The sequence below is a fragment of the Enterobacter cloacae complex sp. 370H10 genome (assembly GCF_050031535.1).
Lineage (GTDB): Bacteria > Pseudomonadota > Gammaproteobacteria > Enterobacterales > Enterobacteriaceae > Enterobacter > Enterobacter intestinihominis.
Window position 1 is genome coordinate 4436042 of the sequence record NZ_JBLGWG010000001.1, and the last position, 57671, is coordinate 4493712.

The following is a 57671-nucleotide window of genomic DNA, read 5'->3' on the forward strand; positions in this document are numbered from 1 at the left end:
ACTGGCAATCAGCATGATGCCCTCATCACGAAGCGAAGCCAGCTTACGCCCCATCTCCATGTGCCAGGCAGCCGGTTTGGTGCTGTCGATACTCAGTTGCACCATCGGGATATCCGCATCAGGATACATCTTAATCAGCACGCCCCACGAGCCATGGTCAAAGCCCCAGGCTTCTTTGTCCAGCGCAACCGGAACAGGGGCGAGCAGATCAACCAGCCGCTGCGCCAGCTCAGGCGAACCGGGGGCCGGATAATGCGTATCGTATAGCGCCTGCGGAAAACCGCCAAAATCATGGATCGTTTTTGGCGCTTCCATGGCCGTCACGCCGGTACCCCGGGTAAACCAGTGCGCAGAGACCACCACAATTGCCTTCGGACGCGGTAACGTCTTACCCAGCTGACGCCAGGCGCGGGTATAGACGTTATCTTCCAGAACGTTCATGGGGCTGCCATGGCCTAAAAACAGTGCTGGCATACGAGAAGGAGACATGGTGATATCCTTAGAGGAAGTGACAAAGTGATGGGCCTACATTACGCGCATTCAGGTGAAGATGAACGTAGATAACCGTGAAGATCATCATCAGGAAATTTGAATGCCAGATATCGCTTAAGGAGAATGCATGTCAGTACCTTTGATTTTGACCTTACTTGCGGGCGCCGCGACCTTTATCGGTGCGTTCCTTGGGGTACTCGGTCAAAAACCCTCTAATCGCCTGCTGGCCTTCTCGCTGGGTTTCGCCGCCGGGATCATGCTGCTTATCTCGCTGATGGAGATGCTGCCCGCCGCGCTTCACGCCGAAGGGATGTCGCCTGTTCTGGGCTATGGCATGTTTATCATTGGCCTGCTGGGTTATTTTGCACTCGACCGTATCCTTCCTCACGCGCACCCGCAGGATCTAATGCAAAAAAGCGTTGCCCCCATCCCTGGCAATATCAAACGCACGGCCATTCTGCTGACGCTGGGTATCAGCCTGCATAACTTTCCGGAAGGTATCGCCACCTATGTCACGGCCAGCAGCAACCTGGAAATGGGTTTTGGTGTCGCGCTGGCCGTTGCTTTGCACAATATTCCTGAAGGACTTGCCGTTGCCGGGCCCGTTTATGCCGCCACGGGTTCAAAACGTACAGCTGTCTTTTGGGCGGGTATCTCCGGGATGGCTGAAATTCTCGGCGGCGTGCTGGCGTGGCTGATCCTCGGTAGCCTCGTATCCCCGGTTGTAATGGCTGCAATTATGGCTGCCGTGGCCGGGATTATGGTCGCGCTCTCTGTCGATGAGCTGATGCCGCTGGCAAAAGAGATCGATCCCAACAATAACCCAAGCTACGGCGTGCTGTGTGGAATGTCAGTGATGGGGATGAGTCTGGTTCTGCTACAAACGGCAGGTATTGGTTAAGAATTAATGCCTCCGTTTCATACGGAGGCATTATACTATTCAAAATAACAATCCTATATATTTATCCTATAATAACTCACCAAATATAAACCCATTAGAATTTCAAAAAAAGGCGTCTCTTAAGATAGCCTGAAAATATTAATTAAAAGCACCTACAAATATATTTAAGTCACGTTAATCGCGTATTCCCACCCCAATCCGTATACTTTGCAAGTATTCTGAAATTAATATTCACATTATGAATCACTCTGAAAAAGGATATTTCCATGTATATGGGTAAGAAATTACTGTTAGCAGCGGCTATGGCTGGCATTGTGTCAGGTTCTGCTTTTGCTGAAGATCAAGGCTCTGGCAAAATCAAATTCAAAGGTGTTGTTATTGACGCACCGTGCAGCATCGCACCAGACAGCGTTGATAAAGAAGTCGATCTGGGTGAAGTGACTACGGCCGTTATCAACGCCAACAAAAAATCCACGCCGGTTCCGGTCGATATTAATCTGGAAAACTGCCAGCTTGACGATCCGGCAGACGAAACCGACACGCCAATTACCAAAGTGGATGTCACCTTCACCAGCGCAGCGACAGACGCGACAGACACCAGCCTGATGAGTAACACCTATGCAAGTGGTGCGCAGAACGTGGGTGTACGTCTGCTGGATAATGCGGAGGCTGCTATCACGCTGGGAGAATCCAACGAGGTTGAGTTGCTGGCAGGATCAACCACCCAGACGCTGCATTTCAAAGCGGTTATGGAAGTCCCCACGGGTAAAACTGCGACGGCAGGCCAGGTTGAAGCCACGGCTAACTACGTCCTGTTGTACAAATAGTTCTGTTACGTAACAGTATTAGCCGACTGGTAATTCATACCGGTCGGCATCCTTTATATATTCGAGTAACAGGATGATGACATACAAATTACAATGGATAATCATCATTGCATCCCTGTTAATGACGAGACTTACCTCTGCCACTGAATTTAATATAAACGCCATTGATAAAGATCAGCGCGGCAGCGTCGATTTATCACGTTTTAAAGATCAAATATCGGTTACGCCGGGAAGCTATTTCGTTACCGTTTCAGTTAATGATATTCCGCTGGCAAATGGCTGGCTCCTTCGCTGGAGAGAAATAAATAATGCAGTTCAAGTGTGTATTCCTCCCGAACTGGCCGATACATTTGCGTTACAGGATGAGGTTCGTCACGCTTTGCCAGAAAAAGAGGGATGCGTTGATTTCGCCGCCAGACCAGACATCAGATTTACGTTTGAGCAAGATAGCCAATCCCTGAATGTGACGATCCCCCAGGCATGGCTGCAATACCGTGCGGTGGACTGGATGCCGCCATCCACCTGGGACAACGGCGTGCCGGGCGTACTGCTGGATTACAATCTTTTTGCCAGCCATTATCAGCCCAATAGCGGCAGCAGCAATAACAACGCCAATACCTATGGCACCGTCGGTGCGAACATGGGCGCGTGGCGCCTGCGAAGCGATTACCAGTACACGCGAAGCGATACTGAAGCAGGCTCAGAGCAGGATGGCCGTTTTTCACGCGTTTATATGTTCCGCCCTCTGCCCTCAATCGGAGCGAAACTGACGCTGGGTGAAACGGATTTCCAGTCCGCAATTTTTGACGCTTTTACCTATACCGGCGCATCGCTAATCAGCGAAGAACGTATGCTGCCATGGTCGCTGCGCGGCTATGCTCCGCAGATTACCGGGATAGCGCAAACCAACGCCACGGTGACCGTAAGCCTTGCCGATCGCGTGATTTACCAAAGTAAAGTGCCACCAGGCCCGTTTGTTATTCAGGATCTTAACCAGTCGGTTCAGGGCACGCTGGACGTCAAAGTCACGGAAGAGGACGGCCGCGTCAGCACCTTCCAGGTCTCTGCCGAGTCCGTGCCGTTTTTAACGCGCAAGGGTCAGGTTCGCTACAAGTTCGCGGCGGGTAAAGCGCGCCAGGGTGCCTCCCATGACGTCGAAGATAACGCCTTCATGAGCGGCGAATTTTCCTGGGGCATGCTGTCACACACCTCCCTGTATGGCGGCACGCTGACTGATGGCGACGGTTATCGTTCAGTCGCTGCCGGGATCGGCCAGAATATGGCCTGGCTGGGGGCGCTCTCTTTTGACGTCACGCAGGCCACCAGCCAGCTGCCACACCAGCGCAGTCAGACGGGTTACAGCTATCGCATTAACTACAGCAAGCGTTTCGATACCACCGGCAGTCAGCTTACGCTTGCCAGCTACCGCTACTCAGACCCCCAGTTTTTGAGCTACGCCCGCTACCTTGATTATGACGACGGTGACCGCCAGTCGGAGAAACAAACCCTGAGCGTGACGGCAAGCCAGTACATTTCAGCGTTATCCCTGAACCTGTACGTCAACATGCTGCGTCAGACATGGTGGAATGATTCACCTTCCACGACCGGCAGCATCACGGCGGGCTACAACTTTGATATGGGCCGCTGGAAGAACCTCGGCGTAACCCTGTCCTGGAGTAAAACGCATTACGATGAGGAAGACGAAAGTGACGATACTCAGTTCTATCTCTCGCTCAGCGTACCGCTCGATCCCGACCATCGTCTTAACTATGACCTGCGTAACAGCGACACGCTGAGTCATAACGTGTCGTGGTATGACACGTCGGATCGCAATAATACCTGGGGCGTTTCCGCAGGCGCGGAGAGCGGGAAGCCAGATTCCGGCGCGCAGGTCAGCGGGAATTATCAGCATTATTCTACGTACGGCGATCTCAATCTCTCAGGCAGCTATAAAGCTGACGAATATAACTCCCTCAGCGCGAGCTGGAGTGGTTCCTTCACCTCAACGGCGAAAGGCGCCGCGCTGCACCGGCGCAGCTACGGTAATGAACCTCGTGTGATGGTCAGCACCGACGGGGTAGGCAATATCCCGCTGAACATGTCGCGAGATGAGACCAACCGTTTTGGCATCGGCGTTTTACCGTCATTCTCCAGCTATTCCCCCTCCAGCGTGCAGGTCAATCTGAACAACCTCCCTGATGGCGTGGACGTAGACAACCGCGTCGTGACCTCAACCTGGACTGAGGGAGCCATTGGTTATCGTCAGATTGCCACGCGCGCAGGTAAGGACGTGACAGGCGTTCTACGAATGTCATCAGGAGCGCCACCTCTCGGGGCGATTGTTCGCCTGGAAGCAAGCAATTTGCAGGTTGGGATGGTGGCCGATGAAGGCCGCGTCTGGCTGGCCGCCGTTGAGCCAGAACAGCAGTTTCGCGTGACATGGGGCGACAACCAACAGTGTCGCTTCTCGTTACCTTCTCACTTAGAAAACAGTATGCAGTTGATACTGCCGTGTCAGTAAGAAATCATCATGAAATTAACGCCGTTTAAAAGCCTGTGCCTGATGCTAACCAGCACAGCATTTGCTACCCACGCAGCCATTAATCTGGACCGCACGCGCATTGTTTTTCCAGAAAGCGACAAGGCCAGCAGCCTGAAAGTGGACAATCAGAGCAAGGTGCTGCCTTATCTGGCGCTCTCCTGGATTGAAGATGAAAAGGGACAAAAAGAAGATACGCACTTTATGGCGCTTCCCCCCATTCAACGTATCGAAGCGGGCACCTCGTCGCAGATAAGGATTGTTAAACAAGCCGCTACTCGCCAGCTGCCAGGAGACAGGGAATCGCTGTTTTATTTCAACCTGCGTGAAGTACCGCCAAAAAACACCAGCGCCAGCGAGGAGCGCAGCGTGATGCAGGTAGCAATGCAGAGCCGAATTAAGCTGTTCTGGCGTCCAGAAGCGATTAGCAAAAAATCCGGCGAACTGACTGAAATGCGAATGGAAGTTTCCGCCAACGCGAATGGGCTCACGGTCCACAACCCTACGCCGTACTACATCACGCTGGCGTGGCTGAGCAAAAATGCTAAAACCATGCTGCCGGGTTTTGGCAGTCTGATGATTGCGCCTTTCGCCACGGCAACCGCGTCTACCGGCGATTACCACGGTAGTTATTACAGCATCGGCTATATCGACGATTACGGTGCACTGAAAAAAGTCGACGTGCAGTGCACCGGAACGGCGCAATGTAAACTTACCGAACGGAAAATCGATAAAGATGCGAAAGCTCGCTAGTGTCCTGCTTACATTGCTGCTTTCAGCGCTGCCTTTGGAAGATGCGATGGCGCTTAACTGTTATCTGGGTGGCTCTGGCGGTTCCGTCGAGGAGACAAAAACGATCTCCCCCTTTGCCATACCCAGCAACGCCCAAATTGGCCAAAAAATATGGGAGTCTGATGACATTAGGATTCCGGTGACGTGTGACAACAACGTCTCGAGCAATTTTAAGCCGGAAGATGTCTTTGCCTGGGTAAATCCTTATCCTGCCGCAACCGATCCCTATTATGAGCTGGGCGTCACCTATGAAGGTATAGATTACGATGCTACAGGTCAGCCCAACGGCGTGGATACCCGCCAGTGTCTGGACAACAATAACATCACTATTTACACCCCTGCTCAAATCCGCCAGATGGGTTGGGAGAATCGCATTTGCTCTGGTAATCCGGATGATATCCATATTTCGCGCACGTTCGTCGCGCGATTACGACTTTTCGTGAGAATAAAGGCTGTGCCGCCGCATGGCTATGTCAGTTCGCTCAGCGATTACATCGTTGTGCAATTTGACGGTAAGGGCGGCGTTAATCAGATGGCCGACGCGAAGAACCTGAAGTATCACATCAACGGGCTGCAAAACATTACGGTTCTTGATTGCGGGGCGACGTTTAGCATTTACCCTGAGAATCAGGAGATCGACTTCGGCACTTTCAGTGCGCGCGACATTGTGAATCAGCAGAAGCGTATTCGCACGTTTTCAATACGAACCACCAAAGTGCAGGATGCCCAGTGCTCGGACGGATTTAAGATGGACTCGTCATTTTACACCACCGAAACGCTCAGCGCAGACGACACCGCGGTACTGATAGGGAATGGGTTAAAGCTGCGTATTCTTAACGGAACGGAGCCTTACACATTCAACCAGTACAAGGAATACGCCGATTTTACGGGCGATATGATGAATCTTGAGCAAAACTACACGGCTGAACTTTCGCGGGATGAAGGAAAAGCGATTCAGTCCGGGCCGTTTGAAACCGTGGTACTGTTCAAAATTAACTACCACTAGAAACAAAAAAGCCGGGTTTCCCCGGCTTTTTCACATCAGCATGTTCAGCTGGCTTTACGCTCATGCGCCCGGCGGTATTCAACCAGATCTTCAATCGTCACCACTGGCATATTGTGCAGACGCGCAAAGGTGATGCACTCCGGCGCGCGCGCCATGGTGCCATCATCGTTGGTCAGTTCGCACAGCACGCCTGCGGGTTTGAAGCCAGCCAGCGTCACCAGATCGATGGTCGCTTCGGTATGACCACCACGGGTCAGCACGCCGCCCGGCTGCGCGCGCAGCGGGAAGACATGACCAGGGCGGTGCAGATCGGAGGGTTTTGCACCATCAGCAATCGCTGCACGCACGGTAGTCAGGCGGTCAGCCGCCGACACCCCGGTGGTGACGCCATGTGCCGCTTCAATGGTCACGGTGAAGCCGGTACCAAAGGCGCTGGTGTTGTTTTCAACCATCATCGGCAGATCAAGCTGCTGGCGACGGTCTTCGGTGATGCACAGGCATACGATGCCGCTACCGTGACGGATGGTCAGCGCCATCTGCTCAACGGTCATGTTCTCGGCGGCAAAAATCATGTCGCCTTCGTTTTCACGGTTTTCATCGTCAAGCACCATCACACCGCGGCCTTCGCGCAGTGCATCCAGTGCATGTTCAACACGTTGAGTTGAAGTGCCAAAAGAGGAAAGTAGCGTCTGATTCATGGTAAAAAAACCTCATTAACTTTATGGTTACCAGAATCAGGGCAGTCTTAGGAGCGCCGTACAAGCGGCAAAAAAATAACGTGAGCGGGCCTTGCCCGACTGGATCGTTACTCTCTCCCATCCGGACTCTAACCGTCGGCCCCGGAATTACACCGGATCTGCTGACCTTTGAGAATTCACCCAAAGCGCTCGCGGGCTTTCAGCGTTAAGCTGATTTACCGCCGGTGGGGAATTTCGCCCCGCCCTGAGAATAAGCGAGATAACTATAACGCTATTGATTACCCTGGGCAATGCATAAGCTTCAAACAATTTTGTTTAACCCGCGGCATGACGCGCTACAATAGGCACTAACACCTTTTCATCAAGGGAAACGACAATGATTGACCCAAAGAAAATTGAGCAGATCGCGCGTCAGGTTCATGAGTCCATGCCGAAAGGTATTCGTGAGTTTGGTGATGACGTTGAGAAGAAAATTCGCCAGACGTTGCAGGCACAGTTGGTTCGCCTTGATTTAGTCAGCCGCGAAGAGTTTGACGTGCAGACGCAGGTGCTGCTGCGCACCCGCGAGAAGCTGGCGCTGCTGGAACAGCGTCTGAGCGAGCTGGAGAGCCGCAATGCGCCGGAAGAGGTGAAGCCAGCGCCAGCTATTCCACCGGTGGATGACCAGGCATAGTGCGGCCTGTTGTGCCCGGTGGCGGCTACGCCTTACCGGGCCTACATGAACGCGTAGGTCGGGTAAGGCGCAGCCGCCACCCGACATAAAAAAACGGGCCAACTGGCCCGTTTTTTACTGACTGTCTTTCTGGATCTTCTTAATGATGTTGGTGGTTGAACACCCGTCCTCAAAGTTGAGCACCATCACTTCACCGCCATTCGCCCAGACCTCTTCGCTACCTGCGATTTGCTCTGGTTTGTAATCACCGCCCTTCACCAGCAGGTCAGGCAGAATTCCGGCAATCAGGCGCTGCGGGGTGTCTTCTTCAAATGAGACCACCCAGTCCACCGCTTCCAGCGCGCCGAGCACTATCATGCGCTGCTCCAGCGGGTTCACCGGACGCGTTTCACCCTTCAGACGTTTGGTTGAGGCATCGCTGTTGACCGCCACAATCAGGCGGTCGCCCAGCTTGCGCGCATTCGCCAGATACGAGACATGACCCGCATGCAGGATGTCGAACACGCCGTTCGTCATCACCACTTTTTCACCGCGTTTGCGCGCGGCGGCAACGGCCACTTTCAGCTCGTCTTCGGTCATGACGCCAAAGCCGGTATCCGCACGCCCACGCACCGCATTTTCCAGCTCGATTGGCGAAACGGTGGAGGTCCCGAGTTTACCGACGACCACACCCGCCGCGGCGTTCGCGAAGTAGCACGCTTCTTCCAGGGAGTTCCCCGCCGCCAGCGTCGCTGCCAGCACGCCGATCACCGTATCACCGGCACCGGTCACGTCGTACACTTCCTGCGCCTGAGTTGGCATATGCAGCGGCGCCTTGCCCGGTTGCAGCAGCGTCATGCCCTGTTCGGAACGGGTCACCAGCAGCGCAGACAGCTCGAAATCAGCGATGATTTTCATGCCGCGCTCAACCAGCTCTTCTTCAGTTTTGCACTTGCCCGCCACCGCTTCGAACTCAGAGAGGTTGGGCGTCAGCAGGGTTGCGCCGCGATAGCGCTCAAAATCGGTGCCTTTCGGGTCGATCAGCACCGGAACGCTGGCTTTGCGCGCCAGCTGGATCATGGTCTGCACGCTCGCCAGCGCACCTTTGGCATAATCAGACAGCACCAGCGCGCCGATATTGCCCAGCGCCTGGCTAATGCGCTCATGCAGCGGCTCAGGATCAACGCCTTCGAACCCTTCTTCAAAGTCGAGGCGGATCAGCTGCTGGTTACGCGACAGCACGCGCAGCTTGGTGATGGTTGGGTGGGTCGGAACAGAAACGAAGTCGCACTTCACGTTCACGTCCGCCAGCGACTGGCTCAGCGCACGCGCCGCATCGTCAATGCCGGTCAGGCCCACCAGCCGCGAATGCGCGCCCAGCGAGGCTATGTTCATCGCCACGTTTGCCGCGCCGCCTGGACGTTCTTCAATGGTGTCGACCTTAACTACCGGCACCGGCGCTTCCGGAGAGATACGGCTGGTCGGCCCATACCAGTAGCGATCCAGCATCACATCCCCGACAACCATAACTCCAGCACGTTCAAACTCTGGCAGTGTTACTTTCATTCCTGACTCCAGAAAGATTCACAATTTGCGCGCGATAATATCACACTTGTTTTGTTACGCACGGTTCCACCAGCCACTTCTGCCAGCTTGCGGTCACCTGCGCGCGTTCATCGGTGAAACCGTCCAGCGCCACATGGCCCGGCTGTTCCTGTAAGGCCAGATGGTGCAGCTCGTCACGCAGCGTGGTGTAGGCGCGGGTTAATGCCTGCGCCTCCTGCTCATCCATAATGTCGTTCTGCGCCAGCAGTTCCAGTATGCGCACGTTATCCGACCAGCGGGTCAGCTTCGGCTTATCGTGCGCGTGCAACAGCACCAGATACTGAGTGATAAACTCAATATCGGTAATCCCGCCCTCATCAGCTTTGATATCAAAGCGATCGCGATGTTTGTTGCCAAGGTGCGCGCGCATTTTCTCACGCATTTCCCGCACTTCGGTTTGCAGCGTACAGCCTTCGCGCGGGGTCGTCATGACCGCCTTGCGGATCGCATCGAACTGCGTTTTGAGCTGCGGATCGCCGTACACCACGCGGGCGCGCACCAGCGCCTGATGCTCCCACGTCCAGGCTTCGTTCTTCTGATAGTCGGCAAAAGCCTCCGTGGAGGTAACCAGCATGCCTGCCGCGCCGGACGGGCGCAGACGCGCATCCACTTCATACAGAATGCCGGATGAGGTGCGAGTGCTGAACAGGTGCATGATGCGCTGGGCCAGGCGCAGGTAGAACTGCCGCCCGTCGATTTCGCGCTCGCCGTCGGTCATCACGTCAACCGGACAGTCGTGCAGGAAAATCAGATCCAGATCGGAGCTGTAGCCCAGCTCCCAGCCGCCCAGCTTGCCGTACCCCACCACCGCAAAACCGCGGCCTTCACGGTCAGCAAGGTGCTTCGGCTGCCCGTAGCGGGCCACCATCTGCACCCACGCCTGGTGGACCACCGCGTCGATGATCGCTTCCGCCAGCCAGGTTAAGTGATCGCTCACTTTCATTACCGGCAGGGTACCGGCGATATCTGCCGCCGCCACGCGCAACATCTGTGCCTGCTTAAACTGACGCAGCGCCTCAAGCTGTTGCTCTTCGTCCTCTTCCGGCACGCGCAGCAGATACTGACGCAGCTCGTCGCGGTAAGCATCCGTCGCCGTCGGCTGATAGAGCGTATTCGGGTCGAGCAGTTCGTCGAGCAGCAGCGGATAACGCGCCAGCTTGTTCGCCACCATCGGGGAGGCGGCGCAAAGGGAAATCAGATGCTTCAGCGCGCCGGGAAACTCACTTAACAGTTCAAGGTAGGTGGTACGCGTGACGATCCCGCTCAGGAGCGGCATCATGCGCGACAGCGGCACCGGCGCATCCTCGCGGGAGCAGACATCGCTCAGCAGATGCGGCATCAGATGATCCAGCACCTGCCGACCGCGCGGGCCAATGGCGCGTTTGTTCAGTTCGAGACGGAAATCAGCAATCAACGCCACCACGCGATGGCGGGCATCGTCGCTTAAGTGCGCCAGCACCGGCGTGGTGTCATCTTCCTGAAGCGCGTCCTGCCACAGTTCGCGCCAGTGCTCGGAGAGCGCATCGTCCTGCGATTCACTTTCGTCGTCGCCGATCAGATCGTTAAAGATGCGGCGCACGCCCGCCATATGCGCTTCCAGCCGTTCCGTCAGCGCTGCCCAGTCATCCACCCGCATCCCCCAGGCCAGACGCGCCCGGTTCAGCTCATCGCCCGGTAACGTCTGGGTCTGTTCGTCGTTGATACTTTGCAGCAAATTTTCCAGACGACGCAGGAAGAGATAAGCGTCACGCAGCGTTTGCGCATCGCCTTCCGGCAGCAGATGCAGCTGCTCGATAGCGCTCAGCGTCGGCAGCAGCGAGCGGGATTGCAGAGAAGGTTCACGCCCGCCGCGTATCAGCTGGAAGACCTGGACGATAAATTCGATCTCACGAATACCGCCCGCGCCGAGCTTGATGTTGTCCTTCAGGCCACGGCGACGCACCTCGCGGGCAATCATCCCTTTCATATTTCGCAGGGATTGGATAACGCTAAAGTCGATGTAGCGGCGGAACACGAACGGGCGCAGCATGGCGCGCAGCTCGTTGGCGTAGGCATCGTCGCTGTCGCCCATGATCCGCGCTTTGACCATCGCGTAACGCTCCCAGTCGCGCCCCTGCTCCTGGTAATAATCTTCCAGCGCGGCAAAGCTCAGCACCAGTGGCCCGCTGTCGCCAAACGGACGCAGACGCATGTCCACGCGGTAGACAAAACCATCCTGGGTGGGCTGATCCAGCGCCTTAATCAGCCGCTGGCCGAGGCGGGTAAAGAACTGGGCGTTGTCCAGCTCGCGACGACCGCCGCGCGTGGTGCCGTTCTCCGGCCAGGCAAAAATCAGATCGATGTCTGAGGAAAAATTGAGCTCGCAGCCGCCCAGCTTGCCCATCCCCAGTATCAACAGCGGTTGCGGAACCCCGTCTTCGCTGCACGGCGTGCCCCACTCTTTACAGCAGGCGGCGTAGAGCCAGTCCCGCGCGGCGACGATCAGCGTCTGCGCCAGCTCGCTCAACTGCTGCAAGGTGCTCTCTTCACTCACCAGCTCCAGCGCCTGCGCCCAGGCAATGCGTACCATCACCCGGCGGCGGAACTGACGCAGAACGCGCATCAGCGTGGGTTCATCTGCCACCTCTGCCAGCGCGGTTTGCAGCCAGCCAGCATAATGCCGCCACTCGTCAGCCTGCGGCGGCGCGCTTTCCAGCGCTGCCAGCCAGTCCGGGTTAGCGCTGACGCTCTCCTGCACAAAATCACTGAACGTGAGCACGCTTTTCGCCTGCTCGCTTAACGATGACGCGGGTAACGACTCAGGCAGGCGTTCGCAAACGGTCTGCCAGTGCTGCTGTAACTGCGAAGAAAGCGGCATATCAGGGGTTCCTTGCCAGAATTAACGTTTTCCGCTGTGCAGCCAGTACGGATCCTGCGAAATGGCCTCGTTGCGGAAATGCTCGATCTCAATCTGCTGACGGGTCTCGATGGCATGCTTAAGCCCCTGCCAGTTCTCCAGCCAGGCCTGCGCCTTCACGCCCTCATACGCACCTGACAGCAGCAACATGCTGTCGATGTTACGCGCCAGGCGGGGAAGCTGATCGCCATACTGGTCGCCCAGCGGATGCGCGAAGGTGGTTCGCAGCTCGGCCGCGTGACGGGAGAGGTGGATATCCGCAAAACGTTTGAAGTTTTCCGCGATTTTAGTCTGCCCTTTCGCATCGAGGAAAATGCGCCAGCCGCGCGTCACCAGAAATTCGGTCAACGCCAGTTTCGCGCTGGCGTTTTGCGGGCTGTAGATCGCAGTTTGTGCCGACACGTCAGAAAGCATCAGCGTTTCGGTTTGAGTGAGCAGATCACGTAAGTGAGCGCTGGCTTTACGCGGTACAATACCGCCGAACAACGCCAGGGTGTGACGCACCAGACCCATAGCAGCGAGCACCTGTTTTTTGGCATTTTTCACGTTACGCGCCCACAGCTCCTCGTGGTACTGCCACTGAGAGAGCGCCAGCTCCAGCGCCGCTTCCATGCCCTGCTCAACGGAGGCTTTCGGCACAACGCGCAAAATCGGGGTTTCTCGCAGCACGCGCGGCGCATTCCCGGCGGCCAGGTGATAGCCGCGCGCCGCTTTACTCAGGCTGCCCTGACGCAGGCCAGGCTGGTTCACCAGCTTGTGCGCCAGCTTCAGCACGTCGCTCGCGTCGCCTTCCAGCAGTTCAAGCTCCAGCTCGCAGATCGGCTCCTGCTCTTCACCAGCCTTAATTTCACCTCGATCAAACGCAATCTCAATGCGGCTCTTGCCTTCCGTCACCAGCCATTTCTCGCGCCAGAAATCGGTGCTGAACAGCGGTTGCGCCTCTGCCGACAGCGTTGCGGGCAGCGTCCCTTCCGGCCACACTTCCGCCGGAAAACGATCCAGCTCAAGTTCTGGCTTACTGATGTCGATATTGTATTCCGGACGCTGGTGCAAACCGCCCACCACGCGACCGGCGATTTTCATCGTCATCTCGTAGCGCCCGTTCGCACCACGGATGCGCAGGCCCATATCGTGGTTGCGCAGCCAGTTGTCCGGCGTTTCGTAATAGATGTTGAGCAGCTGTACGGGTTCATGGTGCTCGCCGGACAGCGTGTTCAGATGCTGGCGGAGCGCGTCAGCGCTGTCTTTTTCGACGATAAACTTTAATTCGATCTCTTGTGCCATAGCCTTGTACTTTTGCGTGCGTCACAGACGCGTCGATGAAGGCGAACTTCCTCGCCATTTGTTTGTCAGTACATAGTATTTTGCGCCAAATTGCCACGCAATGAGCAATTTGACGGGCGTAAAAGTTTAAAGCGGTGGAAATCATGACACAGATGATTCCGATTGATGATGAATCCTTTGCGTAGCGACACTGATACCACTACTATCGTTCCACTTTTTATGAAAATAACGACTGATATGCTTAAATTACGCCTGATTGGACTTACTTTACTCGCTTTTAGCGCCGCAACCGCGGTCCACGCTGAAGAGAAACGTTACGTTTCTGATGAACTGAATACCTGGGTACGCAGCGGCCCTGGAGACAATTATCGCCTCGTGGGTACGGTAAATGCCGGCGAGGAAGTGACTCTGCTGCAAACTAACGCAGACACCAATTACGGTCAGGTTCGTGACAGCTCTGGCCGCACCTCATGGATCCCGCTGAAAGAGCTAAGCACAGTGCCAAGCCTGCGCACCCGCGTGCCGGATCTGGAAAATCAGGTGAAAACCCTGACCGATAAGCTGAACAACATTGACGGTACCTGGAACCAGCGCACCGCAGAGATGCAGCAGAAAGTGGCGCAAAGCGACAGCGTGATCGCCGGCCTGAAAGACGAAAATCAGAAGCTGAAAAATGAGCTGATCGTCGCACAGAAGAAAGTAAACGCCGCGAATCTACAGCTGGATGACAAACAACGCACCATCATCATGCAGTGGTTTATGTATGGCGGCGGCGTACTGGGCGTCGGTCTGGTGCTGGGTCTGGTGCTTCCTCACCTTATCCCAAGCCGTAAACGTAAAGACCGCTGGATGAACTAACTCGTCTTCTCTGCCACACTTACGTATCATCTTGCGAAAAGAGAAAACGGGAGTGTTGGCGTGAAGAGTTATCTGGTCGGTGGTGCGGTACGTGATGCGTTATTAGGTCTGCCGGTCAAAGATAAAGATTGGGTCGTGGTCGGTGCCACGCCCGAAGCGATGATTGACGCGGGCTACCAGCAGGTAGGCCGCGATTTTCCTGTGTTCCTCCATCCGAAAAGCCGCGAAGAGTACGCCCTGGCGCGTACCGAACGGAAATCGGGTTCCGGTTATACCGGCTTCACCTGCTATGCCGCGCCGGATGTCACGCTGGAGCAGGACTTACTGCGCCGCGATCTCACCATTAACGCCCTGGCGCAGGACGAAAACGGACATATCATCGACGCCTACGGCGGCCAGAACGATCTGCGCGATCGTCTTTTACGCCATATTTCCCCCGCCTTTTCTGAAGATCCGCTTCGCGTACTGCGCGTGGCGCGTTTTGCCGCCCGTTATGCCCATCTGAGCTTCCGTATCGCCGACGAGACGATGGCGCTGATGACGGCCATGACCGACGCGGGCGAGCTGGAACACCTGACGCCAGAACGCGTCTGGAAAGAGACCGAAAACGCCCTGACCACCCGCAACCCACAGGTCTTTTTCCAGGTTCTGCGCGACTGCGGGGCGCTGAAAGTGCTGTTCCCGGAAATAGACGCGCTGTTTGGCGTGCCCGCCCCGGCGAAATGGCACCCGGAAATTGATACCGGAATTCACACTCTGATGACCCTGAGCATGGCCGCCATGCTCAGCCCTGAAGTGGACGTGCGCTTTTCCACCCTCTGCCATGACCTCGGCAAGGGGTTAACGCCAAAGGAGTTGTGGCCACGCCACCACGGGCACGGTCCGGCTGGCGTAAAGCTGGTTGAAGGGCTTTGCCAGCGCCTGCGCGTGCCGAATGACATTCGCGATCTGGCAAAACTGGTCGCCGAGTTCCACGACCTGATCCACACCTTTCCGATCCTGAAACCCGCCACCATCGTCAGGCTGTTCGATAACATCGACGCCTGGCGCAAGCCGCAGCGCGTGGAGCAAATTGCGCTGACCAGCGAAGCGGACGTGCGCGGCCGTACCGGGTTTGAAGCGTCCGATTATCCGCAGGGTCGTTTGCTGCGCGAGGCGTGGGAAATCGCAAAAGCGGTGCCAACGAAAGAGGTGGTGGAGGCAGGGTTTAAAGGCCCGGAGATCCGCGAAGAGCTGACGAAACGGCGGATTGATGCGGTTGCGGCGTGGAAGGAAAAACGTTGCCCTCAGCCGAAAGACTGAGGGCGGTCGGTCATCAGAAGAAGACCACGTACACGGCAGCCGCGACGATAAAGCGGTAGATCGCGAACGGAATAAACGAGATACGCTTAATCAGTTGCAGGAAGGTTTTGATGGCAATCAGCGCCACGATAAAGGCGGTGATAAAGCCCACGGCGAACATCGGAATGTCGCCTACGGTCAGGAAGCCGATGCTTTTGTAGAGATCCAGTGCGGTGGCGCCCATCATCATCGGTACCGCCAGCAGGAACGAGAACTCAGACGCCGCGTAACGGCTCACGCCCATCAGCATCCCGCCGGAAATGGTTGCCCCTGAACGGGAGAAGCCCGGCCACAGCGCCAGACACTGGAAGCAGCCAATCATAAACGCCTGGCGATACGTCATATCGTCAAGACCTTCTGCACGCGGGGTTTTTGGCTTCAGCACTTCGGCGGCAATCAGCAGGAAGCCGCCGACAACCAGCGCGTACATCACGTTAATCGGGTTGAAAAGCGATTTTATGGTGTCGTGGAACACCAGCCCCAGCACCACCGCCGGGATCATCCCCAGCAGAATATGAATCAGCGTCAGGCGCCCCTTGCCCTCTCCTTCACGCTGCGGTAAACGCCCGAAGTGGATGCCGATCAGACCAAACAGACGACGCCAGAACATGACGACCACCGCCAGAATAGAGCCCAGCTGAATCACCACCTCAAACGTCTTTGCGGTATCGCCTTCAAAGCCCAGGAGATGGCCAACGATAATCATATGGCCCGTACTGGACACCGGCAAAAACTCCGTCAATCCTTCGACCACACCCAGAATTGCCGCCACCAGCAGCGAGTGCATATCGCTCATCTATAAACCCCTAAAAAGATATAAAAAAACGGTGTCCCACGCGGACAACCGTGAAAGATACAGCTTTAAGACCGATATAACCTAAAATGGTTTAGCAATTATGACGTTAAATCTTTCCTTTCAGATTTGTGCCACGCTCGATAATCACGCCCACATTGGCGGCGCGCGCCACCGCGCCCGGCTTGCTTAGTTTGATGCGCACCCACGGGGAGTTAAATTTGCTCAGTAGCAGGTCCGCTACCTCTTCCGCCACGCGTTCCACCAGCGCAAATCGTTGCCCTTCCACGTGGCCAACTACCGCTTCACTGATGTCGGCGTAGCTCAGACAGTCATTCACATCATCGCTTTTTGCTGACTTGCGGTTATCCCAGCCCATTTCGATATCGAACACCAGTTTCTGCTCGATGGTCTGTTCCCAGTCGTAAACACCAATTGTGGTGATTACCGAAAGTTGCTCTATAAATACAATATCCATCACGACCTGCCTGCTTTTTGGCTAAACCGGATACCACTTCCGGCGAATTATGCGTATTATCCACAGATGCTGAGAATACAGATACATTTTCAAAACGGAACAGCGTTATGAGTGCAATCGCGCCTGGAATGATTATCCTCGCCTACCTTTGCGGCTCAATCTCCAGCGCCATTCTGGTCTGCCGCATCGCCGGGTTGCCTGACCCGCGTGAAAGTGGTTCCGGGAATCCGGGGGCGACCAATGTACTACGAATTGGCGGCAAGGGAGCAGCCGTAGCGGTTTTGATTTTTGATGTTCTGAAAGGAATGCTCCCCGTCTGGGGTGCGTATGCGCTGGGCGTCACACCCTTCTGGCTGGGTCTGATTGCTATCGCCGCCTGCGTCGGCCATATCTGGCCCGTTTTCTTTGGTTTTAAAGGCGGTAAAGGCGTTGCAACCGCGTTTGGCGCGATTGCGCCGATCGGCTGGGATCTCACTGGCGTGATGGCGGGCACCTGGCTGCTGACCATCCTGCTGAGCGGCTATTCATCGCTGGGCGCCATCGTCAGCGCGCTGATCGCTCCGTTTTATGTCTGGTGGTTCAAACCGCAGTTTACCTTCCCGGTATCGATGCTCTCGTGCCTGATCCTGCTGCGTCATCATGACAACATTCAGCGCCTGTGGCGTCGCCAGGAAACCAAGATCTGGACGAAGCTCAAGCGTAAAAAGAAAGACGCTCAGTAAACCGTTCGTTATGCCTTATAACCAAATGTGATTTTTGTCCCCTTCTGCCTGTGGTAACTGTTAGGTACACAACACAACCACATAAAAGAAAATGGCAGAAATCACAGACACAACTCCCCTCCCAACGGCAGTAAACACCCCGGATGGCGACATCAAGTGGGTACGCAGCGCATCGGACGTTTCACGTCTCGTTAATGACGGCTCTCAGGGCCGGGCCAATGCCCGCATCGTGGTCGGTATCGCGCTCGGGGGAATTTTTCTCGATGCCTACGATCTCGGCGCGCTGGCATTCGGCATCAAAGACATCACCCGCGAATTTAACCTGACGCCCGCTGGTACCGGCATGGTGGCTTCAGCCATTACCTTTGGCGCGATTGTCGGGGCGCTGCTTGGCGGCTATCTTACGGATAAAATCGGGCGCTACCGCGTCTTTATGGCCGACATGGTGTTCTTTGTCGTCGCCGCCATCGCCTGTGCGCTGGCTCCGAACGAATATGTGCTGGCGGGCGCGCGCTTTGTGATGGGTCTTGGCGTCGGGATCGACCTTCCCGTGGCGATGGCGTTTCTCAGCGAGTTCGCCAGGCTGAAAGGCCCGGGGAATAAAGCCTCCAGCGTGGCAATGTGGTGCCCCACCTGGTATGCGGCCATCAGCATCTCTTATCTTCTGGTGCTCTTCTTCTACGCCGTGCTGCCGGAAGGCCACAGCGACTGGCTCTGGCGTCTGATCCTTGGCTTCGGCGCAGTGCCCGCGCTGGTGATTATCGCCATCCGCAGCCGCTATATGAGCGAATCCCCGGTCTGGGCGGCGAATCAGGGCAATCTGAAAGAGGCGGCGTCCATCCTGCGGCAGTCGTACAACATTAATGCCCACGTGCCGCAGGATGCGCTTGACCAGCCCGCGCCGGTGGTCAATAAGGCAAAATGGTCGAACTACCTGAATCTGTTCCACGGTATCTATCTGCGGCGTACCACGCTCGCCACGCTGCTGTCGGTCGTCTCCTCGTTCGCCTATAACGCCGTAGCCTTTGGCCTGCCGGTGATCATCTCCAGCTTCTTTGTGCAGTCGATGCTGACCACCATTCTGATCTCGCTGGCGCTTAACCTGCTGTTTGCGTTTGTCGGCGGGCTGCTGGCGGTGCGCTATGTTCCGCGCTTCGGCGCGTGGCGGATGTCTCTGGCGGGTTATGCGTGCCAGCTTACGGCACTGCTCGGCCTGGCGCTGATTGGCCGGCCTGACGGGGCCACGGAAGGCGTGTTCGCCGTCGCGATGCTGGCGCTGTTCCTGTTTGGTCAGGGTTTTGGTCCAGGTGCGCATACCATGACGTTTGCCTCCCTGAGCTACCCGACCTCGCTGCGCGGCGTGGGCGTGGGGCTTAACCAGACGCTGATGCGCAGCAGTTCAACGCTGTCACTGTTTCTGTTCCCGCTACTGGTCGCGTCGCTGGATACCGCCGTGTTCTGGGTGATTGCGCTGGCGCCGTTTATCGGCCTGGTATCGCTGCTGGCGATCCGTTGGGAGCCGTCGGGGTATGATGTGGATGCAGAGGATTATCGTTAACCTTTCTTGCCGGGTGACGCTGCGCTTACCCGGCCTACATTACTAAAACCGGCTCACATGAACCGGTTTTTTTATCCATAAGCGACTCATATGACAGCCTTCATTTCCGCCAGGGCATACTGAAACGTACCCCGATAGTGTGGAAATGGAAGCACCATGTTAGCAACTCAGGTCACTGATAATTCATACAAAGGCTGGCAGGCCACGCTTGCCCTCCAGTTTTGTTATACCCCTGAGAAAACCCTCCTCCATTCCGCGCGTCACACCGGGCCGCTCACCGTTCAGCGCCCGTTTTATCCCGAAGGGGAAACCTGTCACCTTTACCTGCTGCATCCGCCAGGCGGGATTGTGGGCGGGGATACGCTGGATATTTCCGTACGGCTCGACGCCAAAAGCCATGCCCTCATCACCATGCCCGGCGCCAGCAAGTTCTATCGCAGCAGCGGCCCGCAGGCCTGTCTGAATCAGCATTTTTACCTCGACGAAGAGGCCACGCTGGAGTGGCTGCCGCAGGACACCATAATTTTCCCCGGCGCTAACGCCGCGCTGCGTTCCGTCTTCCATCTTAAGGCCACCAGCACGCTGCTGGCGTGGGAGCTGTACTGTCTGGGCCGTCCGGTGATAAACGAATCCTTCAGCCACGGCACGCTGGAGAGCCGCCTTGAGGTGTGGGTGGATGGCGAGCCGCGTTTGATTGAGCGACTGCATCTTAACGATGGCGATCTGTCGCCCGTCGCAGGCCATCCGTGGGTCGGCACGCTGCTGTTCTACCCGGCCCGGGAAGCTCATCTTGATACAGTGCGCGAGCGGCTCGCCCCGCTGGAAAACTTTGGCGGGGCGACGCTCACCGACGACCTGCTGTCGGTGCGTTTTCTCTCCCACGACAACCTCATTTGCCAGCGGGTGATGCGCGATATCTGGCAGTCGCTTCGCCCGCTTTTAACCCCCAAAACCGCCTGTTCGCCGCGTATCTGGCAGACATAAGAGAAACGCTATGGAACTGACTCCCAGAGAAAAAGACAAGCTGTTGCTGTTCACCGCCGCGCTGGTTGCCGAACGCCGCCTCGCGCGCGGGGTAAAGCTCAACTACCCGGAATCGGTCGCGCTGATCAGCGCCTTTATTATGGAAGGCGCGCGCGATGGCGAAACCGTCGCCTCGCTGATGGAAGCCGGCCGCCACGTCCTGACGCGCGATCAGGTGATGGAGGGCGTGCCGGAGATGATCCCGGATATCCAGGTGGAAGCCACCTTCCCGGACGGATCCAAGCTCGTCACCGTCCACAATCCGATCGTGTAAGGAGCGCGTGATGATCCCAGGCGAATACCGGATCCAGTCCGGCAACATTGCGCTCAACGTCGGGCGCGAAACCCGAAGTGTGATCGTGGAAAACCACGGCGACAGGCCGATCCAGGTCGGCTCGCATTACCACTTTTACGAGGTCAACCCGGCGTTGAAATTCGATCGCGAAGCCACTCGAGGCTACCGACTCAACATCCCGGCCGGTACTGCCGTGCGCTTCGAGCCCGGCCAGAAGCGGGAAGTGGCGCTGGTGCAGGTGACGGGCGCGCAGCGCATTTTTGGTTTTCGCGGCGAGGTCATGGGCGAGGTGAAACATGGCTGAGATTTCACGCCAGGCGTATGCCGATATGTTCGGCCCCACTACCGGGGATAAAGTGCGGCTGGCCGACAGCGAGCTGTGGATCGAAGTGGAGGACGATCTCACGATCTACGGCGAAGAGGTTAAATTCGGCGGCGGAAAAGTGATCCGCGACGGCATGGGACAGGGGCAGATGACCGCCGACGACTGCGTGGATCTGGTGCTCACCAACGCGCTGATTGTCGATCACTGGGGGATTGTGAAAGCGGATATCGGCATAAAAGATGGGCGGATCTTCGCCGTCGGCAAAGCCGGAAACCCGGACATTCAGCCCGGCGTGACGATCCCGATTGGCGCGGCAACGGAAGTGATCGCCGCCGAAGGGAAGATCGTCACCCCTGGCGGGATCGACACCCACATCCACTGGATCTGTCCGCAGCAGGCGGAAGAGGCGCTGGTCTCTGGCGTCACCACCATGATCGGCGGCGGCACCGGCCCTGCGGCAGGTACAAACGCCACCACCTGCACGCCGGGGCCGTGGTATATCGCCCGCATGCTGCAGGCCGCCGATACGCTGCCGGTGAATATTGGCCTGCTGGGCAAAGGGAACGGTTCAAACCCGGACGCGCTGCGCGAGCAGATCGCGGCTGGCGCTATCGGGCTTAAGATCCACGAAGACTGGGGCGCGACGCCTGCGGCAATCAACTGCTCGCTGGAGGTCGCTGAAGAGATGGATATTCAGGTGGCGCTGCACAGCGACACGCTGAACGAGTCCGGTTTTGTCGAAGACACGCTGGCTGCCATCGCCGGGCGCACCATCCACACCTTCCACACCGAAGGGGCGGGCGGCGGCCATGCGCCGGATATCATCACCGCCTGCGCGCACCCGAATATTTTGCCCTCCTCCACCAACCCGACGCTGCCCTACACGGTGAATACCATCGACGAGCACCTGGACATGCTGATGGTCTGTCACCATCTCGACCCGGATATCGCCGAGGACGTGGCGTTTGCGGAATCCCGTATTCGTCGGGAAACCATCGCCGCCGAAGACGTGCTGCACGATATCGGCGCGTTCTCGCTCACCTCGTCAGATTCACAGGCCATGGGCCGCGTGGGGGAAGTGATTATCCGCACCTGGCAGGTGGCGCACCGCATGAAGGTGCAGCGCGGCGCACTGCCGGAAGAGACCGGCGAGAACGACAACTTCCGCGTGAAGCGCTATGTCGCCAAATACACCATTAATCCGGCTCTTACCCACGGCATCGCCCATGAGGTCGGTTCTATTGAGGCGGGCAAGCTGGCGGATCTGGTGGTCTGGTCCCCCGCTTTCTTTGGCGTCAAACCGGCCACCATCGTCAAAGGCGGGATGATCGCCTGCGCGCCGATGGGCGACATCAACGCCTCGATCCCCACGCCGCAGCCGGTGCATTACCGCCCGATGTTTGGTGCACTTGGTGCCGCACGCCACGCCACGCGGCTGACGTTTGTCTCGCAGGCCGCTGATGCCAGCGGCATTCCGCAGCGGCTCGGATTGCAAAGCGCCACTGCGGTGGTGAAAGGCTGCCGGACGGTGAAAAAGGCCGACATGATCCACAACGATTTACAGCCGAATATCACCGTTGACTCGCAAACCTATGAGGTTCGCGTCGACGGCGAATTGATCACCAGCGAACCGGCAGAAGTTTTGCCGATGGCGCAACGCTATTTTCTGTTTTGAGGAGTGATGATGATTTATTTAACCCAACGCCTGGACCACGCGCACCCGATTACCTCCAGCGTCACGCTGCCGATTGACGTGCGGGTGAAAAGCCGCGCCCGCGTGGCGCTGAACGACGGTCGCGAAGCCGGGCTAATGCTGCCGCGCGGCCTGTTGCTGCGCGGGGGCGACCTGCTGACTACCGACGATGGCAGCGAAGTGATCGAAGTGATCGCCGCCCCGGAGTCGGTTTCCGTGGTGCGCTGTGCCGACCCGTTCCTGCTCGCCCGCGCCTGTTATCACCTGGGCAACCGCCACGTACCGCTGCAAATCATGCCCCGCGAAATGCGCTACCACCACGATCACGTTCTCGACGACATGCTACGTCAGTTCGGGCTGGAGGTGACCTTCGCCAGCCTGCCCTTTGAACCAGAAGCGGGCGCTTACACCAGCGATGCCCACAGTCATGGCCACTCCCACGCTCATTCACATTAAGGACTCATCATGCGTAAGTATTTACCGCTGTTTCTGCTGGCCTTTTCCGTTCCGGCGCTTGCCCATCCCGGGCACGGAACCGACAGCTTTCAGGCAGGTTTTCTCCATCCGCTGACCGGGCTGGATCACCTGCTGATGCTGACGGGGGCTGGCGTGCTGTCCGCCCTGAGCGGCCGCAAGCTGCTGCTGCCGTTAGCAACGCTCGGCATGATGCTGGCTGGCGCCGTTACGGGCAGCCTGCTCGGCGGCTTTAGCGGCATGGAGATGCTGATTATCGCCTCACTGGCGGTCTGCGGCGTGATGATGTTTAAGACTGAAAATCGCCTGCTGCTGGCGGTTCCAGCCCTGGCGATGTTCCACGGCTGGGCGCACGGCGTGGAGATGTCCGGCCACAGCTTCTGGCTCTTTACCAGCGGATTTATGTTAGCCAGTGCCACGGTGCTGTGCGCCAGCTTCGCGGCAGGGCTGCTGCTGCGCCGTCACGACGGCCTGCGTAAGACCTTCGGCGGCGGGCTGATCGTCTCTGCCCTGCTGGCGCTGATGAGCTGATGGAGCACGCCCGCCAGCGGCTGCGCCTGATGCAGCTCTCCAGCAGTAGCCTGCCGGTCGGATCGTATACCTGGTCACAGGGGCTGGAGTGGGCTGTCGAGGCCGGGTGGATCACGGACGCTGAGGCCTTCAGGCGCTGGCAGATCCAGCAGATGGAGCAGAGCTTTTTCTGCGTCGACCTGCCGCTGTTTATCCGCCTGTATCATGCCTGCGAGAAGCAGGACGTCGCGACAGCAAAACGCTGGACGGCATACCTGCTCGCCTGTCGGGAAACGCGCGAACTGCGCGAGGAAGAACGCAACCGCGGCGCGGCCTTTACGCGCCTGGTTAAAAGCTGGGAACCCGCCTGCCCGGCAGAATGGCTGCCGCTGTTGATGCAGAGCCAGCTCGGCGGTATGGCGTGGCTCGGCGTGCGCTGGGGCATTGGCGTGCGCGAGCTGGCGCTGAGCCTCGGCTACAGCTGGATTGAGAGCGCGGTGATGGCGGGCGTCAAGCTGGTGCCGTTTGGGCAGCAGGCCGCACAACAGCTGATTATCGACCTGAGCGACCATTTTGCCGCCGGGTTTGAACAGGCATTTTTACGTGGCGACGACGCGCTGGGGGCAGCTACGCCGCTGTCCGCCATCGCCTCCGCACGCCACGAAACCCAATATTCACGACTATTCCGTTCCTGAGGAGTCAATATGGCTGATTACAAACATCCCCTGCGCGTTGGCGTGGGCGGCCCGGTAGGGTCGGGCAAAACCGCCCTGCTGGAAGCGCTCTGCAAGGCGATGCGCGACACCTATCATCTTGCGGTGGTGACTAACGATATCTACACCAAAGAGGATCAGCGCATCCTGACCGAGGCGGGTGCGCTTGAGCCAGAGCGCATCGTAGGGGTGGAAACGGGCGGCTGTCCGCACACCGCCATCCGCGAAGATGCCTCAATGAACCTGGCAGCGGTGGAAGCCTTGAGCGAGAAGTTCGGCAATCTGGATCTGATCTTCGTCGAAAGCGGCGGGGATAACCTGAGCGCGACCTTCAGCCCGGAGCTGGCGGACCTCACCATCTACGTGATCGACGTGGCCGAGGGGGAAAAAATCCCGCGCAAAGGCGGGCCGGGGATCACCAAATCCGATTTTCTGGTGATCAATAAAACCGACCTCGCGCCGTACGTGGGGGCGTCGCTGGAGGTAATGGAGCGCGACACTAATCGCATACGCGGCGAGCGTCCGTGGACCTTTACCAACCTGAAGGCGGGTGACGGGCTGGCGACGATTATTGCGTTTCTGGAAGAGAAAGGGATGCTGCGGATGTAGTGCGGTTTATTGCCGGGTGGCGGCTTCGCCTGACCCGGCCTACGATTTTTGCAGACCCGGTAAGCGCAGCGCCACCGGGCAAAAAACTTACGCCTCAGGCAGCTCCGCCAGCGGCCAGCGCGGACGCACGGACACGCTCAGGTCAGCCGTGGCGCCAGCGTTCAGGCGCACCATCCCGGCGTAGGCGATCATCGCCCCGTTATCGGTACAAAATTCCGGACGCGCGTAGAACACTTCCCCACGACGCTTTTGCATCATTTCGGCAAGCTTCGCGCGCAGCGTACGGTTGGCGCTCACGCCACCGGCCATCACCAGGCGCTTAAAGCCCGTCTGATCCAGCGCACGCTTGCACTTGATCATCAGCGTATCCACCACCGCATCTTCGAACGCGCGGGCGATGTCGGCACGCGTCTGCTCGCTGTCGTCGTTATTGCGAATGGTGTTCGCCGCGAAGGTTTTCAGACCGGAGAAACTAAAATCCAGCCCCGGACGATCGGTCATCGGACGCGGGAAGACAAAGCGCCCTTCCGTTCCCTGCGCGGCCATTTTCGACAGCATCGGGCCGCCAGGATAATCCAGGCCAAGCAGCTTGGCGGTTTTGTCGAAGGCTTCACCGGCCGCGTCGTCGATCGATTCGCCCAGCAGCTCATACTTGCCAATGCCCGTTACGCTAATCAGCTGCGTATGCCCGCCGGAGACCAGCAGCGCCACAAACGGGAACGCTGGCGGATTGGCTTCCAGCATCGGAGCCAGAAGATGTCCTTCCATATGGTGAACCGGAATGGCCGGAACGTCCCACGCGAAGGCCAGCGAACGCCCTACCGTTGCGCCGACCAGCAGCGCGCCAACCAGGCCCGGTCCTGCAGTATAGGCCACGGCATCAATATCTTTTGCACTTAACCCGGCCTCTTTCAGTGCCGCCTGAATCAGGGGAACCGTTTTACGCACGTGGTCACGAGAGGCCAGTTCAGGCACGACGCCGCCGTAGTCAGCGTGCAATTTCACCTGACTATACAGTTGGTTGGCCAGAAGCCCTTTTTCGTCGTCGTAAATCGCGATGCCGGTTTCATCGCAGGATGTTTCAATACCCAGTACACGCATGACTTGTTTTACCTCGTTTCAATACCGCGCAGTGTAGAGCCTGGGCGGGTTGATGTAAAACTTTGTTCGCCCCAGGAAGAAGCCTCGTGTATACTCTTCCCCCTTATAAAAGTCCCTTTCAAAATCGCATCGGTGCTTTACAAAGCAGCAGCATTTGCAGTAAAATTCCGCACCATTTTGAAATAAGCTGGCGTTGATGCCAGCGGCAAACCGAATTTATTAAAGGTGAGAGTTACATGCCGGTAATTAAAGTACGTGAAAACGAGCCGTTCGACGTAGCACTGCGTCGCTTCAAACGTTCATGCGAGAAAGCAGGTGTTCTGGCTGAAGTTCGTCGTCGTGAGTTTTATGAAAAACCAACGACCGAACGTAAGCGCGCTAAAGCTTCCGCTGTGAAACGTCACGCGAAGAAACTGGCTCGCGAAAACGCACGCCGTACTCGTCTGTACTAATCTGTTGAGGGCCACAGCCCTCAATTGACAGACAGAGTTGTAGTCGTAAGGCCGTGCTTCCGGAAGGAATGCGCGGCTTGTTTTCGTTTATAAGTCGCTTAAATTTTTGGGGCATATGGCCGGAAGAATCCCACGCGTTTTCATCAATGACCTGCTTGCCAGAACCGACATCGTCGATCTCATCGACGCGCGGGTGAAGCTAAAAAAGCAGGGCAAGAACTACCATGCGTGCTGTCCGTTCCATAACGAAAAAACCCCCTCTTTCACCGTAAACGGTGAAAAGCAGTTCTACCATTGCTTCGGCTGTGGCGCACACGGTAATGCCGTCGATTTTTTGATGAACTACGATAAGCTCGAGTTCGTTGAAACCGTCGAAGAGCTGGCGGCGATGCATAACCTTGAAGTGCCGTATGAAGCAGGCAGTGGGCCAAGTCAGATCGAGCGCCATCAGCGGCAAACGCTATATCAGTTGATGGATGGCCTGAATTCGTTTTACCAACAGTCTCTTAAGCACTCTGCGGCTGAGCCTGCGCGTCAGTATCTGAACAAGCGCGGACTGAGCGACGATGTGATTGCGCGTTTCGCTATTGGTTACGCCCCGCCCGGCTGGGACAACGTGTTAAAGCGTTTTGGCGGCAATAGCGAAGATCGTAAATCCCTCATCGACGCAGGCATGCTGGTCACCAACGACCAGGGACGAAGCTACGACCGCTTCCGTGAACGGGTGATGTTCCCGATCCGCGACAAGCGTGGCCGGGTGATAGGTTTTGGTGGTCGCGTGCTGGGTGATGCCCTGCCGAAATACCTTAACTCCCCGGAAACCGATATTTTCCATAAGGGCCGCCAGCTTTACGGTCTTTATGAGGCACAGCAGGATAATGCGGAACCTCCGCGTCTTCTGGTCGTCGAAGGCTATATGGATGTTGTTGCGCTGGCGCAGTACGACATTAACTATGCCGTTGCGTCGCTGGGAACGTCCACCACGGCGGACCATATCCAGTTGCTGTTCCGCGTCACCAACAACGTGATTTGCTGTTACGACGGTGACCGCGCAGGACGCGACGCCGCCTGGCGAGCGCTGGAAACCGCGTTGCCGTATATGACCGACGGGCGTCAGCTACGCTTTATGTTCCTGCCCGACGGTGAAGACCCGGATACGCTGGTGCGTAAAGAGGGCAAAGCGGCATTTGAAGCGCGGATGGAGCAGGCACAGCCGCTCTCCACGTTTCTGTTTAACAGCCTGATGCCGCAGGTTGATTTGAGTACCCCTGACGGGCGCGCGCAGCTCAGCACGCTGGCGCTGCCGTTAATCAGCCAGGTGCCCGGCGAAACGCTGCGCATCTATCTGCGTCAGGAGTTAGGCAACAAGCTCGGCATTCTGGATGACAGCCAGCTTGAACGTTTAATGCCTAAACAGGCTGAAAACGGCACGGTACGCCCCGCGCCTCAGCTAAAACGCACAACCATGCGTATACTGATAGGGTTGCTGGTGCAAAACCCCGAACTTGCTCCGCAAGTGCCGTCACTGGCGGGTTTGAACCACGAAAAATTGCCCGGACTTGGCTTATTTTCAGAATTGGTCAACACTTGTTTGTCGCAGCCAGGTCTGACCACCGGACAACTTTTAGAGCATTATCGCGGCACAAAAGAGGCCGCTACCCTTGAAAAACTGTCGATGTGGGACGATATAGCAGATAAGGATATCGCAGAAAAAACGTTCACCGACTCACTCAACCATATGTTTGATTCGATGCTTGAGTTGCGCCAGGAAGAGTTGATAGCTCGCGAGCGCACCCATGGCTTAAGCAGCGAAGAACGCCGGGAGCTCTGGATGATTAACCAGGAACTGGCGAAGAAATAAAAAATTTAACGGCTTAAGTGCCGAATATCGATCGGGAAGCCCCCGGCAGCCGCACTGAGAGGCAGCGGCAAAAATATAAGTACGCCCTCGCTTTAAAGGTTGGCAGCCCTATCGCCGACACCAATCAAACGAATTAAGTGTGGATACCGTCTTATGGAGCAAAACCCGCAGTCACAGCTGAAACTTCTTGTCCAACGCGGTAAGGAGCAAGGCTATCTGACCTATGCCGAGGTCAATGACCATCTGCCGGAAGATATCGTCGATTCAGATCAGATCGAAGATATCATCCAAATGATCAATGACATGGGCATTCAGGTGATGGAAGAAGCACCGGATGCCGATGATCTGTTGCTGGCTGAAACCTCCAACAACACTGACGAAGATGCGGAAGAAGCTGCTGCACAGGTACTGTCCAGCGTGGAATCTGAAATCGGGCGTACCACTGACCCGGTCCGCATGTACATGCGTGAAATGGGTACCGTTGAACTGTTGACCCGCGAAGGCGAAATTGACATCGCAAAACGCATCGAAGACGGGATCAACCAGGTTCAGTGCTCTGTTGCCGAATACCCGGAAGCGATTACCTATCTGCTGGAGCAGTACGATCGCGTTGAAGCGGAAGAAGCGCGTCTGTCCGATCTGATCACTGGCTTTGTCGACCCGAACGCTGAAGAAGATATGGCGCCAACCGCCACTCACGTCGGTTCTGAGCTGTCTCAGGAAGAGATGGATGACGACGAAGACGAAGATGAAGAAGAAGACGACGACAGCAGCGACGACGACAACAGCATCGACCCTGAACTGGCGCGCGAGAAGTTTGCCGAGCTGCGTACTCAGTACGAAGTGACGCGTGACACCATCAAAGCGAAAGGCCGCAGCCATGCTGCCGCTCAGGAAGAGATCCTGAAGCTGTCGGAAGTGTTCAAACAGTTCCGCCTGGTGCCAAAACAGTTCGACTACCTGGTGAACAGCATGCGCGTGATGATGGATCGCGTACGTACCCAGGAACGTATCATCATGAAGCTGTGTGTTGAACAGTGCAAAATGCCGAAGAAGAATTTCATCACCCTCTTCACCGGCAATGAAACCAGCGAAACCTGGTTCAACGCCGCTATCGCGATGAACAAGCCGTGGTCTGAAAAGCTGCACGACGTGAAAGAAGACGTACAGCGCGGCCTGCAAAAGCTGCATCAGATTGAAGAAGAGACCGGCCTGACCATCGAGCAGGTGAAAGACATCAACCGTCGTATGTCTATCGGTGAAGCGAAAGCCCGCCGTGCTAAGAAAGAGATGGTTGAAGCGAACTTACGTCTGGTTATCTCTATCGCCAAGAAATACACCAACCGTGGCCTGCAGTTCCTGGATCTGATTCAGGAAGGCAACATCGGTCTGATGAAAGCGGTAGATAAGTTTGAATACCGTCGTGGTTACAAGTTCTCCACCTATGCTACCTGGTGGATCCGTCAGGCGATCACCCGCTCTATCGCAGACCAGGCGCGCACCATCCGTATTCCGGTGCATATGATTGAGACCATCAACAAGCTCAACCGTATTTCTCGCCAGATGTTGCAGGAGATGGGTCGCGAGCCGACGCCGGAAGAGCTGGCTGAACGCATGCTGATGCCGGAAGACAAGATCCGTAAAGTGCTGAAAATCGCTAAAGAGCCAATCTCCATGGAAACACCAATCGGTGATGATGAAGATTCGCATCTGGGTGATTTCATCGAGGATACTACCCTCGAGCTGCCGCTGGACTCTGCCACCACCGAGAGCCTGCGTGCCGCTACGCACGACGTGCTGGCTGGCCTGACCGCCCGTGAAGCGAAAGTGCTGCGTATGCGTTTCGGTATCGATATGAACACCGACCACACGCTGGAAGAAGTGGGTAAACAGTTTGACGTGACCCGCGAACGTATCCGTCAGATCGAAGCGAAGGCGCTGCGTAAGCTGCGCCATCCGAGCCGCTCTGAAGTACTGCGTAGCTTCCTGGACGATTAATCGGTCCTGAAATGAAAAAGCTCCCAATCGGGAGCTTTTTTTGTTTATTCCCTCTCCCTGTGGGAGAGGGTCAGGGTGAGGGCATCAGGCCGCAGAGGAGCTAAAGCCCCCTCACCACCAGCGCCTCATCAAGTTCCCGATACGCCTCCACCAGCTTGTCCAGCGTCGCCCTGTTCAGCCCGCTCGGATTCGGCAACACCCACACCTGCGTTACGCCAATGGTAATGTTCTGCTTACCCCACTTCGCACCGCGCTGGCTGAACGCCTGCTCGTAGGCCTGCTTGCCGAGGATCGCCAGCGCTGCGGGCTGGTAGTCTTCAATCTTCTTCACCAGTTCCCGCCCGCCAGTACGCAGCTCATGCAGATTTACTTCGCTCGCCTGCACCGTGGGACGCTCGACCAGCATGGTGATGCCACAGCGCGTATCCAGCAGCTGCTGCTCTTCTTCCGGCTTAAGCTGTTTGTCGGTAAAACCGGCCTGGTGGATCACCTTCCAGAAGCGATTTCCCGGATGAGCAAAGTGAAAACCGGTGTGCGCCGAGGACTTGCCCGGGTTGATTCCGCAGAACACCACCCGCAGGCCAGGGGCCAGAATATCATTGATCATCTCTACTCCTGTCTATGCATCTTAAGATAAGTATAAAGGATTGATTATGCGTTGTTTATAAAAACAGCAGGCAGGTGTGAATGGCTGGATTGATGAGGGGAGTTACTTTATAATTCACCGCCACGGCCCCTTAGCTCAGTGGTTAGAGCAGGCGACTCATAATCGCTTGGTCGCTGGTTCAAGTCCAGCAGGGGCCACCAAATAAAACAAGGAGTTAGATGAGAAATCATCTGACTCCTTTTTCGTTTTATACGAATCGGGTCAGGTAATGGGTCAGGTAAGGAATTGCCTCCCTGCCCTCTTCATCTCGCTGCCAGCATCCCCGGATAGTGCTTCGCCACGATATCATTCATCTTTTCTGTCAGGTCGATACGTTTAAAAGTGATGTGCGCGGTTCCTTTCTGGAAGTAACGTATACTGAAAAAATCATCTTCGTAAATATCCTTCGAAGGGTTATCCCGAATATGTTCCATCAATCGAGTAGTAACATCGCCACGGTTATCGGGTATCGGTTTACCATCCAGCAGAAATAACATTCGTTCCAGGTCCGCTAATTGATCCCGCCGCCATCCCCAGTTCAAACTAAATCCCCAGCGGCTATGCGTCACCAGATTGTTGACGATGATCTTTTTACCAAAGCTGCAGGGACTATTGGTTTTGTAATCCCACGACAGCCCTTTGAAGACATTGATAATGCCACGCTCAAACACATCCATTTTGTTCAGATGTAGCTGCTCAAAAGTACTGAGGATATTTGCCTCGCTGATGGCGGGCAGATCCCCCTCCTCCAGGTTCTTATGCCACTGGTCACGGGCCTGAGCATCCATCAAGGCCATCATGCCAGACTTCAACATCAAGTCTCGCCAGATACTACGGTCAATATTGCGGGTAACGGAAGGCAGCGCTTTGTCTACCTTTTCGGTCATCCAGCTATCGTAACGGTGCCCGGCCTTCATCGCCCAGTCTTGCGCTGTGCCACCGCCAATTTCTGAGGTTAGCCGTGAAATGGCATCAAGCTGCTGAATGAGTTGTTCTATCTGTTTCAGTGCGGCATCGCGGCCAGTCACTATGCGTTCAATACTGGTCGAGCAAATCAGCTCGCTATGATCGGTTAATACTTCAGCTTTAGTTTGCATGACATTTTGTCCTTAAAAAGCAAACGCGCCTGCCGGGTAGTAGCAGGCGCATTACGCAATAGGTAAACAAGGGAGGAAGTTCAGAAATGTAAATCGGGAAGGTTGTACGCAATGTTCATCGTACTACGTTGTTACGGCTTTGCCGCAACAAGCCAGTTGCCTGCCGCGCTCGCAGAATGTCTGCAGCCCGGAGATAAGGAGATTGTTCCTGCCAGCTAAATCCCTTCCTGTCGATACGAACCAGCTCGTATTTTTCTACCAGAAAATTCACGGCATCGGCTAGGGTGATACCGGCATCGATGTGTTCCTTAATCACAGCCTCATTGCAGAATGGCGTGTCGTTTATTGTCAGACCATAGTGCTGTTCCAGCAGACGTGTCAGTAACATTTGCCAGACAGCCACGGGTGACAGGCAGGGCTTCACCGCCCGCTGAGTTGTTGCAGGTAAAGTTTTCATGTTTGCTCTCGTGTAGGTAATTAACGCTGAGTGGGGTAAATGGCGATGTATACGTAGCCGCAACTGCCAAGGGTGTCGGCTTCGCAGGTTAAATCGTTGTGGTACAGGGTAACGCAGTGGGCATGGCGGGGATTCAGTTCATCGGTGGTCAGCATCGACTCCATCTGGCTGATAAAGTGCGGGAATGTTTCATCCAGCTTACGGCATTCGACGTCACTGAATTTACCGGTGATGCTGGCCCGGTCAGCCAGATAATGCAGCCGGTTCCCCTCCTGCACCAGACGGGCTCCCAGGCGTGGCGTGATAGCCCGCTGCAGCCCCCATGTAATGTTGCTCATTTATAACCTCCTTTATTGTCAGTTCAGGGTAATACTCATCAGGCAGGTATAAGGCCCATTGCGGTCCTGGCGGCGTTCGGCGTATACCGCGAGGACTCCGGCGATATCCGGAACGTCCCTGCCGGTGTAATGACAGACGCTACCGTGCCACTGGTATTTGCCGGTGCAGTAGCGAAAGATTCGGGACTCAGGATGCTGGCGGTATATCGTCATTGCCCTGCGTTTACTGATAATTTTCATGTAATACCTCAAAGCAGACCGTGTTCTGCGAACGAATAGATTTGCCTGCCACCGACAATCAGATGGTCAGGGACGCGGATATCCACCAGCTGAAGCACCTGAACCAGTCGCTGCGTGAGGGTTTTGTCGGCCTGGCTAGGTGTCGTCTCGCCGGAAGGATGGTTATGCGCGAGTATCACCGCCGCCGCGTTGAAGTGCAGAGCACGTTTGACCACCTCCCGGGGATGCACCTCGGTGCGGTTAATCGTGCCGGTGAAGAGCGTTTCATGGGCAATCAACTGATTCTGGTTGTCCAGATACAACACCCGGAACTCTTCCCGCTCAAGCGCGGCCATATGCAGTCGCAGCCATTCACGCACGGCGTGGGTAGAGGTGAAGGCTACGCCGGGCTCATGCAGGTGGCGGTCCAGAGCCCTGAGCGCCCGCTGAATGAGACGCCGGTCCTGTGGCGTCATCTCGCCGGGTAAAAAGGAAAGCTGTTTCATCTGTTGCTCCTTCGGTCAGTCGATAATACGCAGAATGGCGTGAGCCTCTGGATGTTGCATGGCATACTCCCGCAGGCGGTAATAGTGTGCGGTCATCGCGTCACATTCTGTACGGCAGGCATGGTGGCTATACGCAATCAGGCAGACAGCAATACCTGCTGCTTCTGCACTCATTTGGGCATCGTTACCGTTCAGGCAGTTAAACAGACGCCATGTCTCATCGTTGTCAGGCTCGGGGGACATAAATGCGCCGCCATTGCTGAGGGTGTAGAACGACCAGATACCACCGCTGTAGCCCTCACAGAAGCGGTCCATCCAGGCGAAGATATGCGGCTCCAGGAGTAGCCACTGCGGGATAGCGCCAAAGTACTGTGGCCAGAAATCGATACGCTGTTCATCGGGGACCGGCGTGACGGTCAGTTCAAATTCGGGTTGGTTAGCGGGTGCGAGGTCGTGCTGCGTCTGTGTTGTCATGGGTATGTCTCCGTCAATAAAAACGCCAGCGGCGATGGCTGGCGTATGGGGATATAAAGTGTGTTCGGGGAGGTGAATGCGGGTAAATGCTTCGCGGTCAGCGGGTGGCCGTGCCTGTACGGATGCCAGAGGTGCGGATGTAGCGGTTAAGACTTTCAGCGGCATCGGGTTCAAAGTTCCATGCCCGCCAGACCATCCGGCCTTCAGTGTCACGAACCACAAGGCGGAAGTGACTGCCCTGGTCGTCTTCGAGGGTGATATTGCTGTACGTGGTAGTGACCGCTTGCGCTTGTCTCCGGGTGAAAGGCCCCGGTGGCAGTAACACGGATTGGGACATTTTCGGGCTCCTGATAAAAGAAAACCCCGGCAGCCTGATGGCTGTCGGGGTTGGTTTGCGTAAGGAGGAACGGCTTTCAGTCGTTACCGCAGTCTCCGGGAGTGGGCAGAACTTTCTCTGCGTTCTTCAGGTCCACAGTGAAAGTCCCCGCTTTACGGTCATTGACGTAAACGTCAAACTGCCCGGTCTTACGGATATCCATAATGAAGTCATACCAGGCGTTATCGCCGTTACGCCAGCCAAGGGTTGAGGGAATGGCATATTGCTTATGGTCCATCACCACGGTGACTGTGGTGCCATCATCGTGCGAACTGACCATTCTGTTATCCGTCAGGGTCAGAAAAACTGAATGCTGGTAGAAACCATTCTGGTCAGGATTTCCAGTACAGTTGATGGTAAACATCTTCCCACTGGTATCGGTCACGCTGTATTCCGTATTGCCCTGGCCATAGCCCTGCTGCCAGAATCCGGGAACCGCAGAGGCTGTAAAGCTGGTAAACAGTGAACATGCCAGTACAAACCGGCTTAGTGAAAGTATTGTCATTCTTGTCTCCTTTGTCGTTGTTTTATTCCTGGTTCTCAGGGTTTGAGGGTATCAGCAGTCGCCCCATCAGTTTGCCGTCATGGGCGTACTCAAAGTATTTTTCTTTGGTATACGGGTCCGTCACCTCCCGGTATTCCAGTTTGATGTTATCGGCAATACACAGCGCATTCATCAGTGGCTGGACGGTTTTTTCCTGCATATCCACGAGGTAGTAGTAACTGCCATCCTCGCAGCCATCGGGCGACTGGCGGGTACGTAAAACCTGCAAGGTGGGACCGGATAAGTAGTCAACCTGTGACCATTCTTCGCTGACATCATCCTGGTGGCTGACCACATCACTGAAACGCGGTGGGGTGAGGTCCTTAAATTTACTGATGGCCTTCAGGTCATCACTTCTGTCATCGCATGCGATGAGAAACAGCGTGGTGGCAACCAGCGCCAGCAGAGGCAGTGTTTTACGTTTCATTATTTTTTTCCTGAAATCAGACGAACCACTTTGGCAAAGACATAAATGCCGACGAAAATACCCACCGGCACGCCGACGAACGGTGTCAGTGCGACACTGGCCGCACCAGCTGCCCCTCCGCCCGTCAGCAGTGCGGCAACGGTGGCAAGGGTCAGGGCCGCGAGACTGTCGGACACCCCGGTTTTGTTCAGAATGATGACGATGACAACAATGGCGATAATGGCAATAAATGGCATAGGCTCTCCCTGCGGATGAGTTGAGATAGACCTGCACTATTCCGGTGGGCTGTCGGCCGGAACAAACGCAAGCAGCGACTGCTGGATAAAGCGAAAATGGGGTAAGGCCTGAATAAACACCGGGTCTTCAACAAGACTGCACAGACTGTCGTTGCGGCGAAAAGACTCCTGCAGGGGTTGAACCAGATGGATTTCATTCAGGGTGAATACGGCGATATGTCCGTCGTGCTCTGCCACCAGATACCAGGCCTGCTGGTGGATAAGTAACCGGCAGGGAGCCAGCCGCTCACAGCGCTGCCCCTCGGCAATCAGCGTCACCCGCCTGCGCCCGGTAATGGCCTGAATCAGTCGCCAGAAAGACAATGCGCCTGACGGCGAAGGAGCCGGACTGGCGGGTGCGATTACGCAGGGAGACTCATCGCACATCAGCAGTGCGTTTACCAGACGACGGTCAAAGCCAGGGAAAAGACCGGCCATCCCGCTGCGGTGGGCAAAGATAAGCACGTCGGGTACCATCTGCGTCTCACTGCCCGCAGTGCGTAAGCGGCAATATCCGGACTGATACTCCAGGTCCAGATACATCAGCCGCTCGCGAAAATCACGCCGCAGCGTGCGCACCGACACACCAAACTCAGCGGCCAGCTTACGCACACTCAGCGTTTCCCCCACCACCAGACGGCTGATTATCAGTGACAGTCTGACAGCCAGCCGGTCATGGCGGCGTTCTGCCTGTGTCATGAGACGTTCTCCGTGGAATTTAACTGACTGAAAATGATGTGATTATTTTAAATAGAGGGGTCGGACAGGGTATGGACATCACAGAAACTATTTTTCATTTCTGCAAAAGCCAGAGGCAGCGGGGGTTACAGGCCATTCACTCAGTGAGTGAGTACCGCCAGCACGGTGCGATGCGGACAGGTGGTGTCCGATATTAACAAGGCGGCAACATTAAACGGTCACTGCAGTTGCGTGAGCATCGCTTCCGCCATCACCCACAGTGCCCGGTTAAGTTTCACGTCCCCGTCGATACCGCGAACGGCACGGGTATGTGACCGTCCTCCTTTGGCATTACGGCCACTGAGCCCGCCCTTAATCAGGTTCTCCTGAATACGCTGGTACGTGGTCCACAGGTCATTGCTCTCATCCTGCCAGCGGCGCGGGGAGAGGATCTGCGACTCAGTCACCGGCTGGTGGTCCTCACCAAAGCGGTACGTCAGCGCGGCTTTTGCCAGTGCCTGCTGCGCAGGTGGTGGCAACAGCAACGACTGCATCGCATCCCGCTTCTCCTCCACACGGTCAAAAATGCCCAGCACTTCATAGGCCCCCTCAATCACCTGACTCACTACATCGCCTTTGTGCGGCACACGCACCTCGCCAAATGACTCACCGCAGACGAGCCCGTTCTGACAAACCGCACGAAATAAACCCGGCAACATCTGGTACGAACTGGTGCCATCATGGGAGTTGAGCAGGATAATTTCTGGTACCTGTTTACCGGTAATCTGCCCCTCCCGACGAAGGCGTAGCATGTGTTTTGTGTGCTCGCGTCGACCCGGGTCGCGTACCCGGGTCTGACAGGCAAAGAACGGCTGGAAGCCTTCGCGCTGCAGGCTGTCCAGCAGGGATATGGTGGGTATATAGGTATAACGCTCACTACGGGATGCGTGTTTGTCCTCACTGAATACACTGGGCACCACGCGAAACAGCTCTTCGCGGGTTAACGGGCGGTCGCGACGGATAAGATTTGCTGCGCCAAAGCGCGAAGCCAGACGGGTCATAAGCAGACTCCTCATAACGGGAAAACAAATAAAAGGGATCCCCGTCGCATCTGCGACAGGGGCAGGGAAGTAACAGGGATGGGTTAAATACTCAGAAGAAGAAATCCCAGACGGCGCGGGCCACTGACACCACCGTGGTGCGCACGGCCTGAATGACAGCCCGTACCGGGGCGGGTATCAGGGGAAAGGCACTGATGCTATCGAGTACGGCCCCGACGGTTTCACCAAAATCGCTACGAGCCTGTTCCCGGACTACCGTCGTGCGAAAGGAAGACTGGAGTTGCGACACCACCGGGCTGGTGGCCTCACGTGGCAGGCACTTAATCATTCGCTCGGCCATCACCCGCAGTCCCCACTGAAGACGGACCGACACGGCACACACCGGATGTACGGGCTGGAACAGCTCATGCAGCAGACAGATTTTACGGCTGATATTCTGCTTCTGCGCCGTGGACAACGGTCCCCCACCGCTGGTGGGTTCGGCCTTATCCGACTGGCTGATAACAAACAGCACCTTATGCCGGTATACCTCTCCAATCACCTGATGATAAAAATGTTCATCCACCGCCAGCGCCCGGTCATCAGCCTTGATCAACCACAGCACCAGGTCGAGCCGGGGGAGTTGTTCGCGATACAGCGGAGCATACTCGGTATCGCGAGCGCCACTTTCGCCTACGCCGGGCAGGTCCACCAGCGTCATATGGCGGTCGCCAACTTGCAGTCGAAAGCGCAGTGGCTCACGAGTACAGGCCGCCACATCGCTGACCGGCGATACCTCTCCAGCAAACAGGGCATTGCACAGACTGCTCTTCCCAACACCGGTTTTACCCATGATGCCGATCACTGGTTCGTAGTTTGTCAGTTGACGAATTTGCTGCGTGACTCGTTCTGAGACCCATTGTGGCAGACCATCAAGTGACTGCTGAAACGGCTTCAAACCTTCAGAATTGTTCATTACTACTCCTCTGAAAAATAATACAAAAACGGCAGGATCGTGAGATTCCGCCGTTAATCGGATATGTTCAGAGGGATGATATATAACTGAAATTAATTTGAGTTAAGGTAGGTATTAGACCCCTTCCGCCGGTGATCCCGGCTACTAAGTCGTTAGGTTATTCTGTCCCCCTCATCCTCAAGCCAGATCAGTGGATAAGGGCAAATTGTCCGAGGGGCGATAGGGCATTGGGCAGTAAGGTTTTATAGTTGTTAGGCATTAATCTAACGTTGTAGAAACATCGGCTAATACGATGACTGTCTACGTTTGAAACGTCATCTCTTGCTTTTACATAAGTATTAATGTTGATTGTCATCAATTTGATTATAATCATGGCACTTTATTGATTACCGTATTAAATTTTTATTTTTCCCTATAGTGATGATTCATGCCTAGTCCCCTTTGTAAGCGGCTTGACGACTTGAGTCAGGTCCAGCGCGAACGGCTGGCCTACATCGATTTTCGGCTTTACTTCTTCGGTGAGATCGGTCGCCCAGATCTGATTGAGCGCTTTGGCGTTGCTCCAGCAGGAGCGACTCGCGATTTGGCTTTGTACCGGGAAATCGCTCCGAATAACATCACCTTTGATGGTAGCGACAAGATCTATCGTATCGGGCAGGCGTTCTCTCCGTTGTTCGAGCACGCATCGCAGCGTGTTCTGTCGTCGCTGGCTCTGGGCTTTGGCGATGGCGTGAATGGCCCAATGCAGTCGTTGCTACCCTGTGAATCCCCCACAGCCCTGAGCATACCCAAAATGGATGTGTTGGCCGTGATTTGTCGAGCCATCCACTCCAAGCGCCCCGTCGCCATCCGCTACCACTCGATGAGCAGCGGCAAGTCCGAACGGGTCATTGTGCCCTTTGCTTTGGTAGATACCGGCCTGCGCTGGCACGCCCGGGCCTTTGATCGCAAGAGTGGAGAGTTTCGGGATTTCGTCGTCACCCGCATCGAAGCGCCAACATTGCTTGAAGAGGTTCCACAGGCCAACGAACGACCGGATAATGATATCCAGTGGACGCGCATCGTCGAGTTGGATTTCGTGCCGCACCCGCGCATTGAACGCCCCGAGATCATCGAGATGGACTACGGGATGACCGGTGGCTCGATTAGGATGCACGTTCGTGCAGCGGTGGTGGGCTATATGTTGCAGCGCTGGCGGGTTGACTGCTCATCCGATCATTGCCTAAATGGACCGGAGTACCGTTTATGGCTCAAAGATCATCTCGCGATTTACGGCGTGAAAAACGCCTTACTGGCACCAGGCTATAGCGCCGCTACAAAGGCTGATTCTTGATGGAACTGATCGACAATATCAACCGCCTGCTCGGAGACGACCTAAAGCAGACGCTCAAACCCGGTGCTCGCCTGAAGATCGCCGCCTCCTGCTTTTCGATGTACGCGTTCGAAGCGCTAAAAGCAGAGCTGGAAAAAATCGACGAGCTGCAATTCATCTTTACCTCGCCGACATTCACCGCTAACGAAGTAACCGACAAGATTCGTAAGGAACGCAAAGAATTCCACATACCGAAGGCTGACCGCGAACGTAGTCTGTACGGTAGTGAGTTCGAAATTCAGCTGCGCAACAAACTGACCCAGCGCGCAATTGCAAAAGAGTGCGCGGACTGGATGCGGCGCAAGGCAACATTCAAGTCCAATCGCAGCAAGGCCCCGATGCAACAGTTTGCTTGTGTTCAGGCCGTCGCCGCAGAGACTGCCTACATGCCACTGCACGGATTTACGGCCGTCGATCTTGGCTACCAGCAGGGCAATGCTGTATCAAACCTCGTCAACAAAATGGACGAGTCGACGTTTACGGCGACCTACCTCAGTCTATTTAACCAGATCTGGCAAGATCCTGAGAAGCTGGAGGATGTAACGGCGCAGATCTGCGACCACATTGCATCCGTCTACCAGGAAAACTCGCCTGAAAGTATCTACTTCCTGATGCTCTATAACATCTTCAATGAGTTTCTGGACGACCTCAACGAGGATGTCCTGCCCAATGACCGCACGGGCTATCAAGACACGCTCATCTGGAACAAACTCTTCAATTACCAGAAAGATGCTGCCACTGGGATCATCAACAAACTTGAAAACTACAGCGGTTGCATCCTGGCCGACAGCGTGGGCTTGGGCAAAACCTTCACAGCACTTGCCGTCGTAAAGTATTACGAACTGCGCAACAAGTCAGTTCTGGTGTTATGCCCCAAGAAACTTGCGGACAACTGGCTGAACTATAACCGCAACCTTAAGACCAACATATTTGCTCGCGACCGGTTCAGCTATGACGTGCTTTGTCATACTGACCTCAGCCGTACGAGCGGCGAGTCGTTTGGAACACCATTGAATCGCATCAACTGGGGCAACTACGACCTCGTCGTCATCGACGAGTCACACAACTTCCGCAACAATGACGCCTACAAAGACAAGGAAACCCGCTATCAGATACTGATGAACAAGGTCATCAAGGAGGGCGTGAAAACCAAAGTGCTGATGCTTTCGGCCACCCCGGTGAACAACCGCTTCAATGACCTGCGCAACCAATTGGCACTAGCCTACGAAGGCGATTCAGAAAACCTCAGCAAGAAGCTGCGTACCAGCAAGACGGTAGAAGACATTTTCCGTGGTGCGCAGGCCAGCTTCAATGCATGGGCAAAGCTTCCGCCGGAAGAGCGCACAGCGCGAGCCATCCTGGACTCGTTGGACTTCGACTTCTTCGAATTGCTCGACAGCGTCACCATCGCACGCTCGCGCAAGCATATTCAAACCTTCTACGACACCACGGAGATCGGCCAATTCCCCGAGCGCCGCAAGCCCTTGTCGTTCCACTGTCCGCTCACGCAGCGAACGGATGTGATGAGTTTCAACGAAATCTTCGAGCAACTGTCTTTGCTCCGGCTCGCCGTTTACGCCCCGATCAGCTACATCCTGCCCAGTCGGCTCAAGAAGTACGAGGAGATGTATGACACTCAGGTCGAAGGCAAAGGCAAGCTTAAGCAAGTCGATCGCGAAAAGAGCCTGCAGGCATTAATGACGACCAACCTGCTCAAGCGCCTGGAAAGTTCGATTGAGTCCTTCCGCTTGACGCTCCAGTCCCTGCGCACGAACCTCACAAATACACTGGACAAGATCAGCTCGTTCAATCACACCGGTGACCTCAGCGGTATTAACGGCAGAATCAATGACCTGACCGAGCAGTTGGAAAACCTTGACGCAGACGACGACTTGCCCAACATTGGCGACAGCGAGATCGGCGGCAAAGTTAAAATCAGCCTCGCCGATATGGACCTGCCTTCTTGGGAGCACGAACTGAAGGTCGATCTGGAAATCATTGATGCCTTGCTGACGTCGATGAACAAGATCACGGCTGCCGATGATGCCAAACTGCAGCATCTCAAGACACTGGTTCTGAAGAAGATCGCAGCACCGCTGAATCCTGGCAACAAGAAGGTGCTGATCTTCACCGCCTTCGCCGACACCGCTGACTATCTGTATGCCAATTTGGCTCCGGAATTGCTGGCCACACAGACCTTGCACAGTGCGAAAGTCACCGGCAAAGGGGCGCCGAAGAGCACGCTCAAGAAGAGCTATGACTTCCAGGAACTGCTCACCCTCTTCTCGCCAAACTCGAAGGAGAAAGCGATCGTGCTGCCAAATGAGGCGGCAGAGATAGATTTGTTGATCGGCACCGATTGTATCTCTGAAGGCCAGAACCTGCAGGACTGCGACTACCTCATCAACTACGACATCCACTGGAATCCCGTGCGCATCATCCAGCGCTTCGGCCGTGTGGATCGCATCGGCTCACCCAACAGCAGCATCCAACTGGTTAACTACTGGCCAGACATCTCGCTCGACGAATACATCAACCTGAAGGAACGGGTTGAGAGCCGAATGATGATTGCCGATGTCACAGCCACCGGTGACGACAATGTGCTGAGCGCCCAAGCCAACGATGTGTCTTATCGCAAAGAGCAATTGCGACGTCTGCAAGAGGAAGTGATTGAGCTGGAAGACCTGAAAACCGGAGTGTCAATTACTGATCTAGGGCTCAATGACTTCCGAATGGACTTGCTCAACTATGTGAAGGTCAATGGCGAATTGAGCAACGTGCCAAGCGGGATGCACGCCGTAGTGCCTGCCAAGCCGGAGATGGGCCTACGCCCGGGTGTGATCTTCACGCTACGCAACCGGAATCCAAGCGTCAACGTCAGTCAGCACAACCGCCTGCACCCTTATTACCTCGTCTACATTAATCGCGAGGGGGAAGTCATTCACGATCACACCGAAGTCAAACGTTTGCTGGATCTGGTTCGCACCTGCTCCAAGGGACAAACCCAGCCTATTACAGATGCCTGTCTCCTGTTCAATAAGGAAACGGCCGATGGCCGCAAGATGCAGATGTATTCAGACCTGCTTGGCAAGGCCATCCGCTCAATGATCGAGGTGAAGGAAGAGAAGGATCTGGACAGCCTCTTCCGCAGCGGAAAGACCACCGCGTTAGTCAATACTATCGTCGGACTGGACGACTTCGAACTGATTACCTTCCTCGTGATTCAGGAGGCCGGATGAGCCAGTCTGCGCGATTTGAGTCGAATACCGCGTTCATCAACTATCCGAAGCAGGCTGTCTTTGCTCGTACCCTGCCAAAGAATAAGATCTACGAACACAGCGGCGCCAATACAAGGCTGAAGGACTTGTTCGTCGAGCAGGTGGAGCAGATCGTCTGGCAATACAAGTTGGCTCCAGAAACGATCAACCTGCCCGCCAGTCCGGGAGTACCAGAACTTCAGATTTTCTCAATCCAGCTCAAGACATCGGAGCTGAATCTGGACGTTTTGCGTTGCATCGATGGCGCGGTGCAGTTTCCCATCATCTTCGAGCTGAGCTTTAATGGCCGAACAAAGGTGATCGCTGCATACAAAAGACCGAATGAGTCAGACGCCAGCCGTTGGGTCATGAGTGACTACTTTACGACAGCCTGGTTGCCGAGTGATTGTGAGCGCGCCGCCATGCCTTTAGCACTTGACCTGGGCGGCTTGTATGAGCAGACGCTTCACAGCCTAATCCCCACGCCTGCGCGCCCACGAGAAAGTCTCGCGGACTTGGTCGCACGTGTCGAACTTGTTGCAGCCAAGCAGCGTGAGGTTGAGAAAGCTGCCAGTAGACTTGCCAAAGAAAAGCAATTCAACCGCAAAGTAGAGATCAACGCGCATTTGCGGCAGCTTAAAAAAGAACTTGAAGAATTGACCGGGAGTGAGAGTGCATGACACAGAGCTTGAATGATGAGTCAAGGATACACATCGAGCAGATCGCTGGTGAAGCGTTGGCGCAACTCGAAAGCATCGCTGAAACCGCTAGGGGCAAGCTGCACGATGGGCGGACATTGGGCTTAGAAGCGTTGGCAAGTATCAATACGATGACGTCTAGCTCGGCTATTCAGAATCTAGGTCAGATTAGCCAAGTGAATAGAGAGAGCTATCAGACCTTGGCATCTGAGCCAGCTATTGCTCGTGTCGTTGCTGAGGACGACACAGGAAATCGACAGACGTTCTATATCTGTCGGGCAATTCCTTTAACAGGATTTATCAATCACACTAGTTATCGAACAGAAAAAGGACGACTTGCATCCCTACCTGTTGGAGCAGAGCTGGAGCTCAAAGATGGCAGTTATTTAACCGTCATTGAACGAGCACATCTCCGCCCCAATGCGCTTGCCGGTGGGTGGGATTCACGCGACACCGTAGTTGAAGCCGAGCATTTTGGGCCGTTCACTATCGAGTCGCTGCGTGCGCTGCTGACCGAGGTTGCGGGAGAAGAAGTCACCGAAGACATTCTTGGCCAATTGCTGGCCGAGGAGTCAGTCAAGGCCAACATCATCGACGGTGTTCGCCGCAGCGTCATCACCAAGATGGGACTGCGTGATCAGCCTATCCTCGATCAATATCAAGATGAGATTTTCCGTCGCCCTATCGACAATCGTCTTTTGATCCTGGGCCCGCCAGGTACAGGCAAGACGACCACCCTGATCCGCCGTCTCGGCCAAAAACTCGACACCGCCTACCTGGATGAAGGTGAACAACGTCTGGTTGAAACAATCGCTTCAACCCAAGGCATTGCGCACGCCAACAGCTGGCTGATGTTTACGCCCACGGAATTGCTCAAGCAGTACCTCAAGGAGGCTTTTGCGCGTGAAGGTGTTCCCGCCTCGGATCAGCGCATCAGAACGTGGCAAGACTATCGACGCGAGCTGGCCCGAAACGCATTCGGCGTCCTCAGAACGGCTTCAGGTGGAGGTACCTTCGTCCTGAAAGACGGACTGACCAACCTGACCAATGCCGCACTAGAGCTCCCCATTCAATGGTTTGAAGATTTCGATGCATGGCAGCGCAAGGCCTACGTGCAGGAGCTGCGTGAAGCCGCAGCACAGCTCCACGATGCCAAAGCTCCCGAAGCCCTAAGTCTTGGTGCACGACTGCAAGACATCTTGTCGCGGGCGGCCGATGGTGCACTGGTGGCGATGTTTGGCTCGCTGGCGGTAGAGATTGTCAAGGTGCAGACACTCGTCAGTAGCCTGAAGGAAGGCTCGGACGCCAAGATCAAAGGTGCACTCAACCTGCAGCTCAACCGCAACCGAGCTTTTCTGGATGAGTTGGCCAGCGTGATCGACAGCCTGCAACAAGCGCAAGCGACTGAAACGGACGACCAGGATGACCCAGATGCCGATGAAGACGAAGACTCCACGGTATCATCTCGCACACGCTATGTCGCCGCACTCAATGCCTACATGCAAGCGGTACGCGCCCAAGCTCGGGCGGCAGCATCCAAACGCACAGTCAGCAAAGCCTCTCGCAACGGCAAGATCATCGAGTGGTTGGGGGATCGTGGCTTGACAGAAGCGGATCGCGTTGAGGTGGGAGCCAGCCTTCTGGTGCAGGCTGGTGCACGCCGCTTCGTTAATCCGGTGAAGCGCTACCTCGACGGCATCCCGAAGCGCTACCGTGCATTCAGGCGCGAACGCCAACCGGCAAACATCTGGTATCGTCACGAAGACTTTGAGGCGCGCGACATCCATCCCTTGGAGTTGGACATCGTACTGCTCGCGATCTTGCGCGCCGCAGGCGACTTGCTCAGTCGGCCCAACGTTCAGCGCGACATTAATAGCCCCGCCTGGTCATCGCTCCAGCCCATACTGGGGCATTACTGCAACCAGATCCTGGTGGATGAAGCAACAGACTTCTCACCTATCCAGCTCGCGAGCATGGCGGCGCTGGCGCATCCACGACTGCGCTCATTCTTTGCCTGTGGTGACTTTAATCAGCGCTTGACCACCTGGGGTGCACGCACTGTCGACGACTTGAAGTGGGTCTTTGAGGATTTCGACATCAAGGAGATCACGGTCTCCTACCGACAGAGCAAGCAACTGAACGATCTGGCACGCGACATGATCCACGCCGTCGGTGGTACCGAGCAAAACACCAGCTTGCCTGCGCATATGGACAGCATGGGCGTTGCGCCAGCCTTGTTGGAGCACGCGACCAACGCAGAAACCATTGTCGGTTGGCTGGCAGATCGCATTCGCGAGATTGAGCGCTTTGTCGGTCAGTTCCCATCCACCGCCATTTTTGTGAACACCGAGGACGATGTCGCTCCGGTGGCCGACGCGTTGAACGCCACTCTGGCCGATCACAACATCCAGGTCATCGCCTGCCGAGAGGGCCAGGCAGTGGGGCAGGAAAGCAACGTGCGCGTGTTCGACATCCAGCACATCAAAGGCCTTGAGTTCGAGGCGGTATTCTTTGTCAGCATTGACCAGCTCGCCAGGCTGCACCCGGCGCTGTTCGACAAATACCTGTACGTCGGCACCACCCTCGCGGCCACCTACTTGGGCGTGACCTGCCAGGGCAGCTTGCCACCCGCCATCGAAAGTCTGCGCCCGCACTTTTGCCAGGACTGGCAACAAGGCGACTGAACATACCAATACGAATTTGAATTGTGAGCCGCCATGCTTTTTCCATAAAAAGCATGACGACAAGAGGAAAAGAACATGGAAAAGCTAAAAATGCATTCACCCAATCTCACGCAGGACAACATCGCCCGCATTCGCGATCTGTTTCCTGGCTGCATCACCGAAGCCAAGGGCGAGGACGGCAGCGTGAAGTTGGCAGTGGATTTCGACCAGTTGCGGCAAGAGTTGGCCGAGTCAATTGTGGAAGGTCCACAGGAACGCTACCACCTGAACTGGCCGGGCAAGCGTGAAGCCTTGCTTACGGCCAACGCGCCGATTGCCAAGACCTTGCGGCCTTGCCGCGAAGAAAGCGTGGACTTCGATACGACGAAGAACCTGTTTATCGAAGGCGATAATCTTGATGCTCTGAAGCTTTTGCAGGAAACCTATCTTGGCAAGGTCAAGATGATCTTCATCGACCCGCCGTACAACACGGGGAATGATTTTATCTACGAGGATAACTTTTCTTCAAATGCAGGCGAGTATTTGCTTCGTTCCAATCAAGTTGACGCAGAAGGCAATCGTCTAGTTGCAAACCCTGCAACCAATGGACGATACCATTCCGACTGGTTAAGCATGATGTATCCAAGACTGAGGGTCATGGCGAATCTTCTTGCGGATGATGGATTGCTTGCGGTGTCTATCAATGACAAGGAGGTCTTCCAGATTGGTAAATTGCTGGACGAAATCTTTGGCTATTCGAATAGACTTGCTTGCGCACCTTGGCTTTCTGAAGCAAGTGGTGGAAAAGAAAAAACCGGATTGCGGACTGGTCACGAATACTTGCTTATCTATTTCAGAACAACATCTGAAAGTGTTTCCCAGGACGAAAGATCTACTGGAGCACTCAATCTGAGTGACAAAAACGGCCCGTACAGAAAGGGCCGAGAATTAATGAAATGGGGCGGAACATCTCTGCGTTCAGATAGACCAAATCAGTTCTATGGACTTCGGTGCCCAACTGGTGAATACGTTGATCCGTATAGAAATGATGGGAAAGAGGGACACTGGCGTTGGGGGAAAGATAATCCCAACATCTTGCTTGCACAGACAGACCCCGATTTTTTCCATTGGGAAAAGCGTCCATTCGACAACGGAATATTGGTTAACGGGGCAGACGAGAGATGGGTTCCGTATGAAAAAATCCGGGACGTAAAGAAATCCGTTGGCTGGAGTACTTGGCTAGACAAATTTGGTTCCAATGCAGACGGAACAAGGGAATTGAAAGAACTATTCGGCTCTAAGGTATTTGATACGCCAAAACCAACTCAACTCATCAAATGGTTTCTTTCCTTGCATGGGGATGATGAAGGGATCGTTTTAGACTTCTTCTCCGGCTCATCCGCAACAGCAGATGCGGTTATGCAGTTAAACGCTGAAGATCAAGGACGTCGCCGGTTCATAATGGTACAGTTGCCCGAGTCGTGTAATGAAGATTCTGAAGCGTTTAAAGCAGGCTACAAAACCATTTCCGACATGAGCAAGGATCGTATTCGACGCGCGGGAAAGAAGGTAAGCGAAGCCAATCAGCAAGTGGACGTTGGATTCCGTTCACTGAAGATTGATACGTCCAACATGGCAGATGTCTACTACACACCGGATTCACTCAATAAAGGCCAAATTGACCTATTGATCGGAAATATCAAACCCGACCGCACGCCCGAAGATCTGCTGTTCCAAGTGATGCTGGATTGGGGTGTCGACCTAGCCCTGCCCATCAACATACAGTCTATTCAAGGTAAAGATGTGTTCTTTGTCGATGGCAATGCGCTGGCCGCCTGCTTCGACGCCAGCGGCAGCATCGACGAAATGTTTGTGAAAGAACTGGCCAAGCATCAGCCGCTGCGCGTGGTGTTCCGCGATGCGGGCTACAAGAACAGCGCGGTCAAGATCAACGTTGAGCAGATTTTCAAGCTCTTGTCGCCCATCACCGAAGTGAAATGTATCTGAGGGCGCGCACGATGAAGCTTAAATTCAAACATCAGCCCTATCAGGCTGCCGCCGTGCAGGCGGTCGTAGATATTTTTCAGGGGCAGCCATCGGCCTCTGATTCGGCCATTAGCTATCGCCTTGACCCTGGTAATACCAAAAACGGCATTGATGATCTGTTTGCGGTAGATACCGGTTTTAAAAATGCTGAGCTAACCCTCAGTGAGGTTACCTTGCTTGATAACATCCAACAGGCGCAGCGCCAGCAAAACCTGCCGTTGTCGGAGAGCCTGGTCAAGACCAAGGTCGCCAGGCTAAATCTTGATATCGAGATGGAAACGGGTACTGGCAAGACCTATTGCTACATTAAGGCGATCTTCGAGCTGAACAAACAGTACGGCTGGAGCAAGTTTGTCATAGTGGTACCGAGCATTGCAATCCGCGAGGGTGTGGCGAAGTCGTTGGAAATCACGGCCGAGCACTTTCAGGAGACCTACCACAAGAAGGCGCGCTTCTTTATTTACAACTCTAAGCAGTTGCACCATCTGGAGAGCTTCTCCTCCGATGCCGGTATTAATATTATGGTGATCAACGTACAAGCGTTTAACGCCACCGGCACAGATAACCGCCGCATCTATGAAGCGCTCGATGATTTTCAGTCACGTCGCCCGATCGATGTGATCAGCGCAAACAGGCCCATCTTGATCCTCGATGAGCCGCAGCGGATGGAGGGGGGCAAGACGCTGGATTCCTTGGCTAATTTCAACCCGTTGATGGTGTTGCGCTATTCCGCTACCCACAAGACCACACACAACAAGATCCACCGTCTGGATGCGCTCGATGCCTACAACCAGAAGCTGGTGAAGAAGATTGAGGTGCGCGGTATCTCGGTGAAGGGACTGGCGGGAACCAATGCCTATCTCTATTTACAAGCCATCGAAATCTCAAGCAAAAAACCGCCAGTCGCGGTTGTGGAGTTCGAACAGAAACTCAGCGGAGGAAACATCAAGCGCGTCACTCGCAAACTGGGCAAGGGTGACAATCTGTTTGTGCTATCGAACGAGCTGGATCAATACCGCGATGGGTTTGTGGTATCGGACATCAATGCAAATACGGACACCTTGAGCTTTACCAATGGCGTAGAACTGACGGTGGGTGATGCGACTGGTGATATTTCCGAGATAGCGCTGCGCCGTATTCAGATCCGTGAGACGATCAAAGCGCACTTTGATAAGGAGATGGAGCTCTTTGATAAAGGGGTGAAGGTTCTCTCGCTGTTCTTTATCGACGAAGTAGCCAGGTACCGGGACTACTCCGCTGCCGATGAAAAGGGAGAGTACGCAAGAATATTTGAAGAGGAGTACGCTAAACATCTTCAAGAAGCGTGTGATAATGGGTTTATGCAGGGGGATACCCCTTATGCTAAATATCTACGTCACATTGCGGCCGATAAGACGCATAGCGGCTACTTCTCCATCGACAAGAAGAGCAAGCGCCTCACCGATCCCAAGACCGCTGCGCGCGGTGAAAATGCAGGCTTGTCGGATGACGTAGATGCTTACGATCTGATCCTCAAAGACAAGGAACGGTTGTTATCACTAGCTGAGCCGGTGCGTTTTATCTTCTCACACTCGGCCTTGCGTGAAGGCTGGGATAACCCGAACGTGTTTGTGATCTGCATGCTCAAGCATAGTGATAACAACATATCACGCCGCCAGGAGGTCGGGCGTGGCCTGCGTTTGTCCGTCAATCAAAATGGTGACCGCATGGATCACCCGTCCATTGTTCATGACATTAACGTACTGACTGTCGTGGCCAGCGAAAGTTACAAGGACTTCGTGACCGCCTTGCAGAAGGACATTAGCGACTCCTTGTCTGCTCGTCCGCGTGTGGCGGACAAGGCCTACTTCACGGGCAAGATGCTGAACACTAAGGAAGGCACGATTACGGTATCGGACGACCAAGCCACGGACATTGAGTTTTATCTGATCCAGAACGGCTACGTCGATAAGAAGCGCAATATCACGGAGAAATACCACCAAGCTAAGAAAGACGGCACGTTAGAGGCATTGCCGGACGAGCTGCAGCCCTATGCAGAGCAGGTATTCCAGCTGATTAACAGCGTATTCAGCGAAAGCCAGCTCATGCTGGTAGAAGATGGACGCAAGCCCAAAAGACTGCAGACCAACGCCAACTTTGAAAAGCAGGAGTTCAAGGCGCTGTGGGGGCGAATCAATCGCAAAGCTACCTACAGCGTACTGTTTGATGATGTTGAGCTAGTGAACAATGCGATCAAGGTGCTCAATGACAAGAATGCTGGGTTGCGAGTGACGCCGTTACAATACACCATTCACCGTGGCGAGCAGGCTGATACGGCAACTTACGATGGCCTCAAAAAGGGTAATGCCTTCGAGCTGAAAGTTACCGAAACAGAATCGCACAACGCCTCCATCCACTCCGCTGTGCAGTACGATCTGATTGGCAAGATATCAGAGGGGACGTTGCTTACAAGACGAACCGTTGCCGAAATTCTTAAAGGCCTCAATGCTGACGTCTTCGCACAATTCAAGAGCAATCCGGAAAACTTCATTGCCGAAGCCATTCGCTTGGTCAACGAACAAAAGGCCAATGTCATTATCGAGCATTTGGCCTATGACACGCTAGAAGACAAGTTTGATTTGGACATCTTTACCACGGGCCAGAGCAAACAGGATCTCAGTAAGGCCGGGAATAAATTGCAAAATCACATCTATGACTACGTGCTTACCGACTCTGCGATTGAGCGTAAGTTTGTCGAAGAGCTGGATACCAGCAAGGATGTGGTGGTATATGCCAAGTTGCCACGTGGTTTTCTGATCCCAACCCCTGTCGGCGATTACAACCCCGATTGGGCCATTTCCTTCAAAGAAGGCTCGGTCAAGCATGTGTATTTCGTTGCTGAGACCAAGGGCTCGATGTCGTCACTGGATTTACGGCCTATTGAAGCTACCAAGATTAAATGTGCCCGTAAGTTCTTCGATGAGATCAACAAGAAGTTTGCTCCAGAAAACGTGAAGTATGACGTAGTGGATAGCTTCGGTAAGCTGATGGAAGTGGTCAAGTAAGATACAAAGGATTGGCCATGTGGTGGTGAGATTATGGCGCACACAAATTGCCACCTATGCACATGGCCGCATCTGAGCTTTCATCCAGTATCTCTTGTTTGCGTTTGTATTACGGCGTTCCATCTGCAATCGGCCGGGCGATGCTTTAAGGTAAGACGCTTTATCCACCACCTTACGTGTCTGTACCTGTCGCTGTGTGGAGACTTTATCGGTCTAGCTGGATGCCGCCGATGCCCCTCTGCGGAGCAGCAGTGCAGAGGAGTTTTCGGATTATTTCGTCGTACTAACCTGGACGCTGCAAAAGCTAGATAATAAAACTAGACGTACAGTTGAAAGTGAAGAGATAGGCCTGTTTATCAATGTGATACAGAGATTTTAAGCGTATTATTTACTACGAGTAGTGAACCACTAAAAAGATATGGAGCCTGACGATGTCTGTGAACTGGACTAAAGCTGATTTTTTTAAGTGCGCTTTGCAAGTAAACCCAGCGGGATACAGTAAGTATCGTGGGAAAGAATCACTCAGCGAGGATATCTACAATCAGCAGCTTCTGGAGGCCTGCCTCGAAGCTGATATTCAGGTTGTTGGTATAGCAGATCATGGTGCCGTTAATGCGGTAGACAGACTTCGTCAGCTCTTTAATGAGCATGGAATTGTCGTTTTTCCTGGTTTTGAGATCTGCTCAAGCGAAAAAATTCATTTCGTTTGTTTGTTTGATGAAAGCCGTACAGTACAGGAATTGGAGCGCTGCTTGAGCAATCTGGGGTATGAAAATCCCGATGATTGCATTTCCCCTTCAAAGCTCAGCGCCATACAGATCATTGAAAAAGTTGAAGGCCTGGGTGGGTTTATTTTTGCTGCACATAGCACGAATGATAATGGCGTACTGAAATGCCGTATGAATCATGTATGGAAAGAACGTGGATTGCTGGCGGCGCAGATTCCAGGAACTGTCGATGACTTGAAAGGGGTTGAAGATGATTTTTATCGAAAAGCTATCCTGAACAAACTCCCTGACTATCGTCGTGAACGACCTATTGCCATTATCAACGCGGCAGATGTTGCCCAACCGGAAGAAATTAAAACAGCGGGAGCATCCTGCCTGATAAAAATGACGCGGCCATGCTTTAGCTCATTTAAACAGGCATTTTTAGATCCAGAATCACGAGTGCGCCTGAATGCAGATAAGCCACATAGCTATGCTTCGGCAATTGAAAACATTCGTTTTACTGGTGGATATCTGGATGAAACTGATATTACTTTTTCCGACCACCTCAATGCTGTAATTGGTGGGCGTGGTACAGGTAAATCGACTTTGCTGGAGGCCATTCGTTTTGCCCTGGGTAAACAGCCTTTTGGCGATTCAGCACAAAAGCAACACAGTGCAATTATTAAGAGCAACTTGGGGAATGGTTCGCTGGTTCAACTGCAGGTTCGCTCTGCTGTGATGCAGGGGCGTGCTTTTACTATCAGTCGCAAATTTGGTGGGCAATCCATCGTAACGGACAGTGAAGGGAATGTTTCACCTTATTCTCCTGATGATTTACTTCCTGGGCTGGAGTTGTACGGGCAGAATGAAATTTACGAAATGACCCGAGATGCTCAGAGTCGTAATCGTCTGGTAGAGCGATTTTTGGAAGGTGATCATAGCCAGTACGATGTGATTATCAACAAAGCGTTGTCACGCCTGGGGGAGAGTCGTCTTGCTATCCTTAATGCTCTTGAGCAAAAGGCGGAGACAGAACTTGAAGTAGCACGATTGCCGAAACTGCTGGAGCAGGCAGCGCAATTTAAACAGCTTGGCCTTGATGAAAAACTCAAAATAGTCCCTTTGCTGGAAAAAGAAAAGCAGCTCAGTTTACGTCATCAGGAAGAATTATCCGGGGTGAAGGACGCTCTTCTGACGCTTAAGGACAGCCTTCCCGACCTAGCTTACCTCAGTGATGGTGTGATAAATGTTTTGCCTCACCACTCTCTTCTGCTCCGGCAACGTGATGTACTCCAGCGAGCGCAGGGTCAAGTGTCAACATTAGTCCAACAACTTGATGAGATCGTTCAGCGTTCATCAGCGGAGCTTGCTCCTTTACAACTTGAGCTATCAGGTTTAATCGGCGCAGAAGAGGCTCAGCTTGAAAAAGCCTTCAAAGATATCCCAGCCAGCCAGGGAAAAAGCGGGCGACAGATTGGCGCAGACTATCAAACCTTGTTACGTCAGATTGCCTCTATTCGTCCTAAAGCAACAGCGCTGGAGAACCGGCAAAAGCAACTTGATGAGCTATACCAGCAGCGGAAAAGATTACTTCTAGAACTTATCCAGGCACGTTCTCAACGTTCTGCAGCATTGGCAAAATCAGTAAAACGTCTGAACAGAAAACTGGATGAAAAAGTGCGGCTCAATTTGCAGCCAGAAGGCGACCGTCAGCCGCTGCTGCATTTTCTGGAACAATGTAATCTGGAAGGGGTCGGCTCACGACGCCTTGCCTGGGTACTTGAGCATGATTTTACACCGGAAAATCTGGTTGAGAGTATCCGTAGTGGTGAGCAGGCCTTACATAATGCCAAGTGGGGAATCACACCAACCGTCGCCCAAGCGTTGCTGCGTTTGAGCGAAAAACAGCTTCTGGAACTGGAAGCATTATCGCTGCCGGATACGATGCAAATTGAGCTGAATGTCATGCATGATGGCGGTGGCGTTTTCTGGCGCCATATTGACGAACTATCTACCGGACAACAGTGTACCGCTGTCCTGCATTTGCTGTTATTGGAAAATCAGGACCCGCTGATCCTGGATCAGCCAGAAGATAACCTTGATAACGCATTTATTGCAGAGCGTATAGTGGCAGAACTGCGTAAGGCGAAGTTGTCCCGGCAGTTTTTATTTGCCACACATAACGCTAACATACCGGTCTTCGGTGATGCCGAATGGATTGGGGTGTTGAGTGTAGAAGATGGGAAAGGGCGTATTCTTCCTGAGCAGCAGGGGGCGATTGATCTGCCTGAAATCCAGCGTCTGGCGGCGAATATCCTCGAAGGTGGTCAAAGCGCATTTAATCAACGCCGGGAAAAATACGGGTTTAAATAACTAAGAATCAGGAGTCAGTCATGCTTAAAAGCGAATTACTGGAGATCATTGCCAACGGGGAGAGCTCTGGAGTGGAGTTTAAGCGTGATGATATCCGCCCAGAGCAATTGGCGAAAGAAGTTGTTGCGATGGCTAACTTCCAGGGAGGAAGTGTCCTTCTAGGTGTGGAGGATGACGGCACCATAACCGGCATTCAGCGTCAGAACCTAGAGGAGTGGGTGATGAACGTTATGCAGGATAAAATTCATCCAATGCTTCTGCCGTTCTATGAAGAGGTCCGGATAGACGATAATCTTACAGTTGCTATTGTTAGCTTCCCGCAAGGAATTTCTAAGCCATATGTCGTGCGTCATCAGGGAAGAGAGGAAATATTTATTCGCGTAGGATCGACTTCCCGGTTAGCTACTCGTGAGCAGCAAATGCGTTTGTTTGAAATTGGCGGTATGTTACATACAGAGGTGATGCCTGTCCCTAGAACAGATATTAGCAGCTTGGATGAAGCACGTTTACTGAATTATCTGCGTGATATTTTGCGTGATCCTGATATTCCTGAGACTCAGGAACAATGGCAACAACGGTTGTTAGGATTAAGTTTTCTGACAAAAGCGGGTGAAAATGTCTGTTGTACAATTGCCGGGTTGGTGCTCTTCGGTAAACATCCACGCCAGTATTTACGTCAATCAGGTATCCGAGTCTTTGCGTTTGCCAGCGAGGATAAGGAGTACCAACCGTTACTCGATGATATTCTGGATGGTCCAATGGTTGGGCGTTTTGATACTGAGGAAGCCGGAAAGGCTTTGATCGATGGTGGATTGATTGAGCGTTTGATGTCGACTATCATGCCCTTTATCACTTCAGAGGCTCCTCTACCCGATACGCATCTACGTCGGGAAACAACCTGGTATTATCCACTGGAAGCTATCCGCGAAACTGTTGTAAATGCGCTGGCTCATCGTGACTGGACACGCTTTGTTGAGATAGAGATTGGTTTGTATAGCAATCGATTTGAAGTTATTAGCCCAGGGGCGCTGAATAATTCGATGTCGGTTGAAAAGATGGTTGCAGGTCAGCGTTCACCACGTAATACGATTATCATGGAAGTCTTACGTGATTATGGTTACGTTGATTTCAGGGGGATGGGAGTCAGGACAAAGATTATTCCACTAACACAGGCCATGAGTGGCCAACTCCCTGAGTTTACTGCAACAGATGATTACTTGAAAACAATACTTTATCGCTCACCATCGTCTTGATATATAAGGTCTGGCCTTTCCATCCATAAGAAAGGCCATCGTTGTAAAAAATAAATTACCCGCGACTGCAGCCGAAATTACGGTCCCCATCACCGACTATTTTAGTCCTTACTTTGGTCATGTAATCCACCCTGTTCATCAAATCGCTATAAGTCTGCTCAAAGTTGTCCCTTTTACGATTGAGAAGGTATTTGCCATTTGAAGGGTAATTAACTAACTTCCCTGAACTATCTATCGGGATGCCAAGTGCACTGTACCAAGCTGTTGTTATCATTGTTCTTAGAGTGTTACGGTTTAAATCGTAATCACCTACATGATAATAAGCATCCTGATTGAAACACAGTATTAAATGGTAATGCCGTTTTCCATTTTTGGTATATTCTCTAACCCATGCGTAACGTAAGGTAGAATGTCGGGCATCAGGCCAGTCTTTCCGTTGAGTTTTAATATGTTTATCGTGTTCAAGCTTTGCTTTTAACGCGCTGGTAAAGCGAGATATAGCAGCAGAGTCAACCCTAGGTTGAAAGAATGGATTATCCATATTCTCTGTATCAATTGGATCATGCAGATCAACACGAAGAATCATTGAGTTAGGATGTTCATTGAGGGAGTCATCAATAACCTGTTTGATTCTATCCCGATATAGGGATACGTGTGATCCGAATTCACTATCGTATGTCATATAGCATCCTGTTTGATGATATTGAAGTAAGTGATGGATTTAATATATATTATCTATCATGACAACAAACCATTAACTGAACTGGGCTCATTATTAATTTTCACTCTTGAATTAAATACAATCATTCAGAATAAAGTTGAGGAATTCAAACCAGCGATAGCTATTAATGTGGTTTTCCCCTTTTTTCCCACAAGGATTTTATTTTGAGAGAATAATGCACTGAGTAATTCATTTGCTTTACTACGATTCCTGAATTTATTAGGGCCATATTGGAGGATGGTATTTTTAGTAATATAAGGTACAACAAGGCGATTACAATGGTTTTTTATCCACCAATAAAGCTCATCCGCCTCCGAGATTGCCAGAGTGAATTCTTGAGGCTTAGAAAATAAGTGGATGTACTCATTTAGATACCAGGTAGATATCTTCACAGCATCTTCGACTGCAGAAAGAGGTATATCTCCATCATTGCCATTAAAAAAATGCAGAAGAGCGGCCACTCTTGCCGTATTTTCTGCGACCTTAGATGCATAGTCTTTAAAGTCTGTTAAGGTGCCAAGTAAGCCCATATCTGACTCCACCTTGTTATAAAATTCTATCCAGCGATTTTCCGCTTCTACCGAGAAGTGCAGACAAAGACGATCATTTTGATTATCTCTAGCAATATTGTCGTTAACTATCTCCATCAGTCGTTGATGGAATATCGGCAAATGCTCGCTTGAAATAACGGGGCTGGAGATTATTCTGGAACCTTGCTTTGAATCAGGCTGACATATCAAACACCGAGCGAAGAATCCGATACCTTTAGCTGTATCGCCTTTACGTTGCAGATAACCTTTAAATACATCAGGCTGAACCATCAACCCTAACGTCAATCTGGCATTTTTGATTAATTTTTCCGGTTCGCTTTTTCTTTCCACGGAAAAAGTTGCACCATCCCACATTTTGTTGATAAAGGGTAGTTCGTTCAGCGTATAACCATTAAAAATGGTGCCAGCCTCATCAGACATAATACCGATAGAAC

Annotated in this window: 53 protein-coding genes, 1 tRNA gene and 1 riboswitch (2 of these 55 running past the window's edge); of the genes, 30 read left to right on the forward strand and 24 right to left on the reverse strand. The window is 54.1% G+C overall.

What is annotated here, in order from left to right:
• On the reverse strand, window positions 1-489 hold the 5' portion of the coding sequence (ygiD, locus tag ACQG2Q_RS21915; RefSeq protein ID WP_063849811.1) for a 4,5-DOPA dioxygenase extradiol. Its footprint begins 300 nt before the window's first position; the window shows 489 of its 789 coding nt (coding positions 1-489); its start codon is at window positions 487-489; the stop codon falls past the left edge of the window.
• A gap of 130 nt (window positions 490-619) precedes the next feature.
• Here ygiD and zupT point away from each other — a divergent pair, with 130 nt between their 5' ends.
• The 5 genes from zupT (at window position 620) to ACQG2Q_RS21940 (ending at window position 6557) form a co-directional block, all read left to right on the forward strand.
• Window positions 620-1393, forward strand: a complete 774-nt coding sequence (gene zupT / locus ACQG2Q_RS21920; protein ID WP_022649430.1) for a zinc transporter ZupT — start codon at window positions 620-622, stop codon at window positions 1391-1393.
• A 266-nt stretch (window positions 1394-1659) separates the two neighbouring features.
• Window positions 1660-2220, forward strand: a complete 561-nt coding sequence (locus ACQG2Q_RS21925; protein WP_022649431.1) for a fimbrial protein — start codon at window positions 1660-1662, stop codon at window positions 2218-2220.
• Window positions 2221-2296: 76 nt separating this feature from the next.
• A complete protein-coding gene (locus ACQG2Q_RS21930; protein ID WP_032621915.1) occupies window positions 2297-4741 on the forward strand; it encodes a fimbria/pilus outer membrane usher protein in 2445 nt (814 codons plus the stop codon).
• A 9-nt stretch (window positions 4742-4750) separates the two neighbouring features.
• Window positions 4751-5512: a fimbrial biogenesis chaperone gene (locus ACQG2Q_RS21935; RefSeq protein WP_063849810.1), complete on the forward strand. Its 762-nt coding sequence runs from the start codon at window positions 4751-4753 to the stop codon at window positions 5510-5512.
• Entirely contained in the window at window positions 5496-6557 is a 1062-nt protein-coding gene (locus ACQG2Q_RS21940) for a type 1 fimbrial protein (RefSeq protein WP_032626303.1), read from the forward strand. The genes ACQG2Q_RS21935 and ACQG2Q_RS21940 overlap by 17 nt, the downstream gene beginning before the upstream one ends.
• A 44-nt stretch (window positions 6558-6601) precedes the next feature.
• On the opposite strand, the gene ribB is transcribed toward ACQG2Q_RS21940, so the two are convergent.
• Window positions 6602-7255 carry a 3,4-dihydroxy-2-butanone-4-phosphate synthase gene (gene ribB, locus ACQG2Q_RS21945; RefSeq protein WP_003862538.1) on the reverse strand — a complete coding sequence of 218 codons (654 nt, stop codon included), beginning with the start codon at window positions 7253-7255 and terminating at the stop codon, window positions 6602-6604.
• Window positions 7256-7360: 105 nt separating this feature from the next.
• Window positions 7361-7511: riboswitch (FMN riboswitch) on the reverse strand.
• Window positions 7512-7631: 120 nt separating this feature from the next.
• On the opposite strand from ribB, the gene ubiK reads away from it, so the two are divergent.
• Window positions 7632-7928, forward strand: a complete 297-nt coding sequence (gene ubiK, locus ACQG2Q_RS21950) for a ubiquinone biosynthesis accessory factor UbiK (protein WP_000566823.1) — start codon at window positions 7632-7634, stop codon at window positions 7926-7928.
• A gap of 114 nt (window positions 7929-8042) precedes the next feature.
• On the opposite strand, the gene hldE is transcribed toward ubiK, so the two are convergent.
• From hldE to ACQG2Q_RS21965, 3 genes are read right to left on the reverse strand one after another with little or no spacing between them, the layout of a single operon-like run.
• Window positions 8043-9473, reverse strand: a complete 1431-nt coding sequence (gene hldE / locus ACQG2Q_RS21955) for a bifunctional D-glycero-beta-D-manno-heptose-7-phosphate kinase/D-glycero-beta-D-manno-heptose 1-phosphate adenylyltransferase HldE (RefSeq protein WP_015571898.1) — start codon at window positions 9471-9473, stop codon at window positions 8043-8045.
• A gap of 40 nt (window positions 9474-9513) precedes the next feature.
• Window positions 9514-12369, reverse strand: coding sequence for a bifunctional [glutamate--ammonia ligase]-adenylyl-L-tyrosine phosphorylase/[glutamate--ammonia-ligase] adenylyltransferase (glnE, locus tag ACQG2Q_RS21960; RefSeq protein ID WP_045307997.1), 2856 nt, complete (start codon window positions 12367-12369; stop codon window positions 9514-9516).
• A gap of 21 nt (window positions 12370-12390) precedes the next feature.
• On the reverse strand, window positions 12391-13692 hold the full coding sequence (locus tag ACQG2Q_RS21965; RefSeq protein WP_058646836.1) for an inorganic triphosphatase: 1302 nt from the start codon (window positions 13690-13692) through the stop codon (window positions 12391-12393).
• A gap of 237 nt (window positions 13693-13929) precedes the next feature.
• Here ACQG2Q_RS21965 and ACQG2Q_RS21970 point away from each other — a divergent pair, with 237 nt between their 5' ends.
• Together ACQG2Q_RS21970 and ACQG2Q_RS21975 are read left to right on the forward strand one after the other, a co-directional pair.
• On the forward strand, window positions 13930-14550 hold the full coding sequence (locus tag ACQG2Q_RS21970) for a TIGR04211 family SH3 domain-containing protein (RefSeq protein ID WP_001303390.1): 621 nt from the start codon (window positions 13930-13932) through the stop codon (window positions 14548-14550).
• A gap of 60 nt (window positions 14551-14610) precedes the next feature.
• Window positions 14611-15852 (forward strand): multifunctional CCA addition/repair protein, encoded by a 1242-nt coding sequence (locus tag ACQG2Q_RS21975; protein ID WP_023298627.1) that lies wholly within the window; start codon window positions 14611-14613, stop codon window positions 15850-15852.
• A gap of 13 nt (window positions 15853-15865) precedes the next feature.
• On the opposite strand, the gene bacA is transcribed toward ACQG2Q_RS21975, so the two are convergent.
• Together bacA and folB are read right to left on the reverse strand one after the other, a co-directional pair.
• A complete protein-coding gene (gene bacA, locus ACQG2Q_RS21980) occupies window positions 15866-16687 on the reverse strand; it encodes an undecaprenyl-diphosphate phosphatase (RefSeq protein ID WP_003862545.1) in 822 nt (273 codons plus the stop codon).
• 106 nt (window positions 16688-16793) lie between these two features.
• Window positions 16794-17162 (reverse strand): bifunctional dihydroneopterin aldolase/7,8-dihydroneopterin epimerase, encoded by a 369-nt coding sequence (gene folB / locus ACQG2Q_RS21985; protein WP_022649439.1) that lies wholly within the window; start codon window positions 17160-17162, stop codon window positions 16794-16796.
• Between the two features lie 107 nt (window positions 17163-17269).
• On the opposite strand from folB, the gene plsY reads away from it, so the two are divergent.
• The 10 genes from plsY (at window position 17270) to ureG (ending at window position 25084) form a co-directional block, all read left to right on the forward strand.
• Window positions 17270-17884 carry a glycerol-3-phosphate 1-O-acyltransferase PlsY gene (plsY, locus tag ACQG2Q_RS21990; RefSeq protein ID WP_022649440.1) on the forward strand — a complete coding sequence of 205 codons (615 nt, stop codon included), beginning with the start codon at window positions 17270-17272 and terminating at the stop codon, window positions 17882-17884.
• Between the two features lie 91 nt (window positions 17885-17975).
• The gene (locus ACQG2Q_RS21995; RefSeq protein ID WP_063849808.1) at window positions 17976-19442 is read left to right on the forward strand and encodes an MFS transporter; all 1467 of its coding nucleotides are present in this window, start codon (window positions 17976-17978) and stop codon (window positions 19440-19442) included.
• A gap of 156 nt (window positions 19443-19598) precedes the next feature.
• On the forward strand, window positions 19599-20426 hold the full coding sequence (locus ACQG2Q_RS22000; protein WP_022649442.1) for an urease accessory protein UreD: 828 nt from the start codon (window positions 19599-19601) through the stop codon (window positions 20424-20426).
• A 10-nt stretch (window positions 20427-20436) separates the two neighbouring features.
• Window positions 20437-20739, forward strand: a complete 303-nt coding sequence (locus ACQG2Q_RS22005) for an urease subunit gamma (RefSeq protein WP_003862556.1) — start codon at window positions 20437-20439, stop codon at window positions 20737-20739.
• 10 nt (window positions 20740-20749) lie between these two features.
• Window positions 20750-21064 carry an urease subunit beta gene (locus tag ACQG2Q_RS22010; RefSeq protein WP_022649443.1) on the forward strand — a complete coding sequence of 105 codons (315 nt, stop codon included), beginning with the start codon at window positions 20750-20752 and terminating at the stop codon, window positions 21062-21064.
• Window positions 21057-22760 carry an urease subunit alpha gene (gene ureC, locus ACQG2Q_RS22015; protein WP_023306978.1) on the forward strand — a complete coding sequence of 568 codons (1704 nt, stop codon included), beginning with the start codon at window positions 21057-21059 and terminating at the stop codon, window positions 22758-22760. Before ACQG2Q_RS22010 ends, ureC begins: the two co-directional genes overlap by 8 nt.
• 9 nt (window positions 22761-22769) lie before the next feature.
• Window positions 22770-23234 (forward strand): urease accessory protein UreE, encoded by a 465-nt coding sequence (gene ureE / locus ACQG2Q_RS22020; protein ID WP_426759263.1) that lies wholly within the window; start codon window positions 22770-22772, stop codon window positions 23232-23234.
• A 9-nt stretch (window positions 23235-23243) separates the two neighbouring features.
• On the forward strand, window positions 23244-23783 hold the full coding sequence (locus ACQG2Q_RS22025; RefSeq protein WP_023298633.1) for a HupE/UreJ family protein: 540 nt from the start codon (window positions 23244-23246) through the stop codon (window positions 23781-23783).
• A complete protein-coding gene (locus ACQG2Q_RS22030) occupies window positions 23783-24457 on the forward strand; it encodes an urease accessory protein UreF (RefSeq protein WP_063200012.1) in 675 nt (224 codons plus the stop codon). Before ACQG2Q_RS22025 ends, ACQG2Q_RS22030 begins: the two co-directional genes overlap by 1 nt.
• A gap of 9 nt (window positions 24458-24466) precedes the next feature.
• A complete protein-coding gene (gene ureG / locus ACQG2Q_RS22035) occupies window positions 24467-25084 on the forward strand; it encodes an urease accessory protein UreG (RefSeq protein ID WP_096216818.1) in 618 nt (205 codons plus the stop codon).
• An 87-nt stretch (window positions 25085-25171) separates the two neighbouring features.
• On the opposite strand, the gene tsaD is transcribed toward ureG, so the two are convergent.
• Window positions 25172-26185 (reverse strand): tRNA (adenosine(37)-N6)-threonylcarbamoyltransferase complex transferase subunit TsaD, encoded by a 1014-nt coding sequence (gene tsaD, locus ACQG2Q_RS22040; RefSeq protein ID WP_022649449.1) that lies wholly within the window; start codon window positions 26183-26185, stop codon window positions 25172-25174.
• A gap of 236 nt (window positions 26186-26421) precedes the next feature.
• Between tsaD and rpsU the strand changes: the two genes are divergently transcribed.
• The 3 genes from rpsU to rpoD all read left to right on the forward strand — a co-directional run bounded on the left by rpsU (window position 26422) and on the right by rpoD (window position 30496).
• Window positions 26422-26637, forward strand: coding sequence for a 30S ribosomal protein S21 (gene rpsU, locus ACQG2Q_RS22045; RefSeq protein WP_001144069.1), 216 nt, complete (start codon window positions 26422-26424; stop codon window positions 26635-26637).
• Window positions 26638-26752: 115 nt separating this feature from the next.
• Window positions 26753-28498, forward strand: a complete 1746-nt coding sequence (gene dnaG, locus ACQG2Q_RS22050) for a DNA primase (protein ID WP_003862574.1) — start codon at window positions 26753-26755, stop codon at window positions 28496-28498.
• Window positions 28499-28651: 153 nt separating this feature from the next.
• On the forward strand, window positions 28652-30496 hold the full coding sequence (gene rpoD, locus ACQG2Q_RS22055) for an RNA polymerase sigma factor RpoD (RefSeq protein ID WP_006812010.1): 1845 nt from the start codon (window positions 28652-28654) through the stop codon (window positions 30494-30496).
• Window positions 30497-30596: 100 nt separating this feature from the next.
• On the opposite strand, the gene mug is transcribed toward rpoD, so the two are convergent.
• Window positions 30597-31103: a G/U mismatch-specific DNA glycosylase gene (mug, locus tag ACQG2Q_RS22060; RefSeq protein WP_023298636.1), complete on the reverse strand. Its 507-nt coding sequence runs from the start codon at window positions 31101-31103 to the stop codon at window positions 30597-30599.
• Window positions 31104-31227: 124 nt separating this feature from the next.
• Here mug and ACQG2Q_RS22065 point away from each other — a divergent pair.
• Window positions 31228-31303: transfer RNA gene (locus ACQG2Q_RS22065), tRNA-Ile, on the forward strand.
• Window positions 31304-31405: 102 nt separating this feature from the next.
• Here ACQG2Q_RS22065 and ACQG2Q_RS22070 read toward each other — a convergent pair.
• From ACQG2Q_RS22070 to ACQG2Q_RS22130, 13 genes are all read right to left on the reverse strand, one after another.
• The gene (locus tag ACQG2Q_RS22070) at window positions 31406-32239 is read right to left on the reverse strand and encodes a DUF4942 domain-containing protein (RefSeq protein WP_046495848.1); all 834 of its coding nucleotides are present in this window, start codon (window positions 32237-32239) and stop codon (window positions 31406-31408) included.
• A 115-nt stretch (window positions 32240-32354) separates the two neighbouring features.
• Complete coding sequence (gene ykfI, locus ACQG2Q_RS22075) at window positions 32355-32696, reverse strand: type IV toxin-antitoxin system toxin YkfI (protein ID WP_000854680.1); 342 nt, start codon at window positions 32694-32696, stop codon at window positions 32355-32357.
• A 20-nt stretch (window positions 32697-32716) separates the two neighbouring features.
• Window positions 32717-33034, reverse strand: coding sequence for a type IV toxin-antitoxin system YeeU family antitoxin (locus ACQG2Q_RS22080; protein ID WP_130997195.1), 318 nt, complete (start codon window positions 33032-33034; stop codon window positions 32717-32719).
• An 18-nt stretch (window positions 33035-33052) separates the two neighbouring features.
• Complete coding sequence (locus tag ACQG2Q_RS22085) at window positions 33053-33274, reverse strand: DUF987 domain-containing protein (RefSeq protein ID WP_000691994.1); 222 nt, start codon at window positions 33272-33274, stop codon at window positions 33053-33055.
• An 8-nt stretch (window positions 33275-33282) separates the two neighbouring features.
• Window positions 33283-33759, reverse strand: coding sequence for a JAB domain-containing protein (locus tag ACQG2Q_RS22090; RefSeq protein ID WP_000811693.1), 477 nt, complete (start codon window positions 33757-33759; stop codon window positions 33283-33285).
• A 15-nt stretch (window positions 33760-33774) separates the two neighbouring features.
• Window positions 33775-34233 carry an antirestriction protein gene (locus tag ACQG2Q_RS22095; RefSeq protein ID WP_000211838.1) on the reverse strand — a complete coding sequence of 153 codons (459 nt, stop codon included), beginning with the start codon at window positions 34231-34233 and terminating at the stop codon, window positions 33775-33777.
• A gap of 97 nt (window positions 34234-34330) precedes the next feature.
• Complete coding sequence (locus ACQG2Q_RS22100) at window positions 34331-34570, reverse strand: DUF905 domain-containing protein (RefSeq protein WP_130997196.1); 240 nt, start codon at window positions 34568-34570, stop codon at window positions 34331-34333.
• Between the two features lie 76 nt (window positions 34571-34646).
• Window positions 34647-35114: a protein YkfB gene (gene ykfB, locus ACQG2Q_RS22105; RefSeq protein WP_130997197.1), complete on the reverse strand. Its 468-nt coding sequence runs from the start codon at window positions 35112-35114 to the stop codon at window positions 34647-34649.
• A 22-nt stretch (window positions 35115-35136) separates the two neighbouring features.
• A complete protein-coding gene (locus tag ACQG2Q_RS22110; protein ID WP_130997198.1) occupies window positions 35137-35580 on the reverse strand; it encodes a YfjS/YafY family lipoprotein in 444 nt (147 codons plus the stop codon).
• The gene (ypjK, locus tag ACQG2Q_RS22115; protein ID WP_103216031.1) at window positions 35580-35816 is read right to left on the reverse strand and encodes a protein YpjK; all 237 of its coding nucleotides are present in this window, start codon (window positions 35814-35816) and stop codon (window positions 35580-35582) included. The genes ACQG2Q_RS22110 and ypjK overlap by 1 nt, the downstream gene beginning before the upstream one ends.
• 36 nt (window positions 35817-35852) lie before the next feature.
• On the reverse strand, window positions 35853-36554 hold the full coding sequence (locus ACQG2Q_RS22120) for a WYL domain-containing protein (protein ID WP_130997199.1): 702 nt from the start codon (window positions 36552-36554) through the stop codon (window positions 35853-35855).
• A gap of 218 nt (window positions 36555-36772) precedes the next feature.
• Window positions 36773-37594 carry a DUF932 domain-containing protein gene (locus ACQG2Q_RS22125; protein WP_103216030.1) on the reverse strand — a complete coding sequence of 274 codons (822 nt, stop codon included), beginning with the start codon at window positions 37592-37594 and terminating at the stop codon, window positions 36773-36775.
• 91 nt (window positions 37595-37685) lie between these two features.
• Window positions 37686-38549 (reverse strand): GTPase family protein, encoded by an 864-nt coding sequence (locus ACQG2Q_RS22130; RefSeq protein WP_130997200.1) that lies wholly within the window; start codon window positions 38547-38549, stop codon window positions 37686-37688.
• A gap of 427 nt (window positions 38550-38976) precedes the next feature.
• On the opposite strand from ACQG2Q_RS22130, the gene ACQG2Q_RS22135 reads away from it, so the two are divergent.
• The 8 genes from ACQG2Q_RS22135 to ACQG2Q_RS22170 all read left to right on the forward strand — a co-directional run bounded on the left by ACQG2Q_RS22135 (window position 38977) and on the right by ACQG2Q_RS22170 (window position 55965).
• Complete coding sequence (locus ACQG2Q_RS22135; protein ID WP_130997201.1) at window positions 38977-39882, forward strand: helix-turn-helix transcriptional regulator; 906 nt, start codon at window positions 38977-38979, stop codon at window positions 39880-39882.
• Complete coding sequence (locus ACQG2Q_RS22140; protein ID WP_130997202.1) at window positions 39882-43160, forward strand: helicase-related protein; 3279 nt, start codon at window positions 39882-39884, stop codon at window positions 43158-43160. The genes ACQG2Q_RS22135 and ACQG2Q_RS22140 overlap by 1 nt, the downstream gene beginning before the upstream one ends.
• Entirely contained in the window at window positions 43157-43858 is a 702-nt protein-coding gene (locus tag ACQG2Q_RS22145) for a DUF4391 domain-containing protein (protein ID WP_130997203.1), read from the forward strand. Before ACQG2Q_RS22140 ends, ACQG2Q_RS22145 begins: the two co-directional genes overlap by 4 nt.
• Window positions 43855-46560, forward strand: a complete 2706-nt coding sequence (locus ACQG2Q_RS22150; RefSeq protein ID WP_426759265.1) for an ATP-binding domain-containing protein — start codon at window positions 43855-43857, stop codon at window positions 46558-46560. Before ACQG2Q_RS22145 ends, ACQG2Q_RS22150 begins: the two co-directional genes overlap by 4 nt.
• 75 nt (window positions 46561-46635) lie before the next feature.
• Complete coding sequence (locus ACQG2Q_RS22155) at window positions 46636-48546, forward strand: site-specific DNA-methyltransferase (protein WP_130997205.1); 1911 nt, start codon at window positions 46636-46638, stop codon at window positions 48544-48546.
• Window positions 48547-48557: 11 nt separating this feature from the next.
• A complete protein-coding gene (locus ACQG2Q_RS22160; RefSeq protein ID WP_130997206.1) occupies window positions 48558-51629 on the forward strand; it encodes a type III restriction-modification system endonuclease in 3072 nt (1023 codons plus the stop codon).
• Between the two features lie 431 nt (window positions 51630-52060).
• Entirely contained in the window at window positions 52061-54712 is a 2652-nt protein-coding gene (locus tag ACQG2Q_RS22165; protein ID WP_130997207.1) for a TrlF family AAA-like ATPase, read from the forward strand.
• A gap of 20 nt (window positions 54713-54732) precedes the next feature.
• A complete protein-coding gene (locus ACQG2Q_RS22170; RefSeq protein ID WP_130997208.1) occupies window positions 54733-55965 on the forward strand; it encodes an RNA-binding domain-containing protein in 1233 nt (410 codons plus the stop codon).
• Between the two features lie 55 nt (window positions 55966-56020).
• Here ACQG2Q_RS22170 and ACQG2Q_RS22175 read toward each other — a convergent pair whose 3' ends face one another.
• Both ACQG2Q_RS22175 and ACQG2Q_RS22180 read right to left on the reverse strand, forming a co-directional pair.
• Window positions 56021-56647 carry an inovirus Gp2 family protein gene (locus ACQG2Q_RS22175; protein WP_089561933.1) on the reverse strand — a complete coding sequence of 209 codons (627 nt, stop codon included), beginning with the start codon at window positions 56645-56647 and terminating at the stop codon, window positions 56021-56023.
• Between the two features lie 125 nt (window positions 56648-56772).
• A protein-coding gene (locus tag ACQG2Q_RS22180) for a YfjI family protein (protein ID WP_097724947.1) crosses the window boundary here: on the reverse strand, window positions 56773-57671 show its 3' portion. It continues 523 nt past the right edge of the window; 899 of the gene's 1422 nt are visible here — the last part of the coding sequence; its start codon lies beyond the right edge, outside the window; it ends in the stop codon at window positions 56773-56775.

Coding starts and splice junctions, on each gene's coding strand:
- zupT (WP_022649430.1), top strand. CDS start 620: ATGTCAGTACCTTTGATTTTGACCTTACTTGCGGGCGCCGCGACCTTT.
- ACQG2Q_RS21925 (WP_022649431.1), top strand. CDS start 1,660: ATGTATATGGGTAAGAAATTACTGTTAGCAGCGGCTATGGCTGGCATT.
- ACQG2Q_RS21930 (WP_032621915.1), top strand. CDS start 2,297: ATGACATACAAATTACAATGGATAATCATCATTGCATCCCTGTTAATG.
- ACQG2Q_RS21935 (WP_063849810.1), top strand. CDS start 4,751: ATGAAATTAACGCCGTTTAAAAGCCTGTGCCTGATGCTAACCAGCACA.
- ACQG2Q_RS21940 (WP_032626303.1), top strand. CDS start 5,496: ATGCGAAAGCTCGCTAGTGTCCTGCTTACATTGCTGCTTTCAGCGCTG.
- ribB (WP_003862538.1), bottom strand. CDS start 7,255: ATGAATCAGACGCTACTTTCCTCTTTTGGCACTTCAACTCAACGTGTT.
- ubiK (WP_000566823.1), top strand. CDS start 7,632: ATGATTGACCCAAAGAAAATTGAGCAGATCGCGCGTCAGGTTCATGAG.
- hldE (WP_015571898.1), bottom strand. CDS start 9,473: ATGAAAGTAACACTGCCAGAGTTTGAACGTGCTGGAGTTATGGTTGTC.
- glnE (WP_045307997.1), bottom strand. CDS start 12,369: ATGCCGCTTTCTTCGCAGTTACAGCAGCACTGGCAGACCGTTTGCGAA.
- ACQG2Q_RS21965 (WP_058646836.1), bottom strand. CDS start 13,692: ATGGCACAAGAGATCGAATTAAAGTTTATCGTCGAAAAAGACAGCGCT.
- ACQG2Q_RS21970 (WP_001303390.1), top strand. CDS start 13,930: ATGCTTAAATTACGCCTGATTGGACTTACTTTACTCGCTTTTAGCGCC.
- bacA (WP_003862545.1), bottom strand. CDS start 16,687: ATGAGCGATATGCACTCGCTGCTGGTGGCGGCAATTCTGGGTGTGGTC.
- folB (WP_022649439.1), bottom strand. CDS start 17,162: ATGGATATTGTATTTATAGAGCAACTTTCGGTAATCACCACAATTGGT.
- plsY (WP_022649440.1), top strand. CDS start 17,270: ATGAGTGCAATCGCGCCTGGAATGATTATCCTCGCCTACCTTTGCGGC.
- ACQG2Q_RS21995 (WP_063849808.1), top strand. CDS start 17,976: ATGGCAGAAATCACAGACACAACTCCCCTCCCAACGGCAGTAAACACC.
- ACQG2Q_RS22000 (WP_022649442.1), top strand. CDS start 19,599: ATGTTAGCAACTCAGGTCACTGATAATTCATACAAAGGCTGGCAGGCC.
- ACQG2Q_RS22005 (WP_003862556.1), top strand. CDS start 20,437: ATGGAACTGACTCCCAGAGAAAAAGACAAGCTGTTGCTGTTCACCGCC.
- ACQG2Q_RS22010 (WP_022649443.1), top strand. CDS start 20,750: ATGATCCCAGGCGAATACCGGATCCAGTCCGGCAACATTGCGCTCAAC.
- ureC (WP_023306978.1), top strand. CDS start 21,057: ATGGCTGAGATTTCACGCCAGGCGTATGCCGATATGTTCGGCCCCACT.
- ureE (WP_426759263.1), top strand. CDS start 22,770: ATGATTTATTTAACCCAACGCCTGGACCACGCGCACCCGATTACCTCC.
- ACQG2Q_RS22025 (WP_023298633.1), top strand. CDS start 23,244: ATGCGTAAGTATTTACCGCTGTTTCTGCTGGCCTTTTCCGTTCCGGCG.
- ACQG2Q_RS22030 (WP_063200012.1), top strand. CDS start 23,783: ATGGAGCACGCCCGCCAGCGGCTGCGCCTGATGCAGCTCTCCAGCAGT.
- ureG (WP_096216818.1), top strand. CDS start 24,467: ATGGCTGATTACAAACATCCCCTGCGCGTTGGCGTGGGCGGCCCGGTA.
- tsaD (WP_022649449.1), bottom strand. CDS start 26,185: ATGCGTGTACTGGGTATTGAAACATCCTGCGATGAAACCGGCATCGCG.
- rpsU (WP_001144069.1), top strand. CDS start 26,422: ATGCCGGTAATTAAAGTACGTGAAAACGAGCCGTTCGACGTAGCACTG.
- dnaG (WP_003862574.1), top strand. CDS start 26,753: ATGGCCGGAAGAATCCCACGCGTTTTCATCAATGACCTGCTTGCCAGA.
- rpoD (WP_006812010.1), top strand. CDS start 28,652: ATGGAGCAAAACCCGCAGTCACAGCTGAAACTTCTTGTCCAACGCGGT.
- mug (WP_023298636.1), bottom strand. CDS start 31,103: ATGATCAATGATATTCTGGCCCCTGGCCTGCGGGTGGTGTTCTGCGGA.
- ACQG2Q_RS22070 (WP_046495848.1), bottom strand. CDS start 32,239: ATGCAAACTAAAGCTGAAGTATTAACCGATCATAGCGAGCTGATTTGC.
- ykfI (WP_000854680.1), bottom strand. CDS start 32,696: ATGAAAACTTTACCTGCAACAACTCAGCGGGCGGTGAAGCCCTGCCTG.
- ACQG2Q_RS22080 (WP_130997195.1), bottom strand. CDS start 33,034: ATGAGCAACATTACATGGGGGCTGCAGCGGGCTATCACGCCACGCCTG.
- ACQG2Q_RS22085 (WP_000691994.1), bottom strand. CDS start 33,274: ATGAAAATTATCAGTAAACGCAGGGCAATGACGATATACCGCCAGCAT.
- ACQG2Q_RS22090 (WP_000811693.1), bottom strand. CDS start 33,759: ATGAAACAGCTTTCCTTTTTACCCGGCGAGATGACGCCACAGGACCGG.
- ACQG2Q_RS22095 (WP_000211838.1), bottom strand. CDS start 34,233: ATGACAACACAGACGCAGCACGACCTCGCACCCGCTAACCAACCCGAA.
- ACQG2Q_RS22100 (WP_130997196.1), bottom strand. CDS start 34,570: ATGTCCCAATCCGTGTTACTGCCACCGGGGCCTTTCACCCGGAGACAA.
- ykfB (WP_130997197.1), bottom strand. CDS start 35,114: ATGACAATACTTTCACTAAGCCGGTTTGTACTGGCATGTTCACTGTTT.
- ACQG2Q_RS22110 (WP_130997198.1), bottom strand. CDS start 35,580: ATGAAACGTAAAACACTGCCTCTGCTGGCGCTGGTTGCCACCACGCTG.
- ypjK (WP_103216031.1), bottom strand. CDS start 35,816: ATGCCATTTATTGCCATTATCGCCATTGTTGTCATCGTCATCATTCTG.
- ACQG2Q_RS22120 (WP_130997199.1), bottom strand. CDS start 36,554: ATGACACAGGCAGAACGCCGCCATGACCGGCTGGCTGTCAGACTGTCA.
- ACQG2Q_RS22125 (WP_103216030.1), bottom strand. CDS start 37,594: ATGACCCGTCTGGCTTCGCGCTTTGGCGCAGCAAATCTTATCCGTCGC.
- ACQG2Q_RS22130 (WP_130997200.1), bottom strand. CDS start 38,549: ATGAACAATTCTGAAGGTTTGAAGCCGTTTCAGCAGTCACTTGATGGT.
- ACQG2Q_RS22135 (WP_130997201.1), top strand. CDS start 38,977: ATGCCTAGTCCCCTTTGTAAGCGGCTTGACGACTTGAGTCAGGTCCAG.
- ACQG2Q_RS22140 (WP_130997202.1), top strand. CDS start 39,882: ATGGAACTGATCGACAATATCAACCGCCTGCTCGGAGACGACCTAAAG.
- ACQG2Q_RS22145 (WP_130997203.1), top strand. CDS start 43,157: ATGAGCCAGTCTGCGCGATTTGAGTCGAATACCGCGTTCATCAACTAT.
- ACQG2Q_RS22150 (WP_426759265.1), top strand. CDS start 43,855: ATGACACAGAGCTTGAATGATGAGTCAAGGATACACATCGAGCAGATC.
- ACQG2Q_RS22155 (WP_130997205.1), top strand. CDS start 46,636: ATGGAAAAGCTAAAAATGCATTCACCCAATCTCACGCAGGACAACATC.
- ACQG2Q_RS22160 (WP_130997206.1), top strand. CDS start 48,558: ATGAAGCTTAAATTCAAACATCAGCCCTATCAGGCTGCCGCCGTGCAG.
- ACQG2Q_RS22165 (WP_130997207.1), top strand. CDS start 52,061: ATGTCTGTGAACTGGACTAAAGCTGATTTTTTTAAGTGCGCTTTGCAA.
- ACQG2Q_RS22170 (WP_130997208.1), top strand. CDS start 54,733: ATGCTTAAAAGCGAATTACTGGAGATCATTGCCAACGGGGAGAGCTCT.
- ACQG2Q_RS22175 (WP_089561933.1), bottom strand. CDS start 56,647: ATGACATACGATAGTGAATTCGGATCACACGTATCCCTATATCGGGAT.